The sequence below is a fragment of the Streptomyces arenae genome, from assembly GCF_022343545.1.
Lineage (GTDB): Bacteria > Actinomycetota > Actinomycetes > Streptomycetales > Streptomycetaceae > Streptomyces > Streptomyces humi.
This window is the reverse complement of the sequence record NZ_JAKQYH010000018.1, coordinates 346,030-386,952: the sequence shown is the minus strand read 5'-3', so window position 1 is coordinate 386,952 and position 40,923 is coordinate 346,030. Positions and strand designations below refer to the sequence as shown.

General features: G+C 71.5%; 34 protein-coding genes and 1 pseudogene (1 of these 35 only partly in view). 19 read left to right on the top strand and 16 right to left on the bottom strand.

The window, feature by feature from the left end; translation table 11 throughout:
* Positions 1–237: 237 nt before the first annotated feature.
* The gene (locus MB828_RS10965) at positions 238–1,404 is read right to left on the bottom strand and encodes a PP2C family protein-serine/threonine phosphatase (protein ID WP_301647971.1); all 1,167 of its coding nucleotides are present in this window, start codon (positions 1,402–1,404) and stop codon (positions 238–240) included.
* A gap of 231 nt (positions 1,405–1,635) precedes the next feature.
* On the opposite strand from MB828_RS10965, the gene MB828_RS10960 reads away from it, so the two are divergent.
* Positions 1,636–2,076, top strand: coding sequence for a hypothetical protein (locus MB828_RS10960; protein ID WP_133023613.1), 441 nt, complete (start codon positions 1,636–1,638; stop codon positions 2,074–2,076).
* A 560-nt stretch (positions 2,077–2,636) separates the two neighbouring features.
* On the top strand, positions 2,637–3,545 hold the full coding sequence (locus tag MB828_RS10955) for a hypothetical protein (RefSeq protein WP_301647981.1): 909 nt from the start codon (positions 2,637–2,639) through the stop codon (positions 3,543–3,545).
* A gap of 143 nt (positions 3,546–3,688) precedes the next feature.
* Here the strand turns inward: MB828_RS10955 and MB828_RS10950 are convergent, their stop codons facing one another.
* Positions 3,689–5,131, bottom strand: coding sequence for a PLP-dependent aminotransferase family protein (locus tag MB828_RS10950; RefSeq protein WP_301647970.1), 1,443 nt, complete (start codon positions 5,129–5,131; stop codon positions 3,689–3,691).
* Positions 5,132–5,203: 72 nt separating this feature from the next.
* On the opposite strand from MB828_RS10950, the gene MB828_RS10945 reads away from it, so the two are divergent.
* The 4 genes from MB828_RS10945 to metG all read left to right on the top strand — a co-directional run bounded on the left by MB828_RS10945 (position 5,204) and on the right by metG (position 12,010).
* A complete protein-coding gene (locus MB828_RS10945) occupies positions 5,204–5,995 on the top strand; it encodes an alpha/beta fold hydrolase (protein ID WP_301647969.1) in 792 nt (263 codons plus the stop codon).
* A gap of 29 nt (positions 5,996–6,024) precedes the next feature.
* Entirely contained in the window at positions 6,025–7,980 is a 1,956-nt protein-coding gene (locus tag MB828_RS10940) for an FUSC family protein (protein ID WP_301647968.1), read from the top strand.
* Between the two features lie 177 nt (positions 7,981–8,157).
* Complete coding sequence (locus tag MB828_RS10935; protein WP_301647967.1) at positions 8,158–10,149, top strand: VWA domain-containing protein; 1,992 nt, start codon at positions 8,158–8,160, stop codon at positions 10,147–10,149.
* A gap of 145 nt (positions 10,150–10,294) precedes the next feature.
* Positions 10,295–12,010, top strand: a complete 1,716-nt coding sequence (gene metG / locus MB828_RS10930) for a methionine--tRNA ligase (protein ID WP_301647966.1) — start codon at positions 10,295–10,297, stop codon at positions 12,008–12,010.
* A 105-nt stretch (positions 12,011–12,115) separates the two neighbouring features.
* On the opposite strand, the gene MB828_RS10925 is transcribed toward metG, so the two are convergent.
* Together MB828_RS10925 and MB828_RS10920 are read right to left on the bottom strand one after the other, a co-directional pair.
* Positions 12,116–12,463 carry a DoxX family protein gene (locus MB828_RS10925; protein ID WP_133023619.1) on the bottom strand — a complete coding sequence of 116 codons (348 nt, stop codon included), beginning with the start codon at positions 12,461–12,463 and terminating at the stop codon, positions 12,116–12,118.
* A 73-nt stretch (positions 12,464–12,536) separates the two neighbouring features.
* Positions 12,537–13,886 carry a pectate lyase family protein gene (locus MB828_RS10920; RefSeq protein ID WP_301647965.1) on the bottom strand — a complete coding sequence of 450 codons (1,350 nt, stop codon included), beginning with the start codon at positions 13,884–13,886 and terminating at the stop codon, positions 12,537–12,539.
* Between the two features lie 235 nt (positions 13,887–14,121).
* Between MB828_RS10920 and MB828_RS10915 the strand changes: the two genes are divergently transcribed.
* Positions 14,122–14,598 (top strand): hypothetical protein, encoded by a 477-nt coding sequence (locus MB828_RS10915; protein WP_301647964.1) that lies wholly within the window; start codon positions 14,122–14,124, stop codon positions 14,596–14,598.
* Between the two features lie 129 nt (positions 14,599–14,727).
* Entirely contained in the window at positions 14,728–16,137 is a 1,410-nt protein-coding gene (locus MB828_RS10910) for an FG-GAP repeat protein (RefSeq protein ID WP_301647963.1), read from the top strand.
* A gap of 75 nt (positions 16,138–16,212) precedes the next feature.
* Here the strand turns inward: MB828_RS10910 and MB828_RS10905 are convergent, their stop codons facing one another.
* Both MB828_RS10905 and aspS read right to left on the bottom strand, forming a co-directional pair.
* The gene (locus tag MB828_RS10905; protein WP_301647962.1) at positions 16,213–17,139 is read right to left on the bottom strand and encodes an intradiol ring-cleavage dioxygenase; all 927 of its coding nucleotides are present in this window, start codon (positions 17,137–17,139) and stop codon (positions 16,213–16,215) included.
* 141 nt (positions 17,140–17,280) lie between these two features.
* Entirely contained in the window at positions 17,281–19,044 is a 1,764-nt protein-coding gene (gene aspS / locus MB828_RS10900; protein ID WP_133023624.1) for an aspartate--tRNA ligase, read from the bottom strand.
* A 157-nt stretch (positions 19,045–19,201) separates the two neighbouring features.
* Between aspS and MB828_RS10895 the strand changes: the two genes are divergently transcribed.
* The gene (locus tag MB828_RS10895; protein ID WP_301647961.1) at positions 19,202–21,340 is read left to right on the top strand and encodes a SpoIIE family protein phosphatase; all 2,139 of its coding nucleotides are present in this window, start codon (positions 19,202–19,204) and stop codon (positions 21,338–21,340) included.
* A gap of 195 nt (positions 21,341–21,535) precedes the next feature.
* On the opposite strand, the gene MB828_RS10890 is transcribed toward MB828_RS10895, so the two are convergent.
* From MB828_RS10890 to MB828_RS10875, 4 genes are all read right to left on the bottom strand, one after another.
* Positions 21,536–22,591 (bottom strand): AI-2E family transporter, encoded by a 1,056-nt coding sequence (locus MB828_RS10890; protein WP_133023626.1) that lies wholly within the window; start codon positions 22,589–22,591, stop codon positions 21,536–21,538.
* A 144-nt stretch (positions 22,592–22,735) separates the two neighbouring features.
* Complete coding sequence (locus MB828_RS10885; RefSeq protein ID WP_133023627.1) at positions 22,736–23,713, bottom strand: pirin family protein; 978 nt, start codon at positions 23,711–23,713, stop codon at positions 22,736–22,738.
* 113 nt (positions 23,714–23,826) lie between these two features.
* Positions 23,827–25,776, bottom strand: a complete 1,950-nt coding sequence (locus MB828_RS10880) for a YncE family protein (RefSeq protein ID WP_301647960.1) — start codon at positions 25,774–25,776, stop codon at positions 23,827–23,829.
* A 205-nt stretch (positions 25,777–25,981) separates the two neighbouring features.
* A complete protein-coding gene (locus MB828_RS10875) occupies positions 25,982–26,464 on the bottom strand; it encodes an SseB family protein (RefSeq protein ID WP_046727686.1) in 483 nt (160 codons plus the stop codon).
* A gap of 176 nt (positions 26,465–26,640) precedes the next feature.
* Here MB828_RS10875 and MB828_RS10870 point away from each other — a divergent pair, with 176 nt between their 5' ends.
* The 5 genes from MB828_RS10870 (at position 26,641) to MB828_RS10850 (ending at position 31,627) form a co-directional block, all read left to right on the top strand.
* The gene (locus MB828_RS10870) at positions 26,641–28,467 is read left to right on the top strand and encodes an acyl-CoA dehydrogenase (RefSeq protein WP_133023629.1); all 1,827 of its coding nucleotides are present in this window, start codon (positions 26,641–26,643) and stop codon (positions 28,465–28,467) included.
* A gap of 74 nt (positions 28,468–28,541) precedes the next feature.
* Positions 28,542–29,828 carry a M18 family aminopeptidase gene (locus tag MB828_RS10865; protein WP_301647959.1) on the top strand — a complete coding sequence of 429 codons (1,287 nt, stop codon included), beginning with the start codon at positions 28,542–28,544 and terminating at the stop codon, positions 29,826–29,828.
* An 88-nt stretch (positions 29,829–29,916) separates the two neighbouring features.
* Positions 29,917–30,165: a DUF6458 family protein gene (locus MB828_RS10860; RefSeq protein WP_133023631.1), complete on the top strand. Its 249-nt coding sequence runs from the start codon at positions 29,917–29,919 to the stop codon at positions 30,163–30,165.
* A 166-nt stretch (positions 30,166–30,331) separates the two neighbouring features.
* On the top strand, positions 30,332–31,438 hold the full coding sequence (locus MB828_RS10855; protein WP_301647958.1) for a glycosyltransferase family 2 protein: 1,107 nt from the start codon (positions 30,332–30,334) through the stop codon (positions 31,436–31,438).
* A gap of 30 nt (positions 31,439–31,468) precedes the next feature.
* On the top strand, positions 31,469–31,627 hold the full coding sequence (locus tag MB828_RS10850; protein WP_165941480.1) for a hypothetical protein: 159 nt from the start codon (positions 31,469–31,471) through the stop codon (positions 31,625–31,627).
* Between the two features lie 60 nt (positions 31,628–31,687).
* Here MB828_RS10850 and MB828_RS10845 read toward each other — a convergent pair whose 3' ends face one another.
* The 3 genes from MB828_RS10845 to MB828_RS10835 all read right to left on the bottom strand — a co-directional run bounded on the left by MB828_RS10845 (position 31,688) and on the right by MB828_RS10835 (position 34,216).
* On the bottom strand, positions 31,688–33,520 hold the full coding sequence (locus tag MB828_RS10845; RefSeq protein ID WP_301647957.1) for an NHL domain-containing thioredoxin family protein: 1,833 nt from the start codon (positions 33,518–33,520) through the stop codon (positions 31,688–31,690).
* Between the two features lie 65 nt (positions 33,521–33,585).
* A complete protein-coding gene (locus MB828_RS10840) occupies positions 33,586–33,978 on the bottom strand; it encodes a cupin domain-containing protein (protein ID WP_133023633.1) in 393 nt (130 codons plus the stop codon).
* A gap of 70 nt (positions 33,979–34,048) precedes the next feature.
* Positions 34,049–34,216, bottom strand: a complete 168-nt coding sequence (locus tag MB828_RS10835) for a hypothetical protein (protein ID WP_301647982.1) — start codon at positions 34,214–34,216, stop codon at positions 34,049–34,051.
* On the opposite strand from MB828_RS10835, the pseudogene MB828_RS10830 reads away from it, so the two are divergent.
* Positions 34,140–34,866 (top strand): annotated as a pseudogene (locus MB828_RS10830) (GlxA family transcriptional regulator). The gene MB828_RS10835 and the pseudogene MB828_RS10830 sit on opposite strands and share 77 nt — an antisense overlap.
* Positions 34,863–35,357 carry an LURP-one-related/scramblase family protein gene (locus MB828_RS10825; protein WP_133023635.1) on the top strand — a complete coding sequence of 165 codons (495 nt, stop codon included), beginning with the start codon at positions 34,863–34,865 and terminating at the stop codon, positions 35,355–35,357. The pseudogene MB828_RS10830 and the gene MB828_RS10825 overlap by 4 nt, the downstream one beginning before the upstream one ends.
* A gap of 62 nt (positions 35,358–35,419) precedes the next feature.
* Here the strand turns inward: MB828_RS10825 and MB828_RS10820 are convergent, their stop codons facing one another.
* Positions 35,420–36,217, bottom strand: coding sequence for a carbon-nitrogen family hydrolase (locus MB828_RS10820; RefSeq protein ID WP_133023636.1), 798 nt, complete (start codon positions 36,215–36,217; stop codon positions 35,420–35,422).
* A gap of 184 nt (positions 36,218–36,401) precedes the next feature.
* Between MB828_RS10820 and MB828_RS10815 the strand changes: the two genes are divergently transcribed.
* Together MB828_RS10815 and MB828_RS10810 are read left to right on the top strand one after the other, a co-directional pair.
* Complete coding sequence (locus MB828_RS10815; protein WP_301647956.1) at positions 36,402–37,226, top strand: maleylpyruvate isomerase family mycothiol-dependent enzyme; 825 nt, start codon at positions 36,402–36,404, stop codon at positions 37,224–37,226.
* 75 nt (positions 37,227–37,301) lie between these two features.
* Positions 37,302–38,066, top strand: a complete 765-nt coding sequence (locus MB828_RS10810; RefSeq protein WP_301647955.1) for an SAM-dependent methyltransferase — start codon at positions 37,302–37,304, stop codon at positions 38,064–38,066.
* A 96-nt stretch (positions 38,067–38,162) separates the two neighbouring features.
* On the opposite strand, the gene MB828_RS10805 is transcribed toward MB828_RS10810, so the two are convergent.
* Together MB828_RS10805 and MB828_RS10800 are read right to left on the bottom strand one after the other, a co-directional pair.
* A complete protein-coding gene (locus MB828_RS10805) occupies positions 38,163–39,464 on the bottom strand; it encodes an MFS transporter (RefSeq protein ID WP_133023639.1) in 1,302 nt (433 codons plus the stop codon).
* Positions 39,461–40,111: a GntR family transcriptional regulator gene (locus MB828_RS10800; protein WP_133023640.1), complete on the bottom strand. Its 651-nt coding sequence runs from the start codon at positions 40,109–40,111 to the stop codon at positions 39,461–39,463. The genes MB828_RS10805 and MB828_RS10800 overlap by 4 nt, the downstream gene beginning before the upstream one ends.
* A gap of 197 nt (positions 40,112–40,308) precedes the next feature.
* Here MB828_RS10800 and MB828_RS10795 point away from each other — a divergent pair, with 197 nt between their 5' ends.
* Positions 40,309–40,923, top strand: the 5' portion of a protein-coding gene (locus MB828_RS10795) for a D-alanyl-D-alanine carboxypeptidase family protein (protein WP_301647954.1). 285 nt of this gene lie beyond the right edge of the window; the window shows 615 of its 900 coding nt (coding positions 1–615); its start codon is at positions 40,309–40,311; the stop codon falls past the right edge of the window.

The following is a 40,923-nucleotide window of genomic DNA, read 5'->3' as shown; positions in this document are numbered from 1 at the left end:
GCCACAGCGGCGCAGCCCGGCGGTGCCCGACCTACCACCGCCCCCGCTCCTCGCCGACCCTCCCCACCTCTCAGGCCCCCGCCTGACCGCCCTCCCCACCCCTCCCACCCCTCGTCTGACCGCCCTCCCCACCTCGCCTCCGCCTCTCCCCGCCGCGACGGCGCTCAGCCACAGCGGCGCGGCCCGGCGGTGCCTGGCCTGCCGCCGTCTCCGGTCATCGCCGGTCTTGCCCATCTCTCAGGGTCCCGGCTGACCGCCCCTTCGTCTCTGGCGTTCCTTCTGTCCGTCGGTGGGGGTAGGGCGTACTGCGAAGATCGTGGTGTCGTCGGAGACCCGGCCCCGGCTGTGGCGCAGCACGCCGTCGCGGACGTGGGCGACCAGGGCGGCCGGGTCGGTCGTGCTCGCCCGGGAGACCTCGGCCGTCAGCTCGAAGAACTCGCCGTCCCCGTTGCGCGCCTCGGTCACGCCGTCGGTGGTGATGAGCAGGGTCTCCTCCGGGTCGAGGGCCACCGTGAGGGTCGGCGGCGGGCCGCCCCCCGTCTCCAACTCACCCATGCCCAACGGCAGTCCATGGTCCGGCGGCAGCGAACGGACGCCCCTCGGGCCGACCGCCAGCGGCGGCTCGTGGCCGAAGTTGACCAGCTCCACCACGTCGGTCCGGCCCGGCAGGAAGCCGAGCAGCAGCCCCGTGGCGAAACGGTCGCCGTCGCCGCGGCCGAGGGCCGCCGTATGGCCCCGGTGCCGGAGCATCCGCGTCTCCAGCCGGTCCGCCACCGTCGCCAGGTCCGTCTCGTGGTACCCGGCCTCCCGGAACGTGCCCAGCAGCGCCGCCGCCGTCTCGACCGCCCCGAGCCCCTTGCCCTGCACGTCCCCCACCAGCACCCGGGTCCCGTGCGGGCCGGGCTGGATGTCGTAGAAGTCACCGCCCACCCGGGCCTCCGTGTCGGCGGCGAGATACACCGCCGCGTGGTCCAGCCCGGCCCACCCCGGCGGCAGCGGACGCAGCACCGTACGCAGGGTCGTCTCGGCGATGTCCCGCATGTGCAGCATCCGGCGCTCGCTCTTCAGCCGGACCGCACAGGCGAGGACAGCCAGCACACCCGCGAAGGCGACCAGGATGAAGTCGGGCAGCCCGGCCTGGTACTGCTTGGGCCAGGCGTGGTCCACGACGACGTACAGGGTGACGGCCAGCACCGAGAAGAACGCCGTCGTCCAGACCCCGCAGATCGCCGCCGCGATCCCCGGGACCAGGACGATCCAGGAGATGATCCGGAACCGCTCCGTGGTGTTGAGGTCGACCGTCGTGATCCCGGCCAGCAGCAGGAGCGGTGCCACCCAGGCGAAGCCTCTGCCCCGGGCCCGCGGCAGGTCCTGCCGCCGCCGCAGGGCCTGGTGGTCGGTCACGAAGTCAGGGAAACACGGGCGTGGACGGACCGCACGTCGTACCGGGCGTCGTACCGCACGTCGTGCCGAGCTTCGTGCCGGGGTCGTGTACCGCCGTCGTACGGACCGCGTGCACCGGACGGCTCGTCGGCCTCCTCCGGAGCGGCGTGACAAATGTGGTGCGGCCGACTTGCCAGGGGGTACCCGCAGGTGTGCTCTGGAAGGTGAGGACGAGGAGAGAGGAGCGCTCGCATGGCTCAAGCGGCACCGACGACCGGGGGCATGACCCGGGGTGGTCGTACTCCCGACATCTTCAGCGCCCGGACCCACACCCGGGCCCGGATCGCCATCTCCGTCGTGACCGGGCTGATCTACGGCGACTGGGTCGCGGCGAACCGCCGGGCCGGCGGGCCGATCACCGGCTGGAACCTGCTGACCGGCTTCGTGAGCGCCATCGTGTTCGCGGTCGTGCTGTGGGCGGTCATGACCTACGCCCCCCGGCTGCGCCGGGAACTGCACGCGGCGGTGTGGGCGGCGTTCGCCGGCATCGCGTTCGGTTTCCTGTACAGCTCGTCCGGCGACGCGATCCTGCGGTCCATCGGCATGGCCCTGTCCGTCGCCATCGTCACCCTGATCCTGATGTTCTACCGGTTCTACACCCGCGAGGACGCGGCCGGACACCGCATCCGATAGCCACCGCGGGCGGCTCCCGCGGCCGTTCCACGGCGCACGGGCCGTTCCGCCGCACACGAGCCGTTCCACCGCACACGCGTGGGCCCCGCCGTCACGGCCGGGGCCCACGCGTTCCCCTTTTTCCCTCACCGGTCGCCGGGGCCGCTGCGGGCACCCGGCGACATCCCGGCGGGGCTCCGGCTCTCCGGCTCCGGAAGACCGGAACCCGCACCCGGATCCAGGAAACACCCGTTCGGCCCAGCCCTCCACCGGAGCGCGGCGCGCCAGGGGTTTCCGGCGCAGGCGGACGCCGTGTCGCCCGTTCGGCCCGGCCGGTGTCCGCGATACCCCCGAATGCAGTCGTACCGCTCGCCTGACCGGCCCTCAGCGGATTGCCTGGAAGCGTGCCCTCAGTGCTCCCCGGGCCCGTACGGCGGCCGCCGGGCCGCGCACGGGCCGCACGGACCCCGTGGCCCGCACGGACCACCCGGCGCGCGGCGGCCGGCGCCCCCCGGCCCGCCCGGTCCGCCCGTGGCGCGCGGCCGGCGTGGACCGCCCGGCGCCCCCGGTTCCGGCACGCCCTGTCGGCCCTGCTGATCACGCTGTCGGGTCTGCTCCTGCCGTTCGGCGCGCTGTCGGCCTGGGCGGCGTACGGGCTGGCGGACACCGGACAGTACGTCAGCACGATGGCACCGCTGGCCGAGGACCCGGACGTCCGGGACGCGGTGGCGGACACCGTCGGCGACGGCATCATGCGCGAGGTGGACGTCGGCCCGCCCATGCAGGGCACGGTGGCTCCGTTCGTCCACGAGGCGGTCCGCTCCTTCACCCAGACCCGGGCGTTCCGGCTGGCCTGGGACGCCGGCAACCGGGCCACCCATGACGCCGTGCTGCGCGCCCTCCAGGACGAGCGCGAGGAGGCCGTGACCGTCGACCTCGCCCCGGTCACCGCGCAGGTCAGGGACCAGCTCGCCCACGACCATGTGCCGCTCGCGGCCCGTATCCCGGTCCAGCACACGGCGGTCGCCGTTCTCCCGGCCGCCGAACTGGACCGGCTCCGGAAGGGGTTCCACGTGCTCGAAGTCGCCGGGTTCTGGCTGCCCGTCGCCGCCGTCGTCTTCGCGGCCGGCGGTATCGCCCTCGCCGTCCGCCGCCGCCGCGCCGTCACCGCGACCGCGCTGGGTACGGCGCTGGGCGGCGCCCTGCTCGGCCTCGCCCTGTCGGCCGGCCGTGCCGTCACCCTGGCCGGCCTGCCGTCCGACGTCCCGCACCCGGCCGCGGCCGCCGTCTACGACGCCCTGACGGCCACCCTCCGCACGGTCTCCTGGCTGCTCCTCGCCCTCGGCCTGACGGTCGCCCTGCTGGCCTGGCTCAGCCGCTACGCCCGCCGCCGCCCGGCGGAGCGCCGGGAACCGGACACCGGCACGGCCGATCCCGGCTCGCTGAGGACGGACGCACCGTCCTCGGACCAGAACATGCCCGTCACGTAACCGGCCGGCCCTCCGCCGTTACCCGCCCCTCGCCGTAACCCGACCCTCGTCGTAAGCCGGCCCTCGCCGTAACCCGGCCCGCGTCGTAATCCTCGTCGGAGCCAGCGTCGGAGCCCTGGTCGGCACCCTCGTCGGAGCCCTCGTCAGGGGCGTCGCGTCGCGAGGCGGGCCAGGGTGCGCAGTGCGCCCGCCAGTTCCGGTTCCTCCGTCGACGCGAGTCCGAGGCGTACCGCGTCCGGTGTCCGCTTCGGGTCCACGCGGAAGGCGGTGCCGGGCGTGATCGCGATCCCGTGCGCCGCCGCGACCGCCGTGAACTCGTCGGCCCGCCACGGCGCCGGCAGCTCCCACCAGGCGAAGTACCCGCCGGGATCAGCCCGTACGGCGAACCCGTCGAGCGCCTCGCGGAGGATCCCCTGCCGGCGCCGGGCCTGTGCCCGCTTGGCCTCGGCGAGCCGCGCCACGGTCCCGTCCCCGAGCCACCGCACGGCCGCCTCCAGCGCGAACGCCCCCGCGCTCCACCCCCCGGAGCGCACGGCGTCCGCCACCGCGGCCACCCGGTCCCGCGGTACGACGGCGAAGCCGACGGTGAGACCGGGCGCGACCCGCTTGGAGAGCCCGTCCACGAGGTGGACCTGCTCCGGGGCGAGGGCGGCCAGCGGCGGCTCGGTACCGCCGTGCAGGAAGGACCAGATCCGGTCCTCCACCACCGGCAGCCCCAGCTCGCGTACGGCACGCGCGAGATGCTGCCGCCGCCCGGCCGGCACGGTCAGGGACGTCGGGTTGTGCAGGGTCGGCTGGAGGTAGAGGGCGGAGAGCGGCGCCGACCGGTGCGCGGCGAGCACCGACTCCACGACCGGCCCCTCGTCGTCCGTGGCCACCGGCACGAGAGTGACGGAGAGCCGCCCGGCGATCTCCTTGACCAGCGGATACGTCAGCGGCTCCACCCCGACCCGGCCGCCCGGCGGTACCAGGGAGGCCAGGGTGGCGGCGATGGCCTGCCGGGCGTTGCCGGTGAAGAGGACACGGCCGGGGTCGGGTCGCCAGCCGCCGGTGGCGAGCAGCGCGGCGACGGCCTCCCGGGCGTCCGGGGTGCCGTCGGCGGGGGCGGGCCGCAGGGCGACGGTGAGCGCGTCGGCCCGGAGCAGGGGAGCGAGGGCCGGCGCCAGCAGCTCGGCCTGCCCGGCGACCACGGGGTAGTTGAGCTCCAGGTTGACCCGCCCGGCACCCTCACCACCCCCGCCCGCCCCCTCGTCCCCGTTCTTGTCCCTGTTCCCCCCGTCCGTGCCGCCGCCCCTGCTGCCGCCCCTGCCGCCGCCCCTGCCGCCGCCGCTGTCGCCGTTCCTGTCCTCGACGAGCGCCCAGCCCGGCGGCAGGTCCGCCGTGGCCCGGACGAAGGTGCCGCGTCCGACCTCGCCCACCACCAGCCCGCGCCGCACGAGTTCGGCGTACACCCGCCCGGCCGTCGAGGCGGCGATCCCGTGCCGCCGCGCGAACGCCCGCTGCGGGAACAGCCGTTGCCCCGCCCGCAGCCGCCCCCGCGCGATGTCCAGAGCGATCCGGTCGGCGATCTTCCGGAAGTCGTCCATGACCCCTCCACATTGCACCGAGAGCAAAGATCTTATTGCACCGAGGAGTTACCGGAATCTAGGGTCGATCACATGCCCCCCTTCCTCGCATACGACGACAAAGGCTCACGTTCCACCACAGCCACCCCCCTCCTCCTGATCCACGGCCACCCCTTCGACCGCACGATGTGGCGTCCCCAGCTGACGGCCTTCGCCGCCGGCCGCCGTGTCATCGCCCCCGACCTGCGCGGCTACGGCGCCTCCCCGGTCACTCCCGGCAGCACCCCGCTCTCCCGCTTCGCCGCCGACCTCGAGGACCTCCTCGACGCACTGGGCGTACCGGCCTGTGTCGTCGCGGGCCTCTCCATGGGCGGCCAGATCGCGATGGAGTGCTACGACCGCCTCGGCCCCGCCCGCGTCCGCGGCCTGGTCCTGGCGGACACCTTCCCCGCCCCCGAGACCCCGGAGGGCAGACGGGCCCGCAACGCCATGGCCGACCGGCTCCTGCGCGAGGGCATGCGGGGCTACGCCGACGAGGTGCTGGCGAAGATGGTCGCCCCCGACGCCGACCCGGCCGTGCGGGCCCACGTCCACCGCATGATGACGGCGACGGACCCCGAGGGCGCGGCGGCCGCCCTGCGCGGCCGGGCCGAACGCCCCGACTACCGCCCCCTGCTGACGAGGGTCACCGTCCCGGCCCTGGTGGTGGTCGGCGCGGACGACGAGTACACCCCCGTCTCCGACGCCGAGGCCATGCACGCCCTCCTCCCCGACGCGGCCCTCCGGGTGATCGACCGCTCGGCCCACATGCCGAACCTGGAACGCCCGGCGCAGTTCAACCGGGCACTGGGGGAGTTCCTGGCACGCGTGGACCAGGCACCGTAAGCCCGAGCACGTACCCCGATAATGGGCACATGTCCCGCGAGTTCCCCATCGGCCTCACACCCCCCGACTGGCTGGTGAGGAACCTCCGGCCCCAGCAGGCAGCTCCTCTCAACTGGGCCGCCCTCGCCCGTGCCGCGCTCGGCATGGCACTGCCTCTCGCCGTGGGGCTCGCGGTCGGACAGCCCGCGTACGGCGCGCTCGCCTCGATGGGCGCCCTGTCCGGGGTCATCGGCGACACCGCCGACGCCTACCGCATGCGGATCCTCAACATCGCGGTCCCCCAGCTCTTCGGCGCCGTCGGCGTCACCCTGGGCTCCCTGGTCTACGGCCAGGGCTGGCTGACGGTCGCCGTCGTCACCGTCATCGCGCTGCTCTCCGGGATGATCTCGACGATCGGCGCGGTGTCCTCCGTCTCCGGCCTCCTCCTGCTGCTCAACTCCGTCATCGGTGCCGGCCTGCCGCTGCCCGGCGCCTGGTGGCTGACCCCCGTCCTGATGACCGGCGGCGGTCTGCTCGTCCTCCTGCTCGCCCTGCTGGCCTGGCCGCTGCGCTCGGGCGTACCGGAACGCGCGGCGGTCGCCGCCGCCTACCGCACGGTCGCCGACCTGCTGACCGTGAGCGACACCGGCGACGGCGAGGCGTACGACCGCGCCCGGCACACCGTCACCCAGTCACTGAACCAGTCGTACGACCTGATCCTGGCCCGGCGGGCCCGGTACCGCGGCCGCAACCGCGAACTCACCCGGATGCTCGCCCAGTTGAACGCGATCACCCCGGTGGTGGAGGCCGCCCCCGCCGTCCGGCTGGCCGCGCGGCCACTGCCGTCCGAGGTGCCGACGGCGGTCCGGCACCTCGCCGACGCCATCGAGACCGGCTACACCGGCCCGATAGGACTCCACCTGCCCGAGCCGGTCAACGAGACCGGCCGGGCCGTCGACCACGCCCTGCGGCACGTGGCCGAGGTCGCCACCAGCCCCGACGTCGACCCGCGGGGCATCGACGACCGTCTCGGCCGCCCGGCCGCGCTCGGCATCCGCACCGCCCGCGCCGCCCGCAACGTCGTGCTCTCCGCCAACTCCTGGCGCTACGGCATCCGCCTCGCCCTGTGCATCGGCATCGCGCAGGCCCTGGTCTCCCTCGTGCCCGTCCCCCGTTCCTACTGGGTCGCCCTCACCATCACGTTCGTCCTCAAACCGGACTTCGGCTCGGTCTTCTCCCGCGCCCTGCTGCGCGCGCTGGGCACCGTGGCGGGCCTGGTGGTGGCGGCGACCGTCCTCACCCTGGTGCCGCGCGGCTGGTGGGACGTACCGGTGATGATGGTCCTGGCCCCGCTGATCCCGGCCCTCACCCCGCGGGGGTACGGCTTCCAGACGGCGGCCATCACGCCGGTGATCCTGCTCCTCTCCGACGTCCTGAACCACCAGGGCACGGCGCTGCTCCTGCCCCGCCTCCTGGACTCCCTGATGGGCTGCGCGATCGCCCTGGTCGCGGGGTACCTGCTGTGGCCGGAGAGCTGGCGCACCCGGGTCGGCGACCGGCTCGCCGACGCGGTGGCGGACACGGCGGCCTACGTCGAGCTGGCCTTCAAGGGCAGCGCCGACGGCGTCGATGCCGCCGGCCGCGCGCGAATGCGCCGCCGCCTGTACCGCGACCTGTCCACCATCCGCACCGAGTTCCAGCGCGCCCTGACCGAGCCGCCGCCCACCGGTCGCCGGGCGGCGGCCTGGTGGCCGCTGGTCGTGGCCGTGGAACGGATCGTCGACGCGACGACGGCGGCCCGGGTACGGGTACGGCACGGGGCACCGCCGCCGTCCCCGGCCGAGGTGGACCAGGTCGCCCTGCAACTGCGCGAGCTGGCGACGGGCGTCCGTGAGTCCGAGACCCTGATCTCGGTCCGCACGGATCTCACGGGCCCGCCGGACAGCGTCCTGGAACCGCTCCGCCAGGAGGTGGCGGCGGCCAGGGCGATCGCCTCTCCGCACTGAACGGAGGGTGAACCACGAGTGAACGAGGGGAAGTTGAGAGCCGCGCCCGGACTCGACCGCCGGACGCCCGACAGGAGTCATCGACCCTCCCCAAGATCGCAACCTGGGGCAGCTAACCTTACGTGTCCGTCCTGGCCAGCGATTGACGGGTATCAACTCACGCGAAGGGTTGCGCACATGGGCATTCTCACTCTCCTGCGGAACGCATTCGGCAGGTCGCGAAAGCCGCGCCCCGCCGAAGCAGAGGGTGCGGACCAGCTCCCTTCGCAGTCGACATCGGCACAAGAAGCGGAAGCTCAGACACCGACGGCGGTCCCGGAACCCCGCCCGGCGGAGAAGGACGAGCACGACCTCGTCTCGGCGGCGTTCGACAACGTGACGGTGCCAAAGCAGGCATCCCGCACCACCGAACCCGAACTGCCCCCGACCCCCGAACCCCCGGCGAAGCCCAAGGCAGAGGCGAAGACGGAAGCGGCGCCCGAGACCGCACCGAAGCCGGAGGCCACGGCCGAATCAACGACCGAGCCCGCACCGGAAGCCACGCCGGAGCCGCAAGCGGCAGCCGAAGCCACAGCCGAGCCGACCGCTGCCAAGTCCGAGCCGGAACCCAACCCCGAGACGTCGGCCGAGCCGACCACCGAGCCCGAGGCGAAGGACGCGGCCGAGCCGGAGACCGACGCGAAGGCATCGGCGGAGCCTGCCACCGCCGAAACCGAGACCGCACCGAAGCCCGAGCCCGCCACCGAACCGACGACCGAGCCCGCGGCAGAAGCCACAGCCGAGCCGGAGCCGGAAGCCGCAGCCGACGCCGACGCCGCAGCGGAGCCGCACGCTGCCGAGGCGGAGACCAAGACCGAGGCGGCGGCCGAGCCGACCACCGAGCCCGAGGCGAACGCAGATGTGGCGGCGGAGCCGGCCACCGCCGAACCCGAAGCCGCCCCGGAGCCCGAGGCCGCCGCCGAAGTGACGGCCGAGCCGGCGACGGAAGCCACGGCCGAGCCGACCCCTGCCGAGGCGGAAGCCAAGGCCGAGGCCGCGACCGAGCCCAAGGCCGACGCAGAGGTGGCGGCGGAGCCGGCCACCGCCGAAGCCGAGGCCGCACCGGAGCCCGAGGCCGCCGCCGAAGTGACGGCCGAGCCGACGGCCGAGGCGCCTGCTGAGCCGGTGGCCGAACCCGAGCCGGAGGCCGAAGCCACGGCGGAGCCGGTGACGGCGTCCGAGGCCGAATCCGCGGCCACCACCGAACCCTCCACCGAACCCTCGGCCTCGGCCACCACCGAACCCGTGACCGTGGCCGAAGGCGACGTCGAGGCGGTTATTCGGCTGACGCCGGAGCCCGACGTCTTCTCGGCCGGTACGGACGAGGCGGCCCCGGCCGCCGCCGCAGCCGCCGCCCCCACCGCTGCAACCGCCACCCCCACCGCCCCCGCTCCCGCCGCGGCCGCCGACGGTGAGTCCGCCCCGCAGGGGACACCCGCAGCCGACGACGAAACTGTCACGGGTGGTGCGGGTGGGGACGAGGGGGCCGAAGGCGAAGCCGAGGCCGGTGGCGACGACGCCGCCCGCCTCGCCCTCACCAAGGCCGGCCTCTCCACCGCCCACGCCGTCACCTACCTCGTCCTCGACCGCTCCGCGAGCATGCGGTCGTACTACAAGGACGGCTCCGCACAGGCCCTCGCCGACCAGACCCTCGCCCTCGCCACCCACCTCACCCCGCCCGGCGACACCCCCACCGTGCACGTCGTCTTCTTCTCCACCGAGGTCGACGGCACCACGGACCTCACCCAGGCCTCCCCCGAGAACGCCATCGACGAGGCGCACGCCGGTCTCGGCCGGATGGGCCGTACCAGCTACCACGCCGCCGTGGAAGCCGTACTCGCCCACTACGACGCGAACACCACCCCCGGCACCCCCGCCCTCGTCGTCTTCCAGACGGACGGCGCCCCGGACGCGAAGACCCCGGCCACCCAGTCCCTCACGGACGCCGCGAAGTCCCACCCCTCGGTCTTCTTCTCCTTCGTCGCGTTCGGCGAGCACGAGAACAAGGCCTTCGACTACCTCCGCAAGCTGAAGACCGGCAACACGGCCTTCTTCCACGCGGGCCCGACCCCCCTGGAGCTCACGGACGCGGAGCTGTACGACGGCCTACTGATCGACTGGCGCCCGTAAGCCCCACCGGCCCCATCGGCCCCACCCGCGCACCCATGCCGCCCGCTTCTCACCCAATAAAACGGGAAGCGGGCGGCATACACATGTCGGCTACGATTTCAAGGTTCGCAATAACAGCAACACACCGACCTGGGAGCAGCCCCCGATGGCTCGACACCTCATCACCAGCGCCCTTCCGTACATCAACGGGATCAAGCACCTGGGCAACATGGTGGGGTCCATGCTCCCGGCTGACGTGTACTCCCGGTACCTCCGCCAGCGCGGCCACGACGTCCTGTACATCTGCGCGACCGACGAGCACGGCACCCCCGCCGAGCTGGCCGCGAAGGAGCAGGGCATCCCGGTCGACGAGTTCTGCGCCCAGGCGCACGACGCGCAGAAGGCGGTCTACGACGGCTTCGCACTCGCGTTCGACTACTTCGGCCGGAGTTCCTCCCCGGAGAACCGCGAGATCACCCAGCACTTCGCCCGCCGCCTGAACGAGAACGGCTTCATCGAGGAGCGCGCGATCCGCCAGGTGTACAGCCCGGTCGACGGCCGCTTCCTCCCGGACCGCTACGTCGAGGGCACCTGCCCGCACTGCGGCTACGACAAGGCCCGCGGCGACCAGTGCGAGAACTGCACCCGCGTGCTGGACCCGACCGACCTGATCAACCCGCGGTCCGCGATCTCCGGCTCCACCGACCTGGAGATCCGCGAGACGAAGCACCTCTTCCTCCTCCAGTCCAAGCTGGAGAACGAGGTCCGCGAGTGGGTCGCGAAGCACGACAAGGACTGGCCGCAGCTGGCCTCCTCCATCGCCCACAAGTGGCTGACGGAGGGCCTGCACGACCGCGCGATCACCCGTGACCTCGACTGGGGCGTGCCCGTCCCGGCCGACACCTGGCCGGAGCTGGCGGCGGAGGGCAAGGTCTTCTACGTCTGGTTCGACGCCCCGATCGAGTACATCGGCGCGACGAAGGAGTGGGCGGACCAGGACCCGTCGAACCGCGACTGGAAGTCGTGGTGGTACGACGTCGACACCGACGTCCGCTACACGGAGTTCATGGCGAAGGACAACGTCCCGTTCCACACGGTGATGTTCCCGGCCACCGAGCTCGGCGTGCGCGAGCCGTGGAAGAAGGTCGACTACGTCAAGGCCTTCAACTGGCTGACGTACTACGGCGGCAAGTTCTCCACGTCCCAGAAGCGCGGTGTCTTCACCGACCAGGCCCTGGACATCCTCCCGGCGGACTACTGGCGCTACTTCCTGATCGCCAACGCCCCCGAGTCGGACGACTCCTCCTTCACCTGGGAGCACTTCACGGCCACGGTGAACAAGGACCTGGCCGACACCCTCGGCAACTTCGTCAACCGCGTGCTGTCGTTCTCCCGCAAGCGCTTCGGCGACGACGTCCCGGCCGGCGGCGAGCCCGGCGAGGCGGAGACCCGCCTCGGCGGCGAGATCGCCCGACTCCTCGCGGAGTACGAGGAGCACATGGAGACCCTCCAGTTCCGCAAGGCGGCCGCCGCCCTGCGCGCCCTGTGGTCGGCCGGCAACTCCTACCTGGAGGAGAAGGCCCCCTGGCTGGAGATCAAGACCGACAAGGACGGCGCGGCGCTGACCCTGCGCACGGCGATGAACCTGATCCACCTGTACTCGGTGGTCTCGGAGCCCTTCATCCCGGCGACGGCGAAGACCATGCGCGAGGCGTTCACCCTCGCCGACGACACCGCCGCCTGGGTCACCGCCGACGAGGCCCGCGCCCTGGTCTCCGTCCCGGCCGGCACCCCCTTCACGGTCCCCCCGGTCCTGTTCGCCAAGCTGACGGACGAGGACCTGGAGACGTACAAGGAGCGCTTCGGCGGCACGGAGGCCTGACGGCCGTACGCCCCCCGCACCTCCGCCGGCCCCCGGATCCACCGAAGGATCCGGGGGCCGGCGCACCGGACCGCAAGGGAGTACGCGGCAGGGCGGGAACCGCACTCAACCCATCAGGCCCAGTACCAGCGCCCCCGCCACCGGAGCCGCGTACACCAGCGGGAACGGAATGTGCGAGTACCACCTCGCCCGCGCCACCGTGATCACGGCCCCGGTGAAGTAGAGCAGCAGCCCCACCCCCGCCAGCACCCCCACGACCGGCACGAACAGCCCGGCCAGCAGCCCCGCCGCCCCGGCGGCCTTGGCCACCCCGAGCGGCGTCCACCAGGCCCGCGGCACCCGGTAGTCGGTGAGCGCCTTGACGATCCACTCGGCCCGCAGCAGTAGCACGGTCCCGGAGAACCCGGCCAGCAGCGCGGCGAGAACGGTGACGACGACGTAGGCGGTACGCATCAGGAACTCCCCTCACGACACAACATCGGACACCTCCCTGACGCGCCCGCCCCCGCAGGTGTGACAGCCCGGCTCAGTTCGCCGTCAGTACGCCCGCTCCCGCCGTCTTCGCCAGTTCCGTCGGCAGGTTCTTGGCGGTGGGCTCCAGGCCCGCGGTCAGGGTCGGGGTCCAGTTCACCGTCGTCTTGATCTTCTTGGAGTTCGCGGCGTTGTAGGCGGCGACCAGATCGGTCGTCGTGCCGTTGACGAGGTTGCCGCTGCCCGCGACCGAGCCGGTGCCGTCGCCGCTGAGCAGCTTGGAGACCTTGACGGAGCTGGGCACCGTCCAGAAGTTGTTCTGGGCCACGACCTGGGCCTTGGCACGTGAGTTGATGCTGTACTGGAGCGTGTAGCCGTTCAGGGGCGTCACGTCGTAGACGTTGTTGTAGAGGTGCACCTGGCCGACGCGGGTCAGCGGGGCGCGCTGGACGACGCCCTTCCAGACGTTGTGGTGGAGGGTGACACGCAGCTTGCCGCTCGGCTCGCTGTCGCTGCTGCCGATCAGCATCGTCTTGTCGTGGCTGGTGAACAGGTTCTGCTCGACGGTGACCAGGTCCGAGCTCTTGGTGATGTCGAGTTCGCCGTCGTGGACCTGGTACTCGCGGCCGTAGTACTTCGGGTTGAGGCTGTCGAAGTGCCCGGCGTCGGTGAACGTGTTGTGGTCGGCCCAGACGTGCGTGGCGCCGCGCAGGGTGACCGCGTCGTACTCGGAGTTCCAGTTGCCGCTGTCGCCGTCGGTCGGGTCCCACTGCGGGAAGCAGTCCTCGGTGTCGGCGAAGGTCAGGTTGCGGACGATGACGTTGTCGACCTTCTGGATCTGGAGCATGCCGCCGGTGATGCCGGCCTTGGTGCCGGGGACGCCGACGATCGTGGTGTTCGCGGGCACCTTGAAGACGATGTTCGCGGCCTGCTTCTTCTGCGCGGCGGCCCGGGCGGTCTCCTGGGTGCCGGCGGGCAGCTTGGCGCGGCCGTACGTCGACGGGTCGAAGGCCTTCAGGTACGCCGACAGCGAGTAACCCGTCCCCGCCGCGTAGTCGGCGCAGGTCAGCTTCTTGCCGGAGTCGTCGGTGTTGGCGTCGATGGTGCCCTTGACCTTGATGACGCGCGGGGTGGTGTCGGAGACGGACCCGAGCGCCTTCACGAGCTGGGCGCGGGTGGCGACGGTGAAGGTGTGCGCCGCGTCGGCCTTCGAGCCGCCGGTCGTCCCGGTACCGGAGGACGCCCAGCCGTCCTTGGCCGCGAGGCTCTGGTGGTAGAGGTCCGTGCCGGAGGCGTTCGCGGTCAGCACGAGCGCGCCGGCACCGGCACCGGCGGCCACGACGGCGGCGGAGACGACGAGGGTACGGCGCGTGCGGAGGGACCGGCGGTGAGAGGCAGTGGCCACAGAGGAGTCCTTACGTACTTCCGGAGTGCTTGGGCGGGCCCGCGTCGGCGGGCTGCACACCTCTGTGGTTGTGGAGATCGAAAAGGTTGCCGTGTTTTTTTTGTGCGATACGGCGGCCTTTTCGCGTACGGGCAGCGAAAGTTGACCCGGGCAGCCGTTTTCCGGCCGGACGGACGGGCGGTCACCGGCCCACCCCAATACCCGCATGTCCACGACACATCCGTATGGTTTCGCCATGGCACCCCCTGAGCTCATCCCGATCGCCTACGAGCCGCACGGCCGTACCGACGCGATCGGCCGTTACGCCGACGGACAGTTCCTCGCGTCGGTCACCTACGCGTTCCCCGAGGGGTTCCGGCTCGACGAGGGCTGGGAGGAGCAGAAACGGCTCTACTCGGTGGTCCACCTGTTCGACGCCGAGGGCCGGTACCGGGACTCCCAGATCTGGTGCGCGGGCAGCTGGGCCGAGCAGCAGCGCGACCCGGAGGGCGCCGGCTCGGTGCTGTCCCGGGCCCGCGCCCACCTCGCGACGATGCTGCGCAGCCTGCCGCGGCGCACCTACACGGACATCGCGATCCGCCCGTTCCAGCTCACGGTGGACGGCGTCTTCTTCGGCCTGGTCGCCAAGGAGGACGACGACGGCCCCTGGGCCGAGCTCTACCCGGACCACCTGGGCTTCAGCGAGCCCTGGGACGGCCGCTACGACACCTGACCGGCATGAACACGTCCAACTGCTGGTAATGTCCGTCCACTTGCGCCAAGGCGGGGGAGCGAGCCGGGTGGGGATTCGCGTACGCCCCTTTGCCGATGGGGCAGCCGGTGAATCCACAGGGGGTCTTTCATGCGCAAATGGGGTGCGGCCGTGTTCGTGGCCGCCTCTCTGGTCGGCGGTGTCGTGCTGCCGGCCGTCCCGGCCGTCGCCCTGCACGGCGCCGTGCCCGGCGACTTCAACGGCGACGGTTACCGCGACGCGGTCCTGCCCGCGCCGGGCGCGAACGTGTCCGGCAAGCAGGGTGCGGGGGCGGTCGTCGTGCTGTACGGCTCGGCCTCCGGGTTGTCGACGAGCCGCCGTAAGACCATCACCCAGAACACCGCCGGCGTGCCGGGTGTCAGCGAGGCCGGCGACGCCTTCGGTTCCGCCACCGCCACCGCCGACCTGAACCGGGACGGCTACGCCGACCTGGTGGTCGGAACGCCGTACGAGGACACCTCCAAGGGCACCGATTCCGGTGCGGTGACCGTGCTCTGGGGCAGCAGGAGCGGCCTGACGAGCGGCACGGACCTGCCGTCGCCGTTCCACTCCCCGTCGCACTACGGCACGGACGTCGCCGCGCTCGGCCTCGGTGCCGGGTCGAAGACACGGGTGGCGGTCGCCGGAGGGGACGGAACCGTGACCTTCGGCGGACCGTTCAGCCGGACGGGCACGTTCGGAACCGTCGTCCACAACGACGAGACGGCATCCCCTCTCTCCGTCGCGCTCGGCGATTTCAACGGCGACGGCGTGCCCGACCCGGCCTCGTCCACCGACCGGCTGAGCGACCTGAGCGGCGGCGAGATCTACACGACCGCCGCCTATGGCGACGCGCTCAAGGGCAACGGCCTGATCACGGCCTCCGGTGACATCAACGGCGACGGATACGCCGACCTCGTGGCCGGCGACCCGGACGAGCCGGAGAAGGCGGGCGTGGACGGGGCGACGGGCGGCCGCGTCCTCGTCTGGTACGGCTCCGCCACGGGTGTCTCGCCGGCCACGACACCCGTGCAGATCACGCAGAACACGGCCGGCGTCCCCGGCGCGAGCGAGAAGGACGACGACTTCGGCGCGTCGCTGGCCGTGGCCGACCTCAACCGGGACGGCCTCGCGGACATCGTGATCGGATCGCCGTTCGAGAGCCTGGCCGAGAAACGGGCGGGTCAGGTGACCGTGGTCCCCGGCCGCCGCAGCGGCGCCCTCGGCACCGGCTCCTACTCCTTCTCCCAGGACACCGCGGGCGTCCCCGGTGCCTCCGAGACCGACGATTTCTTCGGTACGACGGTCTCGGTCGGGGACATCGACAAGGACGGCAGGCCGGAGCTGTTCGTCGGCGCGGCGGGCGAGAACAACGACGCCGGTGCCGTCTGGGTCTTCCCCGGCGGCTCCACCCGGCCGACGGCCTCCGGCAGCCGCGTCGTCACCGCACCCGCGGTCGGCCTCACGCAGACGTCGTTCCCCGCCTTTCTGGGCGGCAACGGACTGCTCTCGGTGATCTGAGCACTCCGCACCCGCGGTAGGCGTCCGGGGCCCTTCCTCCTCGGCCCCGGACACCGGCCTCACGGAGTGTCGACGTCAGCCGTCGTTCGTGTCGTCCGGCTCGACCCCCAGGGTCAGCTGGGCGTGTACGCCCCGGGCGATGTGGTGGCCGTCGTACCTGAGGTAGAGCAGGCCGCCCGCGTGCCCGTTGTCCGGGTAGATCGTGTCCTCGTCGAGGGTGGTGCGGGTGGTGGTGTTGCTCGCGTACGGCTCCACCTCCGCGGACAGCAGGACCGACTTCTCGTCGAAGAACAGCTGGCCGGTGTGGCAGGTGTGACCGCCCTCGTACCCGGCGTCCGTCCACTCGCCGTCCACGTGCACCTTGACGTGGATGTGGACGCACCGGCCCTGGTACCAGCCGGGGAAGACGGTCTTGAAGGCGACGTGCCCGTGCCGGTCCGTGTGCCAGGTGCCGCGCAGGTAGCGGGTGTCGTCGGTGGGCTCCTGGTGACCGCCGCCACCGCCGGGCGGGGGTCCGGAGGGCAGGTCGGTCGGGGTGGCGGTGGGCGACCCGGTGGGCGCGTCGGTCGGCGGGGTGCCGCCACCGCCTCCGCCGCTGCCCATCTCCTCGTACCCCGAGTAGATGCCGGTGGCGTTGCAGTGCCAGATGTCCACGGCCGCGTTCCTCAGCGGCTTGCAGGTGTCCGCGTCGATCACCTTGAGGGTGAGGAACAGCGGGATGCCCTCCTGGTCCTCGGTGACGTCCTGGCGGAGCTTGTCGGCGTCGATGTAGTAAGGGCCCTCGACCAGTTCGGAGGTGAGCGTGTAGCAGGCGCCCTCCGAGGCAGAGGCGGCCGCCGCTTCGGTGCCCTGCTCCGCGGCCGTTCCGTCGCTCGCGGCGAAGGCGCTGCCGACGCCCACCGCGGTCACGGCCACGCTGCCGGCCGCGAGCACGGTACGGCGGGCCAACTTCCTTTTCTCTTCGAGCGATTGTGCGCCTGTGGGGGTGTGGGTTTCTGTCATGGTCAGGGACCGTAGACAAGGCCTGGCCTGTGGGAACATCGGAGAGAGCTGTGAATCGGCGTGCGCATGGGAAAGGCTCGAAACCGACGCCGGTTTCGAGCCTTTCGTGACGTCCGGGGGACGGCCGGGAGACGTCCGGGGTTACTTCGGCTGCGGCTTCCGGATGGAGAGGTGCAGCTCGCGCAGGCGGGCTTCGTCCAGCTCGGTCGGCGCGCCCATCATCAGGTCCTGGGCGTTGCCGTTGAGCGGGAAGGCGATGGTCTCGCGGATGTTCGGCTCGTCGGCGAGGAGCATCACGATGCGGTCGACGCCCGGGGCGATGCCACCGTGCGGCGGGGCGCCGAAGCGGAGCGCGCGCAGCATGCCGGCGAACTCGCGCTCGACGGTCTCCGCCTCGTAGCCCGCGATGCCGAAGGCCTTGAGCATGATGTCCGGCTCGTGGTTCCGGATGGCGCCGGAGGACAGCTCGACGCCGTTGCAGACGATGTCGTACTGCCAGGCGAGGATGTCCAGCGGGTCCTGGGTCTCCAGGGCCTCCATGCCGCCCTGCGGCATCGAGAACGGGTTGTGCGAGAAGTCGATCTTCCCGGTGTCCTCGTCCTTCTCGAACATCGGGAAGTCGACGATCCAGCAGAACCGGAAGACGTTCTCCTCGAAGTGCCCGGCGCGCTGGGCGGCCTCGACGCGCACCGCACCCATGATCTTGGAGACCTCGTCGAACTCGCCCGCGCCGAAGAACACGGCGTGACCGGCGGCCAGCTGGAGCCGCTTGGTCAGCTCGGCCACGTTCTCCTCGGTGAGGAACTTGGCGATCGGACCGGACAGCGAACCGTCCTCCGCGACGCGCACCCAGGCCAGGCCCTTGGCGCCCTGCGAGACGGCGAAGTCGCCGAGCTGGTCGAAGAACTTGCGGGGCTGCGCGGAGACGTCCGGCACCGGAAGGGCACGCACGTGCTTGCCGGCGAAGGCCTTGAACTCGGAGCCCTCGAAGATGTCGGTGATGTCGACCAGCTCCAGCCGGGCGCGCAGGTCCGGCTTGTCGGAGCCGTACTTCAGCATCGCCTCGCGGAACGGGATCCGCGGGAACGGCGAGGTGACCTCGCGGCCGCCGCCGAACTCCGTGAACAGCTCAGTCATCAGCCGCTCGATGGGCTGGAAGACGTCCTCCTGCTCGACGAAGCTCATCTCCACGTCGAGCTGGTAGAACTCGCCCGGCGAGCGGTCGGCGCGGGCGTCCTCGTCGCGGAAGCAGGGCGCGATCTGGAAGTAGCGGTCGAAGCCGGAGATCATCAGCAGCTGCTTGAACTGCTGCGGGGCCTGCGGCAGCGCGTAGAACTTACCCGGGTTCAGGCGCGAGGGCACCACGAAGTCACGGGCGCCCTCGGGGGAGGTCGCGGTGAGGATCGGGGTGGCCATCTCGTTGAAGCCGAGGGCGACCATCTTGTGGCGGATGGCCGAGATCACGGCCGTACGCAGCATGATGTTGCGGTGCATGCGCTCGCGGCGCAGGTCCAGGAAGCGGTACTCCAGGCGCCGCTCCTCGTTGACGCCGTCCTCGGCGTTGATCGTGAACGGCAGCGGGGCGGCCGCGCCGAGCAGCTCGACCTCGCCGACCTCGACCTCGACCTCGCCGGTGGGCAGGTCGGCGTTGATGTTCTCGGCGCCGCGGGAGACGACCTTGCCGTCGACCCGTACGGTCGACTCCTTGCTGAGCTTGTCCAGGGCCTCGTAGGCGGCGGTACCCGGACGGGCGACGAGCTGGGTGATTCCGTAGTGATCGCGCAGATCGATGAAGAGGATGCCGCCCAGGTCGCGCCGATTGTGCAGCCAGCCACTCAGCCGGACGTCGGTGCCGACGTCAGAGGAGCGGAGCTCGCCGCAGGTGTGGGACCTGTACCGATGCATCGTGGTTCATCCAGCCTTCGCGGATCGGGGGGTGTTGCCAGCCTGACGTTTCACGTGAAACACCACCCAGCGTACCGGGCGCCCCATGGCCCCCTCCCCCCATTACGGGGTGGGTGATCAGTAGCATTTTTTGATCGGCTCTTCTTAAAGTGGGGCAATGCGAACTGGCGAGCCCCTGCCCGCCGTGGAGGACGTCCTCGCCGCCCTCGCGACCGGGCTCTGGCACTGGGACACCGCCACCGGGCTGGTCACCGCGGATGCGGAGGCGGCACGGCTGATCGGGCTGCCCGCGGAGGCCTCCGTACTGTCCGAGGCCCTGGTCCGGTCCCGTTTCCACCCCGTCGACTGGAACGAGAACACCAGCATCACCCGGCTGGCGGCCGTCGAGGGAACCGTCGCCGAGGTCCGGCTGCGGGTCATGGACGAGCGGGGCCGGCTGATCCGGACCGTCCGCAGCCGTTTTCGACCGGTGTACGACACCGACGAGCGCGTCTACCGGGTCACCGGCACCATCCAGGAGGTCTCCGAGCCCGCTCCCGGCTCCGCGGCCCGGCATCCGGTCACCGGGGACTGGCGGCGCTCCCGGGAGGCCTTCCTGCTGGACGCGGGCCGCGCACTGGCGGAGGCACGGTCCACCGAGGAGGTGCTGCGGGTCGCCGGGGGCCTGTCGATGCCCGGCTTCTCCCCGGACGGACTGGCCGTCTTCGGGGCCAAGGGCGACCGGCTGACGATGATCGGCCACCACGGCCAGCAGATCGACGAGGAGAGCCCGTTCACCAGCATGCCGCTGGAGACGGACTACCCGGCGGCGGAGGTGGTACGGACCGGCCGGGCCGTCTATCTCTCCTCGCCGGAGCAGTACAAGTCCCGCTACCCGGTGACCTGGCCGCTCGCCGAGCGCTTCGCCCGCAAGTCCTGGGCCTTCCTGCCCCTGACGGTGGCCGGACGGACCATGGGCGCCTGGATGGCCGGCTTCGCCTACCCGGTGTCGTTCACCCCCGACGAACGTTCCGTGCTCACCACGGTGGCCCGGATGCTGGCGCAGGCCCTGTCCCGGGCCGGGATCGCCGACTCCGAGCGGGAGCTGACGGACGGCCTCCAGCGCTCCATGCTGCCGACGCTGGGCCCCGAGATCCCCGGCATGGAAGCGGCGGCCCGCTACATACCGACCGGCGGCGGCCTCCAGGTCGGCGGCGACTGGTACGACATCATCCCGTTGCCCGGCGGCACCTCCCGGGCCAAGTCCGCGGGCGGCGGCCGGTACGCCCTGGTCATCGGCGACGTCCAGGGCCATGACGTCCGCGCGGCGGGCCTGATGGGCCAGCTGCGGATAGCGCTGCGCGCCTATGCCTCCGAGGGACACCGCCCGGACGCGGTGCTCTCCCGGGCCTCCCGCTTCCTGCACGGGATCACCGCCGACGAGGAGCTGTCCGACCCGCGTTTCGCGACCTGCCTGTACGCCGAGGCGGACCCGGCGACCGGCGTGCTGGAGATCGCCCGCGCGGGGCATCTCGACCCGGCGATCCGGATGGCCGACGGCACGGTGCTGCGGCGGCCGACGGCGGGCGGCCTGCCGCTCGGCATCGACCCCGACGCCGACTACCCGACGACACGGTTCGCCCTGGAGGCCGGCGAGACCATGATGATCTGCACCGACGGGCTGATCGAGACCGGCGGCCACGACATCGAGAGCGGCTGGCAGCGGATCCGGGCGATCCTGGAGGAGCACGACGGCGACCTGGAGAAACTGGCCGACGCCCTGGTCCAGGCCGTGCACGGGCCGTCCTCGCACCACACCACCGGGCCGCTGGCCGACCGCCGCGAGGACGACATCGCGGTGCTGCTGCTGTCCCGCCCCGGCGCGGAACCCATCGCGGTACGGCCGCGGATCCGCCGCACGCTGCTGTCGGTGGCCCAGGACGAACCCGAGCGGATCGCCGAGGCCCGCCAGCAACTGCGCGAGCTGCTGCACGACTGGGGCTCGCCCGACCAGGTCGACTCGGCCGTACTGCTGGTCTCCGAGATGCTCACGAACGTGCTGGTGCACACCGACGCGGACGCCCTGCTGCTCGCCGAGGTCGCCGGCCAGGCCCCCGAGCGGCGCCTGCGCGTGGAGGTCACCGACGGCGGTGACGACCTCCCGCACCGGCGCCGCCCCGGGGAACTTGCCTCCTCGGGCCGCGGCCTGATGCTGATCGAACTCCTGGCGGACGCCTGGGGCGTCGACCCGCGCGGCGAGGGCAAGAGCATCTGGTTCGAGCTGTACGAGGGCGACGGCGACCTTCCGGAGCCCTAGGCCCTGTCTGACAATTGGCGTCTGCCGCGCGACGCCATGCACGCACTCTCGCCGCACCGGCCCCAGACCCGAATACGCCCAGTACGAGGGCCCGGGGCCGGCACTCCCCAGCCTCCGGCCGGGGGGACCCCCAGAGCACGCACCTGACGCCGCGCGGCCGCCCTTCGGGCGACGACGCGAATTGTCAGACAGGTCCTAGGGGCCGTCGGTGCCGGGCGGTCGCGGGGCCGCGTACCGGGCACGGAGTTCGTGTACGACGCCGAAGGCGGCCGCGGTGAGCGGTACGGCCAGCAGCATGCCGAGGATCCCGGCGACGGAGGCGCCCGCCGTGATGGCCAGCATGACCACCGCCGGGTGCATCTGCACGGTCCTGCTCTGGATGACCGGCTGGAGCACGTGCCCCTCCAGCACCTGCACGGCGAGCACGACGCCCAGAGCCCACAGCGCGATCACGAAGCCGCGGTCGGCGAGGGCGACCAGGACGGCGACGGCGCCGGAGATGAACGCGCCGAGGTAAGGGATGTAGGCGCCGACGAAGACGAGCGCGCCGAGGCCCACGGCGCCCGGCACCCGGAGGATCAGCAGGCCGACGGTGATGCAGACGGCGTCGATGAGGGCGATGAGGGTGGTGCCGCGCATGAACCCCTCGATGCCCTCGAAGGCGCGGCGGGCCATGGCCTCGGTCATGTCGGCGGTGGAGCCGGGCGCGAGGGCCCGGACGGTGGCGACGACCCGGTCCGAGTCACGCAGGAAGAAGAAGACGAGCAGCAGGGCGAGCACGGCCAGGGCGATGCTCTCGCCGACCACGCTCACCCCGCTGATGACATTGGAGGCCGCGGTGCCGCCGAACTCGCCGAGCAGCTTCCTGGCGTTGCCGGCCAGGTCGCCGATCGAGGTGCCGGCGGCCCCGAAGTGCCGGGCGAGCGAGAGCGCCGCGGACCTGAGCGAGGCGATGATCTGGTCACCGGTGTCGATGAGCGCGGCGACCACGATGTAGACGGCGCCCCCGACGACCGCGACGACCGCGACGCAGGTGAGCCCGGCGGCGAGGGACCGCTGCACGCCGACCCGTACCAGCCGCCGGTACAGGGGGCCGAGCAGCGCGGTGCCGAGGAGGGCGAGCAGCACGGGGGTGACCGCGGTGCGGAACTCCGAGCAGAGCCGGATCCCGACGTAGCCGACGCCGGCCGCCAGCAGGATCACCACGCACCAGGCGGCGAACCGGCGCACGGGCTCGGGCAGCAGGGACACACGTCCAGCGCACCACGCGAACCGCGCCCGCGCCCTGCGCTGCGCCCCCTCCCGGGTGAACGGGCACCACCGGGAAGAGGCCCGGCGCAGGGGATGCGTCAGGCCTCTCCGGTCGGCTTCGTCACCCCTTCGGGCCGGTCTCCGTCACGCCTGCGGGCCGGTCTCCGTCATGCCGTGGACGGCCGGGACCGTGCCCAGGCGGCCCTTCTGGAAGTCCTCGAACGCCTGCATCAGCTCGTCCTTGGTGTTCATGACGAACGGGCCGTAGTGGGCCATCGGCTCGCGGATCGGCCGGCCGCCGAGGAGGACGACCTCCAGGTCCGGCGTGTGCGCGTCCTGCTTCTCGTCGGCGCGGACCGTCAGGGCCGAACCGGCGCCGAAGACCGCGGTCTGGCCGAGGTGGATCGGCCGGTGCTCGGCGCCCACCGAGCCCTTGCCCGCCATGACGTACGCCAGGCCGTTGAAGTCCTCGCGCCAGGGCAGCGTGATCTCGGCGCCGGGGGCGAGCGTCGCGTGGATCATGGTGATCGGGGTGTGCGTGATGCCGGGACCGGCGTGGCCGTCGAGCTCACCGGCGATGACCCGGAGCAGCGCACCGCCGTCCGGGGACGTCAGCAGCTGGACCTGGCCACCGCGGATGTCCTGGTACCTCGGCGCCATCATCTTGTCCTTGGCGGGGAGGTTCACCCAGAGCTGGAGCCCGTGGAAGAGCCCGCCGGACACCACCAGGGACTCCGGCGGGGCCTCGATGTGGAGGAGACCGGCGCCCGCCGTCATCCACTGGGTGTCACCGTTGGTGATGGTGCCACCGCCGCCGTTGCTGTCCTGGTGGTCGAAGACACCGTCGATGATGTAGGTCACGGTCTCGAAGCCGCGGTGCGGGTGCCACGGGGTGCCCTTCGGCTCTCCGGGCGCGTACTCCACCTCACCCATCTGGTCCATCATGATGAACGGGTCGAGATGGCGGTAGTTGATCCCGGCGAACGCCCGGCGCACCGGGAAGCCCTCACCCTCGAAGCCGCTCGGCGCGGTCGTGACCGCGAGCACGGGACGGGCCACGGCGTCGGCCGACGCGGCCACCCGGGGCAGGGTCAACGGGTTCTCGACAGTCACTGCAGGCATGTTGGCTCCTCCTTGTGCGCCCAGTTTAGTTGAGCGTTGAACTTTCTGCCACCCTCAACGGGAAGAGCCCGGAGGACATTCCCTCCGGGCTCCCGCCGCCCCCGACCGGGGGATCAGTTGCTGAAGTACAGGTACTTCCACGCGCCGTACGTCGTGGAGTTGACCGAGTCGCCGGACGAGCCGTTGACGTACACCGCCCGCATCCGCGCCCGGATCCCGGACTCACCCGGCGCGCCGAGCCGCACGGCCGACCTGCCGTTCGAGCCGAGCGCGAAGTACTCGGCGTCCGTCGTGTACCAGCGGCCCTGGTAGTAGACCTGGAGGTCGAGGCGGTACTTGCGACCCTGGTAGTAGGTCATGGACGTGGTGAGCACCGGGTCGGTGTTCTTGTGGAACCAGTAGTACGACGTCGAGCCGATCTTCGCCGTCCGGTAGTGCTTGGAGACGGCGGTGGAGACCTTGACCCGCGCGTACGCCGTGGCCTTCACGGTCTTCGGCGCGTAGCGGGCGTCCCCGTCGAAGACCGCGGTGACGGCGGTGTCCCGGGTCATGTCCACCCAGGCGGCGATGTTCCCGTGGGAGTCCACCTTGCCGGTCTTGACGAGCTTCTTCGGCTTGTCGGCACCGAAGGGGTCCGCGTAGAGCTTCACCGAACGGTTCTTGTACGTCGTCCCGAGGTGCGCGGTGAACTTGACGTCCGTGCCGTAGTTGTACAGCTTGCCGTTGTTGTTCACGCTCAGGCCCGTCGCCGCCCGGGAGACCGCGACCTTGTCGGAGCCGGACGCCGCGGTGTGACCGGCGTCGCCCGCGAAGCTCACCCTGTACGTGACGGTGCCGCCGGCGGGCGGGGTGTCGGCGAAGGAGTAGGTGCCGTCCGCCCCGACCGTGACGGCGGCGAGCGCCTTGCCGTCCGGGGACTCCAGGTCGGTCCGGGTGACCGCCAGCCGCGTGCCCGCCGCGAACGGGACGCTGGCCGTGAGCTTTCCGGTGACGGTGAGCTTCTTGGCGCGGGGCGCGGACGCCGGCGCGGCGACGGTGAGGGCCGGGACGCTGAGCGCGGGGTCGGTGAGCACCCTGAGCTGGTAGCCGGCGGGCGCGGACACCAGGGCGAAGAGCCGGGAGGAGTCCGGCGCCCAGGCGGCGTCGGCCACGTAACCGGCGTACGTGCGCACCGGCACGGTGGTGTCCGGCCGGTAGACGGCCACCTTCTCCTCGTCCCACTGGGCGACCAGGCCGTTCGGCGCGATGTCGGCGCTCCGCCCGGAGGGGTAGGAGCCTGCCGCGCTGAACGCGCCGTCCGCGTAGGCGTGCCGTTCGGTGCCGTCGACGAGGACCTGGGCGGTGCCCGGTACCAGGTCGATGTCGTTGACGTGGTACATCGGATGGTCGTCGCCGCGCCAGGCGGTCAGCCGCGGTGCGGCGCCGGAGACGTCGAGGACGGCCATGAGGTCCTTGATGCCGTCGCCGGAGTAGTAGTCGCTCGTGCCGAAGGCCAGCAGCCCGGGCTCGGACGGGTCGGTGTCGAGCCGGGCCGCGCCCGCGATCAGGGAATGGTCCTGGTCCTGCGGGAACAGTCCGAGCGTCACCGGGTCGCCGCCGGCAGGATCCAGGGCCGGGTCGACCGAGCCCAGGTCGGCCTTGCCGTCGTCGTTCTGGTAGGTGAACCAGACCTTGCCGGCGGCGACTTCGAGGTAGAGCGGCCCGATGCTCGTGGTCACCGGGTAGCGCGCCTTGACGTCGAGGGTGGCCGCGTCGAGGGCCACGATCTCGTGACTGCTCCGCGCGGCCGCGTACAGGGTGGCACCGTCGTCGGACACCGCGAGGTCGAAGACGCCGTCGATGCCGCTCACCGAGTCGACGCGGTTGCCGTTGTAGTCGGCGGCCACGACGCTGTCGTCGGTGTCGTTGCCGACGAACACCCGCCCCAGGGCCGCGTCCACGACGATGCCCCCGTTGGAACCCACGGTGACGGGGACCGCCGAGGCGGTCCCCGCCGCCCCGACGCTCAGCGCCGCCGAGCCGAGGACGACCGCGAGCGCCGTCGCGATCGAAGTGCTGCGCATGCGCACAGTGATGAAACCCCCAGTGAGAACCCGGGTTCGCCGGGTGGATGAGCGCGCCGCGCGGCACCCGGACGCGACCGCGGAGAAGCGGTTGCGCGCGGGGCGCGGCTGCCCGGGCAGCCTATGGCATGGCTGTGACAAAGAGGGGGTGACTTCCGGAGGGCCGTCCGGATCCGGGGTCTAGCCGTCTGCGGAGCAATGGCGTCTAGCCATACATCCGCCGCATCGCGAACTCCACCATCTGCTCGACCGCCTTGGCGTCGAAGACCATCCGGTGCTCGCCCTCCATGTCGAGGACGAAGCCGTAGCCGGTCGGCAGCAGGTCGATGACCTCGGCGCCGGTGATGACGAAGTACTTGGACTCCTTGCCCGCGTACCGGCGCAGTTCCTTCAGCGAGGTGAACATCGGGATCACTGGCTGCTGGGTGTTGTGCAGCGCGAGGAACCCGGGGTTGTCGCCGCGCGGGCAGTACACCTTGGACGTGGCGAAGACCTGCTGGAAGTCCTCGGCGGTCACCTGGCCGGTGGTGAAGGCACGGACCGCGTCCGCGAGGGACGGCGGGGACGGCTCGGGATAGAGCGGCGCCTGCTGGCCGTAGCCGCCGAGGTCGCCCGGCATCTGCTGCTGCGGCTGGGCGTACTGCTGCTGCGCGGCCCCACCGTCCATGGGCTGGCCGTATCCATACATGCGCGCAAGCCTACCGAGACACGCGGTGCGTACGAGAAGGTAGACCCTTCTCACACTTCAGCCGATCGGGGTTGCATCTTATTACCGACGGGTAGCATCATCGGAGCTACTCGTTGGTATGTGAACGCTTGCGCGAGGATTCAGTGCCTCGCCGATCCGGATACGGAGCCGTCACCATGGGGCACTACAAGTCCAACCTCCGCGACATCGAATTCAACCTGTTCGAAGTGCTCGGTCGCGACAAGCTGTACGGCACCGGCCCGTTCGGCGAGATGGACACCGACACCGCGAAGAGCGTCCTGGAGGAGCTGACCCGGCTCGCCGAGAACGAGCTGGCGGAGTCCTTCGCCGACGCCGACCGCAACCCGCCGGTCTTCGACCCGGAGACCAACACCGCCCCGGTCCCGGCGTCCTTCAAGAAGAGCTACAAGGCCTTCATGGACTCCGAGTACTGGCGCCTCGGCCTGCCCGAGGAGATCGGCGGCACCACGGCGCCCCCGTCGCTGATCTGGGCGTACGCGGAGCTGGTCCTCGGCGCCAACCCGGCCGTGTGGATGTACTCCTCCGGCCCGGCGTTCGCCCGCATCCTCTTCGAGGAGGGCACCGAGGAGCAGAAGAAGTGGGCGCAGCTCGCCGTGGACCGGACCTGGGGTTCGACCATGGTCCTCACCGAGCCCGACGCGGGTTCGGACGTGGGCGCCGGCCGTACCAAGGCGGTCCAGCAGGAGGACGGCTCCTGGCACATCGAGGGCGTGAAGCGCTTCATCACCTCGGGTGAGCACGACATGGAGGAGAACATCCTCCACTACGTGCTGGCCCGTCCCGAGGGGGCCGGTCCCGGCACCAAGGGCCTGTCCCTCTTCCTCGTCCCGAAGTACCTCTTCGACTTCGAGACCGGCGAGCTGGGCGAGCGCAACGGCGTCTACGCCACGAACGTCGAGCACAAGATGGGCCTGAAGGCCTCCAACACCTGCGAGATGACCTTCGGCGACCGGCACCCGGCCAAGGGCTGGCTGATCGGTGACAAGCACGAGGGCATCCGCCAGATGTTCCGGATCATCGAGTTCGCCCGGATGATGGTCGGCACGAAGGCCATCTCGACGCTGTCGACCGGCTACCTCAACGCGCTGGAGTACGCCAAGGAGCGCGTCCAGGGTCCGGACCTCGCGAACTTCATGGACAAGACCGCGCCCAAGGTCACCATCACCCACCACCCCGACGTGCGCCGCTCGCTGATCACGCAGAAGGCGTACGCCGAGGGCATGCGCGCCCTCGTCCTCTACACCGCCTCGATCCAGGACGCGATCGCGGTCAAGGAGGCGGAGGGCGAGGACGCCAAGGCCGAGCACGCGCTCAACGACCTGCTCCTGCCGATCGTCAAGGGATACGGCTCCGAGAAGGGCTACGAGCAGCTCGCCCAGTCGCTCCAGACCTTCGGCGGCTCCGGCTTCCTGCAGGAGTACCCGATCGAGCAGTACATCCGCGACGCCAAGATCGACACCCTGTACGAGGGCACCACCGCGATCCAGGGCCAGGACTTCTTCTTCCGGAAGATCGTCCGCAACCAGGGCGCGGCGCTGAACTCGCTCGCCGAGGACATCAAGAAGTTCCTGGCGCTGGGCACCGGCGGCGAGGAACTGGCGGGTGCCCGCGAGCACCTGGCGAAGGCGGCCGTCGAGCTGGAGGCGATCGTCGGTCTGATGCTGACCGATCTCGCGGCCACCGAGCAGGACGTCAAGAACATCTACAAGGTGGGCCTGAACACCTCCCGCCTGCTGCTCGCCTCCGGCGACGTGATCGTCGGCTACCTGCTCCTCAAGGGCGCCGCGATCGCCGCCGAGAAGCTCGAGACGGCGTCCAGCAAGGACAAGGCGTTCTACACCGGCAAGATCGCGGCGGCGAAGTTCTTCGCGGCCAACGTGCTGCCGAGCGTCACCCTGGCCCGCAAGATCGCGGCCGACGTCGACCTCGACCTGATGGAGCTGGACGAGGCCGCCTTCTGATCCACCGGTCCGTTCCCGGAGGCCCGTTTCCCCTTGAGGGGAGCGGGCCTCCGTACGTCGTTAAGGTGAAGCACATGAGTTTCGATCGCGGCCACACCGACGACCTGATGTCCTTCCTCGCGGCCAGTCCGACGCCCTACCACGCGGTGGCGAACGCCGCCGAACGGCTGGAGAAGGCCGGTTTCCGGCAGGTCGCCGAGACGGATGCGTGGGAGGGGGCGAGCGGCGGCCGGTATGTCCTGCGCGGCGGGGCGCTCATCGCCTGGTACGTCCCGGAGGGCGCCGCGCCGCACACGCCGTTCCGGATCGTCGGCGCGCACACCGACTCCCCGAACCTGCGGGTCAAGCCCCGCCCGGACACCGGGGCGCACGGCTTCCGCCAGGTCGCCGTCGAGATCTACGGCGGCCCGCTGATGAACTCCTGGCTCGACCGCGACCTGGGGCTGGCGGGCCGGCTCAGCCTGCGGGACGGCTCCACCCGCCTCGTCGACGTGCACCGGCCGCTGCTGCGGGTGCCGCAGCTCGCCATCCACCTGGACCGGACGGTCAGCAGCGACGGGCTCAAGCTGGACAAGCAACGCCACCTCCAGCCGATCTGGGGCCTCGGCGACGACATCCGCGACGGGGACCTGATCGCCTTCCTGGAGGACGAGGCGGACCTGTCGCCCGGCTCGGTCACCGGCTGGGACCTGATGACCTACGCCGTCGAGCCGCCGGCCTACCTGGGCCGTTCCGAGGAACTGCTGGCCGGTCCCCGGATGGACAACCTGCTCTCCGTGCACGCCGGAACGGCGGCGCTGGCGGCCGTGGCGACCGGCGGCACGGAACCGCCGTACATCCCCGTGCTGGCCGCCTTCGACCACGAGGAGACCGGCTCCCAGTCGGACACCGGCGCGGACGGACCACTGCTCGGCAACGTCCTGGAGCGCTCGGTGCTGGCGCGCGGCGGGTCGTACGAGGACCGGGCACGGGCCTTCGCGGGCACCGTCTGTCTGTCCTCCGACACCGGTCACGCCGTCCACCCCAACTACGCGGAGCGGCACGACCCGACGCACCACCCCCGGGTCAACGGCGGTCCGATCCTCAAGGTCAACGTCAACAACCGCTATGCGACGGACGGTACGGGCCGCGCGGTCTTCGCCGCCGCCTGCGAGCGGGCCGGGGTGCCCTTCCAGACCTTCGTCTCCAACAACTCCATGCCGTGCGGCACCACGATCGGCCCGATCACCGCGGCCCGCCACGGCATCCGGACCGTCGACATCGGCGCGGCGATCCTCTCCATGCACAGCGCCCGCGAACTCTGCGGCGCCGACGACCCGTTCCTGCTGGCGAACGCGCTGGTGGCGTTCCTGGAGGGGTAACGGCAGAGGGAGTTGACATGGCCCGCCCGCCCCTGGGTACCCGGAGTGAACCGGAACCACCACCGAACCTGAAGGGGAGGCAACGCTCATGGGGCTCGGCGGGTGCATCATCCTCATCGCCGTGGGGGCCATCCTCACGTTCGCGACCGACTGGCACATGCAGGGCGTCAACCTCGACGTCGTCGGCCTGATCCTGATGGCCGTCGGCATCATCGGCGTCGCCACGTTCAGCAGCATCGCCCGCCGCCGGCGGGTCATGGTGCCGCCGACCTCGACGGTCGTCGAGGAGGAACGGCACCACCACCGTGACGGATACACGGACGGGTATGGCGTGTAACGGACAAGACCGTACTCACAGGGTCATCACAGGCAACCGTGAGCAATCCGTTACAGGGTTCAACTACCGGAGATGTAGGGGTTTGGTGAAGACTGTGGATCACTGACGGGTCCGGAACATCGCATTCCGGGCCCACCACGGCTTTTCACGACGGGGGGTACGAGCCGTGCGCCGTCATGCCGCGCGCCGCGCCCACGCCGCTCCGGAGGAGCCCGCCGACCGGCCGAGACTCGTCGTCCTGATCCCGGCCCACAATGAGCAGGAACGTATCTTCGCCGCGATCGACGGCCTCTGGGAGCAGACCCGGCGCCCCGACCTGATCGTGGTCGTCGCCGACAACTGCACCGACGACACCGCCGTCATCGCCGCCGCGCACGGCGCCCAGGTCTTCCAGACCCAGGGCAACACCCACAAGAAGGCCGGCGCCCTCAACCAGGCCATCTCCTGGGCACTGCCGCACCTGGACGACCGCGACCTGGTCCTCGTCCAGGACGCCGACACCGTCCTCAACCCCTGGTTCGCCGAGACCGCCATCGCCACCTTCAACCGCAAGGTCGGCGCGGTCGGCGGCGTCTTCTACGGTGAGGACGGCGGCGGCTTCCTCGGCCTGCTCCAGCGCATGGAGTTCCACCGCTACGCCTGGGAGCTGGAACGCACCGGCGGCAAGGCCCAGGTGCTCACCGGCACCGGCACGATGTTCCGCGCCCGGGTGCTGCGCGAGGTCCGCGCGGCCCGGCGGGCCGGTGAACTCGGCGGCGGCACGAGCTACTACAGCCTCGCCTCGCTCACCGAGGACGACGAGATGACCAAGGCGGTCAAGACCCTCGGCTACCGGGCCATGTCCCCGGCCGGCTGCTCGGTCACCACCGAGGTCATGCCGACCCTGCCGAAACTGTGGCACCAGCGGCTGCGCTGGCAGCGCGGCGCACTGGAGAACCTCCGCGACTACGGCTGGACCCGGGTCACCGCCCGCTACTTCATGCAGCAGTTCCTGATGGGCTTCGGCGCGCTCTCCTTCCTCGTCTACCTGACCTACATGGCCACGTACACCGCGCTGTACGGCTGGCCCGGCTTCTCGCCGTTCTGGACGGCGATCGGCCTGATCTTCGTGGTCGAGAAGACCGTCTCCGTACGGCGGGCGGGGCCCAAGGCCGTCCTGGTCGCCGCGCTGATGGTCCCGGAGATGCTCTACGACCTCTTCCAGCACGCCGTCTACTTCACCTCGCTGTGGGGGCTGGTCCGCCGCAGCGAGGAGAAGTGGGTGGCGACGTGAGACACCCTCAATCCGCATAGGAGAAAAGCGATGTACGGCAGAGTGATCGGCGCGGGCACGACCGGCGCCGGAGGGGCGACCCTGGCCGCCACCGGGCTGTGGATCAACAGCATGGCGATGGTGGTGGCGGCCACGACGCTGGTGGCGGCCGGGGTGGCCCTGTTCAAGCTGGCCCCGCGCAGGCGGTAGCCGGCCGGCCGGTCGTGTGTCGGCTACGGGTGGGTGGGGCTCCGTGCGCCTTCAGGTCGGCTACTGCTGATCCATGCCTGCGAGGACCAGGGGCAGCCGGCTCGCTCCACCCGCCGTGATCCGCACCGGCACCCCCCAGTCCTGCTGGTGCACATGGCAGGCCGGGTACTGGTTCGCCGGGTCGTCGTCGCAGGACGCGGCCATCGCCGAGACGTGCAGGACGCCTTCCCGGACCGCCGGGTTCAGCGTCAGGGCTCTGGACAGGTCGGTGTCGGCGCCCTCGCCCTTGACGAGCAGTTCCGGCGGGGTCGACGACACCAGGAGCCGCGTCGACGGGCCGTACCTCGTGTCCAGCTTCTGGCCCGCCGGAGCCTGGAAGATCACGTCCAGGCGGAGCTCGCCCGGAGCGACCTCGGTGGCCGCCCGCTGGGTGCGGTGGGCCACCGACGCCACCCGGACCGCCTCCTCGGGCAGGCGCAGCCGGGTCAGCCGGTGCCCGGCCGACTCCACCACCACGATGTCGTCGCCGGCCAGCACCGCGTCGCTCGGCTCCCGCAGGTCCGTGGCCAGCGTGGTGACCTCGCCGGTCGCCGGGTCGTAGCGGCGCAGCGCGTGGTTGTAGGTGTCGGACACCGCCACCGAACCGTCGGGCAGGACGGTCACCCCCAGCGGATGCTGGAACAGGGCCTGCTCGGCCGCGCCGTCGCGGTGCCCGAAGTCGAACAGGCCCGTCCCCACCGCGGTGTGGACGTGTCCCTCCAGGTCGACCCAGCGCAGGGCGCTCGTCTCGGAGTCCGCGAGCCACAGCCGGTCCTCGGTGGCCGCGAGACCGGACGGCTGGGCGAACCAGGCCTCGCCGGCCGGACCGTCCACCAGTCCCTCGTTGGTGGTGCCCGCGGCCACCGCCACCGTCCCCGCCCGCGGGTCGTAGGTCCACAGCTGGTGCACGCCCGCCATGGCGATCCACACCTTGCCGTCGAAGACCGCGACGTCCCAGGGGGAGGACAGGTCGATCTCGCGGGCCGCCCCCGCGGTCGGGGAGCCCTGCCACCACTGGCGTCCGGTGCCGGCGAGGGTGGTGACCTCACCGGTGGTCAGGTCCAGGCGCCGTAGCGCGTGGTTGACGGTGTCGGCGACGACCACCGAGCCGTCGTCGAGGAGCGCCAGCCCCTGCGGCTCGCTGAAGGAGGCCTCGGCCGCCGTACCGTCCGCGAAGCCGCGCGTCCCGGAGCCGATCCTGCGCACCACGGTCTCCGCGTCCTCCGCCAGCTCCACCAGCTGGTGCCGGGTGGTGTCACTGACCAGGAAGTTCCCGGAGGGCAGCAGCAGCGCCTTGCCGGGGAAACGCAGCGCGGTCGGCTCGGGCTCCGGCGCCACGTACGGGCCGTCGCCGCGCCGCAGGGTGCCCTTCGCCCCGTGCTCCGCCTCCAGCTCCTCCACCAGCCGCGCGATCGCGTGCGCGTGCCCCTCACCGGCGTGCTGCGCGACCACGTATCCCTCGGGGTCGATCACCACCAGCGTCGGCCAGGCCCGGACCGCGTACTGCTTCCAGGTGGCCAGCTCCGGGTCGTCGAGCACGGGGTGCGCCACGCCGTACCGCTCCACGGCGTCCACGACGGCCCGGTGCTCCGCCTCGTGCACGAACTTCGGCGAATGCACCCCGACGACCACCACCGTGTCCCGATGCCGCTCCTCCAACTCACGCAGCTCGTCGAGGACGTGCAGGCAGTTCACGCAACAGAAAGTCCAAAAATCAACAATTACGATGCGCCCGCGGAGCCCCGCGAGGCTGAGCTGCCTGTCACCTGTGTTGATCCAGCCGCCCTTGCCGATCAGCTCGGGGGCACGGACGCGAACGCGGCGCGGGGTGGGGGCCGGGGATGTGTCGCTCATGGATCAAGGGTGCCACTCGCCGCCGACAACCGGTCCAGCCTGTGGACAACTCGAATCGCCGCTGGTCAGGACAGTGCGTGACCCGTCGTGGCATCCACGTGGTCCGGGATGTCGTCGTGGCGGTCGCCGACCGTGGAGGTGCCGGTCGGTTCGAAGAGGAGGATCGAGGCTCCGGCCGGGGCGGCCGGCTTGTGCTCGGTGCCACGGGGGACGGTGAAGACCGAGCCCTTCGGGAGGACGACCGTGCGCTCACCGGCCGGCTCCCGCAGGGCGATGCGCAGCTCGCCCGCCAGGACCAGGAAGAACTCGTCGGTGTGGTCGTGGACGTGCCAGAGGTGCTCGCCCTCGACCTTGGCGACGCGGACGTCGTAGTCGTTCACGGCGGTGACGATGCGCGGGCTCCACAGGTCCTCGAAGGAGGCGAGGGCGTGGGCGAGGGAGACGGGTTCGCTGGTCATGGCGATCATCCTGGAGCTTCGGCCGGCACCCGCGTGAGTGCTAGAAATCGCACATGTCGCAAGGATCCTCTCAGTCGGCGCGGTCGACCCACCGGGTCGCCGTGATCGTCGACGCGGGTACCAATCCCTTCGAGGTCGGCGTGGCCACCGAGCTGTTCGGGCTGCCGCGGCCCGAGCTGGGGCTGCCCGTGCCGCCGTACGAGGTGACGCTCTGCGCGCCCACCCGCGAGGTGCGCATGAACCACGGCTTCTGCGGAGGCCGGTCTGCTGGACGGGCGGCCGGCCACCACGCACTGGCGCTGGGCGGACGCGTTCCGGGAACTGCACCCCCGGGTACTGCTCCGGCCCGACGTGCTCTTCGTCGACGACGGTGACCTGCTCACCGCCTCCGGCAGCGCGGCCGCACTCGACCTGGGGCTGCACATCTGGCGGCAGGACCACGGCGCCGAGGTCGCCAACGCGGTCTCCCGGCGGCTGGTGTTCGCCTCGCACCGCGACGGCGGCCAGCGGCAGTTCGTGGAGCGGCCGGTGCCCGACGTGCCGGACGAGTCGCTCGGCCCGCTGCTGGCCTGGGCGCAGGAACGGCTGGGAGAGCCGCTGACCGTGGCGGACCTGGCCGCGCGGGCCGCCGTCTCCCCCGCCACTCTGCACCGCCGGTTCCGCGCCCAGCTCGGCACCACCCCGCTGGCCTGGCTGACGGCCGAACGGGTGGCCCTGGCCTGCCGTCTGATCGAGCGCGGGGAGGAACGGCTTGACGTGGTGGCGGCGCGCAGCGGTCTCGGTACGGCCGCCAACCTGCGCACCCGGCTGCGGCGCGAGACGGGGCTCAGCCCGTCGGGTTACCGTCGGCGTTTCGGGCCGGTCGGCCGGGAAGGGGTACGGACATGAGATTCCAGGTGCGCGACCGGCTCCTCGGCTTCGGCGAGGACTACTGGATCGAGGACGAGCACGGCGACAAGGTGTTCCTCGTCGACGGCAAGGCCATGCGGCTGCGGGACACCTTCGAGCTGAAGGACCGGCACGGGCGGGTCCTCGTCGACTTCCACCAGAAGATGTTCGCCCTGCGCGACACGATGGTGATCGAGCGCGAGGGCGAGCCGCTGGCCACCATCAGGCGCAAGCGGCTCTCGCTGCTGCGCAACCACTACCGGGTCCGGCTGGCCGAGGGCACCGAACTGGACGTCAGCGGCAAGATCCTCGACCGCGAGTTCGCCGTCGAGTACGACGGTGAGCTGCTCGCCGTGATCTCCCGGCGCTGGCTGCACGTACGGGAGACCTACGGCGTCGACGTCGTACGGGACGACGCGGATCCGGCGCTGCTGATCGCCGTCGCGGTGTGCGTGATCCACCTCGCCGACAAGGAACGGGGCGAGGACTGACGGGGAGTCGGCCGACGGGAGGGACTGGCGGTGCCGGGGCAGGTCAGCGGTGGCGGGGCAGGTCAGCGGTGGCGGGGCGGGTCCAGGCCGAGCAGGCGGTCCTTGAGGGCCGGGAACTGTTCGCGGGTCGCGGCGACCCTGGCCGGGTCGAGGTCGACGGTGAGGACCTCCTCGCCGGCGCCCGCCTCGGCCAGCACCTCGCCCCACGGATCGACCACGATCGAGTGACCCGCCTGCGGAACTCCGGCGTGCGTGCCGGCCGTTCCACAAGCGAGCACGAACGCCTGGTTCTCGACCGCCCGCGCCTGGGCCAGCAGCGTCCAGTGCCCGCGTCGCCGCTCGGGCCAGCCCGCGGAGACCACCATGGTCTCGGCGCCGGCGTCGACGAGTCCGCGGAAGAGCTCGGGGAACCGGAGGTCGTAGCAGGTGGTCACGCCAAGGGTGGTCTCGGGGAGCCGGACGGTCACCAGTTCCTGCCCGGCGCCCATCAGCACCGCCTCGCCCTTGTCGAAGCCGAAGCGGTGGATCTTGCGGTAGGCCGCGGCCAGCTCACCGGAGGGGGAGAAGATGAGAGCCGTGTTGTAGAGGGGGCCGTCAGGGTCCCGTTCCGGGATCGAACCGGCGTGCAGCCAGACGCCCGCGTCGCTCGCCGCCTTCGCCATGGCCTCGTAGGTCGGGCCCTCGAGCGGCTCGGCCTCCGTGGTGAACTGCTCGTAGGCGAACGCGCCCGTCGTCCACAGCTCGGGCAGCACCACCAGATCGGCCCCGCCCTGCTCGCGCACCAGTGCGGTCACGCGCTGCCGACGAGATTCGACCGATTCGCCCTCGTTTACATCGATCTGAATGAGCGAGGCGCGCACACTACCACCGTCCTGGCATTCGAGTCGTCCACACGGGCCTACGATCGTCACACGAAAGCACTGCCGGGGTGCCTCACAGCAGCGTAACTTAGCGTCTCAAGACACCCGCCGACAGCAGCCCACCTCCAGCTGGCAGCGCCGCCACAACCTGCCCGAGTACCGACCGCCGAGGGGTCCCGTTTCCGTGAGTCTGCATCCCACCCTCCAGCCCTACGCCGACGCCTGGACCCACTCCATCGAAGCGATATCCGAGCTGGTGACGCCCCTCGTCGAGGGCGAGTGGAACCGGCGGACGCCATGCCCGGGGTGGTCGGTGCGCGATGTCGTCTCCCATGTCATCGGCATGGACTGCGAGATGCTCGGCGACCCGCGGCCCATCCACACCCTGCCGCGCGACCTCTTCCACGTCACCAACGAGCTCCAGCGGTACACGGAGATGCAGGTCGACGTACGACGCCACCACACGGCGCCGGAGATGACCTCCGAGCTGGAGTACACGGTCATCCGCCGCAACCGCCAGCTGCGCAACGAGTCGCGGGAGCCGGGGCACCTCGTGCGCGGGCCGATGGGCAAGGAGATCCCCCTCGAAGAGGCCATGCGCAACCACGCGTTCAACGTGTGGGTGCACGAGCAGGACCTGCGGGCGGCGCTCGGCCGGCCCGGCAACCTGGACTCGCCGGGCGCCCAGGTCGCCCGGGACGTACTGCTCGGCGAGCTGCCCCGGGTGGTCGCCACCGAGGCGGACGCGCCCCGCAGTTCGTCCGTCATCTTCGACGTGCACGGGCCGGTGGAGTTCCTGCGCACGATCCGGATCGACATCCAGGGCCGCGGCACCCTGGAGGCCACTCCGGCGCTCGGCCCGGCCGCCATCTTCACCCTGGACTGGGAGACCTACGTCCGGCTGGCCTGCGGCCGCACCACCCCGGAGGCGGTCGCGGACCGGGTGAAGGCGGAGGGCGACCCGGAACTGACGGCGGCGATCCTGCGGCACTTCGCGGTCACGCAGTAGGACGGCCGGGAGGCGCGAGGCGCGCGCCGGAAATTCGCTGTCCCCCACCGGGCGTCGCGGCCTACCTTGCCCGGCATGACCGCTGCCACCACGCCACACGACGACCTGCCGCCCCGCCTCACCCGCCTCACCTTCCACGGCCCGCTCTCCGAGGCCCGTGCGAGCGCGATGGTGCGGCGCCTCGCCGCGACCCGCCCGGCCACCGTGCTCGACATCGGCTGCGGCTGGGGCGAGTTGCTGCTCCGGCTGCTGGCCGCCGTACCGGGTGCGCGGGGCGTCGGCGTGGATCTGAACGCCGCGGACCTGGAGCGGGGGCGCCGGGCCGCCGGGGCGCGGGGGCTGGCGGACCGGGTGGAGTTCGCCGAGGAGTCCGCGACCGGGACGGGGCGCGGACCGGCCGACGTGGTGCTGTGCCTGGGCGCGAGCCAGGCGCTGGGCGACGATCCGGTGACCGCCCTGCGGGAGCTGCGCCGCCTGGTGGCCGACGGCGGGCGGGTCCTGCTGGGCGAGGGTTTCTGGCAGCGCGTCCCGACGGACGCGGAGCTCTCCCGGATGTGGCCCGGTGCCTCGGCCGCCGACCACCACGGGCTCCCGGCGCTGGTCGACCTGGCGGTGGCCGCGGGGTTCCGCCCCGAGTGGACCGAGACGGCGAATCCCGACGAGTGGGAGGAGTTCGAGTCGGGCTACCAGGCGGACACGGAGGTCTGGCTGGCGGCCAACCCCGCCCACCCCCTGGCGAGGGAGACCCGTGAACGCCTCGACAGCCACCGAGCGGCCTGGCTGACCTACCGGGGCGTCCTGGGCATCGCCTACCTGACGCTCGTACCGACGACCGCCTGAGCGCGTCACGGGTGGCCGGCGGGTTACCCGCGGACCGCCCGCAGACCGCTAGCGAAACGCCCGCAGGCTGCCCGCAGGCCGCCCGCGGGCGAAGGCCTACGCGGGTACGTGCACCGTCTCCACCCGGCTCGCCACCAGCCGCTCCCGTTCCCGCCGGACCGCCCGCGCCCGCAGCCGCAGGATCTGGCTCACGCCCAGCGCCTGGAGCACGAACACGCAGGAGAACGCCACGGTGTAGTTGTCACCGGTCGCGTCCAGGAGCACGCCGACCACGAACAGCGTCGTCATCGAGGCCACGAAACCACCCATGTTGGTGATCCCGGACGCGGTCCCCTGTCGCTCGGGCGGGTTGGCGGGCCGCGCGAAGTCGAAGCCGATCATCGACGCCGGCCCGCACGCGCCGAGCACCGTGCACAGCACCACCAGCAGCCACATCGGCGCATGGTCGCCGGGATACCCCAGCGTCGCCGCCCAGACCGCCGCGGTCGCCGCCACCGTGCCCAGCGCCAGCGGCAGCCGGGCCGTGTGGTGCCGGGCGACGATCTGGCCGTAGACCAGTCCGACGGCCATGTTGGACAGCACCACCAGGGTGAGCAGTTCCCCGGCCGTGGCACGGGACAGCCCCTGCGCCTGCACCAGGAACGGCAGCCCCCACAGCAGCAGGAACACCATCGCCGGGAACTGGGTGGTGAAGTGCACCCACAGGCCGAGCCGGGTCCCCGGCTCCCGCCAGGACTCGGCGATCTGTTTCCGCACGTAGGCCGCTCCCTGGTGCGGGAAGGGCTCCGGCTCGTACCCCTCGGGGTGGTCCTTGAGGAAGCACAGCACGAGGACCAGCACCACCACACCGGCCAGCGCGCTGCCCGCGAACGCCGGGGTCCAGCCGATGCCGTGCAGCAGCCGGGCCAGGACAAGGGTGGAGACGAGGTTGCCCGCCATGCCGACGAGGCCGGCGAGCTGGGCGATCATCGGCCCGCGGCGCACCGGGAACCAGCGGGTGCCGAGCCGCAGCACGCTGATGAACGTCATCGCGTCACCGCAACCGAGCAGCGCGCGGGAGGCGAGCGCGGTGCCGTACGAGGGGGAGAAGGCGAAGCCCAGTTGTCCGGCGGTGTACAGCACCGCGCCGATGGACAGCACCTTCTTCGTGCCGAGGCGGTCGACCAGCAGGCCGACGGGTATCTGCATGCCGGCGTAGACCAGCAGCTGGAGGATGGAGAAGGTGGACAGCGCCGAGGCGCCGACGTGGAAGCGGTCGGCCGCGTCGAGGCCGGCCACCCCGAGGGACGTACGGAAGATGACGGCGACGAAGTAGACCGAGACGCCTATGCCCCAGACGGCGGCGGCCCGGCGGCCGCCCGGAGGGTCGTCGGGCAGCGTCGTACCGCTGCGGCTCATCGGACCTCACCCCGCGCCAGGTGCGAGAACCAGTCGACGTGCCGGTGCACCAGCTCGACGGCGCGGTCGGCGTCGCCGGCCCGCAGCGCGTCCAGGATCTCCTCGTGCTCGGTCAGGGACTTGGCGATCCGGTCGGGGTGGGCATGCATGATCGCGACACCCATCCGAAGCTGGCGGTCACGCAGTTGGTCGTAGAGGCGGGAGAGGATCTCGTTGCCGCCGTCGCGGACGATCTCGGCGTGGAAGCAGCGGTCGGTGACGGCCGCGGCGGCCAGGTCACCGGCGGCGGCCTCGGTCTTCTGCCGCTCCAGCAGTTCCCCGAGGCGGGCCACCAGCGTCGGGGAGGGCGGTACGGCCTTGCGCACCGCGTGTTCCTCGACCAGCATCCGGGTCTCCACCACGTCCGCGATCTCCTGCGCGGAGACGGGCAGCACCATGGCGCCCTTCTTCGGGTAGAGCCTGATCAGACCCTCGACCTCGAGGCGGAGCAGCGCTTCGCGCACCGGGGTGCGGGACACCCCGACGGCCTCGGCCAGCTCGCCCTCGGTGAGCAGCGTGCCGCCTTCGTAACGGCGGTCCAGGACTGCTTGTTTGACATGGGAGTAGACACGGTCGGCGGCAGGGGGCTGTTTCACGGCCAGAGGCATGCCTACAGCATAGATACAACACGTACGCAAGCGGCCCGTTCGTCCACCATCCGGACGTGACGTAAATCGCTCTCAGCGGCCGCACAACCATCTGTGCTACTTACGTGTCACACACATGCGGCCCCACTCGCTTCGGCACCCCCAACTCGGCCGCACGCCAGGGGCATTACGACTCGACTCGACTCGGGGTATTTCAGTTGATTACCGGTATTAAGGGCACCCGCCTCCGCAAGGCCGTCGCCGTCGCCGTCACGTCCGGCGCGATGCTGGCGACCGGGGCCCTCACCGCGGCTCCCGCGCAGGCCGTCACCAAGCCCTCGATCGTGGCCAAGGGCGGCTACGTGATGAACAACGCGACCGCGAAGACCCTGTACACGAAGGCGGCGGACACGCAGCTGTCCACCGGCTCGACCACGAAGATCATGACCGCCAAGGTCGTGCTCGCGCAGTCCAACCTGAACCTGGACGCCAAGGTCACCATCCAGAAGGCCTACAGCGACTACGTCGTCGCCAACAACGCCTCCCAGGCGCACCTCATCGTCGGCGACAAGGTCACCGTCCGCCAGCTGCTCTACGGGCTGATGCTGCCCTCCGGCTGCGACGCGGCCTACGCCCTCGCCGACAAGTACGGCTCGGGCACCACGCGCGCCAAGCGCGTCTCCAACTTCATCGGCAAGATGAACACCGCCGCGAAGAACCTGGGTCTGACGCACACCCACTTCGACTCCTTCGACGGCATCGGCAACGGCAACAACTACTCGACGCCGCGCGACCTGACGAAGATCGCCAGCAGCGCGATGAAGAACTCCACG

What these genes read in the sequence shown, in the direction of transcription:
- MB828_RS10960 (WP_133023613.1), top strand. Translation starts at nt 1,636, where the DNA reads ATGGCTCAAGCGGCACCGACGACCGGGGGCATGACCCGGGGTGGTCGT.
- MB828_RS10950 (WP_301647970.1), bottom strand. Translation starts at nt 5,131, where the DNA reads ATGGACGACTTCCGGAAGATCGCCGACCGGATCGCTCTGGACATCGCG.
- MB828_RS10945 (WP_301647969.1), top strand. Translation starts at nt 5,204, where the DNA reads ATGCCCCCCTTCCTCGCATACGACGACAAAGGCTCACGTTCCACCACA.
- MB828_RS10940 (WP_301647968.1), top strand. Translation starts at nt 6,025, where the DNA reads ATGTCCCGCGAGTTCCCCATCGGCCTCACACCCCCCGACTGGCTGGTG.
- MB828_RS10935 (WP_301647967.1), top strand. Translation starts at nt 8,158, where the DNA reads ATGGGCATTCTCACTCTCCTGCGGAACGCATTCGGCAGGTCGCGAAAG.
- metG (WP_301647966.1), top strand. Translation starts at nt 10,295, where the DNA reads ATGGCTCGACACCTCATCACCAGCGCCCTTCCGTACATCAACGGGATC.
- MB828_RS10925 (WP_133023619.1), bottom strand. Translation starts at nt 12,463, where the DNA reads ATGCGTACCGCCTACGTCGTCGTCACCGTTCTCGCCGCGCTGCTGGCC.
- MB828_RS10915 (WP_301647964.1), top strand. Translation starts at nt 14,122, where the DNA reads ATGGCACCCCCTGAGCTCATCCCGATCGCCTACGAGCCGCACGGCCGT.
- MB828_RS10910 (WP_301647963.1), top strand. Translation starts at nt 14,728, where the DNA reads ATGCGCAAATGGGGTGCGGCCGTGTTCGTGGCCGCCTCTCTGGTCGGC.
- MB828_RS10905 (WP_301647962.1), bottom strand. Translation starts at nt 17,139, where the DNA reads ATGACAGAAACCCACACCCCCACAGGCGCACAATCGCTCGAAGAGAAA.
- aspS (WP_133023624.1), bottom strand. Translation starts at nt 19,044, where the DNA reads ATGCATCGGTACAGGTCCCACACCTGCGGCGAGCTCCGCTCCTCTGAC.
- MB828_RS10895 (WP_301647961.1), top strand. Translation starts at nt 19,202, where the DNA reads ATGCGAACTGGCGAGCCCCTGCCCGCCGTGGAGGACGTCCTCGCCGCC.
- MB828_RS10885 (WP_133023627.1), bottom strand. Translation starts at nt 23,713, where the DNA reads ATGCCTGCAGTGACTGTCGAGAACCCGTTGACCCTGCCCCGGGTGGCC.
- MB828_RS10880 (WP_301647960.1), bottom strand. Translation starts at nt 25,776, where the DNA reads ATGCGCAGCACTTCGATCGCGACGGCGCTCGCGGTCGTCCTCGGCTCG.
- MB828_RS10875 (WP_046727686.1), bottom strand. Translation starts at nt 26,464, where the DNA reads ATGTATGGATACGGCCAGCCCATGGACGGTGGGGCCGCGCAGCAGCAG.
- MB828_RS10870 (WP_133023629.1), top strand. Translation starts at nt 26,641, where the DNA reads ATGGGGCACTACAAGTCCAACCTCCGCGACATCGAATTCAACCTGTTC.
- MB828_RS10865 (WP_301647959.1), top strand. Translation starts at nt 28,542, where the DNA reads ATGAGTTTCGATCGCGGCCACACCGACGACCTGATGTCCTTCCTCGCG.
- MB828_RS10860 (WP_133023631.1), top strand. Translation starts at nt 29,917, where the DNA reads ATGGGGCTCGGCGGGTGCATCATCCTCATCGCCGTGGGGGCCATCCTC.
- MB828_RS10850 (WP_165941480.1), top strand. Translation starts at nt 31,469, where the DNA reads ATGTACGGCAGAGTGATCGGCGCGGGCACGACCGGCGCCGGAGGGGCG.
- MB828_RS10845 (WP_301647957.1), bottom strand. Translation starts at nt 33,520, where the DNA reads ATGAGCGACACATCCCCGGCCCCCACCCCGCGCCGCGTTCGCGTCCGT.
- MB828_RS10840 (WP_133023633.1), bottom strand. Translation starts at nt 33,978, where the DNA reads ATGACCAGCGAACCCGTCTCCCTCGCCCACGCCCTCGCCTCCTTCGAG.
- MB828_RS10835 (WP_301647982.1), bottom strand. Translation starts at nt 34,216, where the DNA reads ATGCGCACCTCGCGGGTGGGCGCGCAGAGCGTCACCTCGTACGGCGGC.
- MB828_RS10825 (WP_133023635.1), top strand. Translation starts at nt 34,863, where the DNA reads ATGAGATTCCAGGTGCGCGACCGGCTCCTCGGCTTCGGCGAGGACTAC.
- MB828_RS10810 (WP_301647955.1), top strand. Translation starts at nt 37,302, where the DNA reads ATGACCGCTGCCACCACGCCACACGACGACCTGCCGCCCCGCCTCACC.
- MB828_RS10805 (WP_133023639.1), bottom strand. Translation starts at nt 39,464, where the DNA reads ATGAGCCGCAGCGGTACGACGCTGCCCGACGACCCTCCGGGCGGCCGC.
- MB828_RS10800 (WP_133023640.1), bottom strand. Translation starts at nt 40,111, where the DNA reads ATGCCTCTGGCCGTGAAACAGCCCCCTGCCGCCGACCGTGTCTACTCC.